The sequence below is a fragment of the Kytococcus schroeteri genome (assembly GCF_042433515.1).
GTDB classification, from domain to species: domain Bacteria; phylum Actinomycetota; class Actinomycetes; order Actinomycetales; family Dermatophilaceae; genus Kytococcus; species Kytococcus schroeteri.
The window spans coordinates 74,204-123,338 of sequence record NZ_JBHLVH010000012.1 but is presented as its reverse complement, the minus strand read 5'-3'; the positions used below and the strand labels follow the sequence as shown (position 1 = coordinate 123,338).

The following is a 49,135-nucleotide window of genomic DNA, read 5'->3' as shown; positions in this document are numbered from 1 at the left end:
GAAGTCCTCAGATCATGCCCGGGACCTCGACCCCTACCCCCAAGCACCCACGCTCAACTCCGAAGAGCCCAATACCCACCCACGGGCCGCTCCGCCAGCGCATTTTCTCGGGTCCCGCTTGGCGGAGATACGGGTAACCCTCGGTCGGCAATTGCTCTAGGCTAGCAAACCATGGGCCGGGTCGCCAAGCGTAGAAAAACCGATCTAGCCATCTAACATCCCTCATCCCAAAACCTTCCCTAACATTCGATGAGTGGCGGGCTCCAACGTCCCGCCACTCATCGAATCCGAAGATTACCCGCAGCATCCACTCCAACTGCTGGAAGCGCTCGCCACGATCGAGTCGTACATCGGGGCCTCGGTCGCCATCATCTGAAGATCCATCAGGGACATTGTGATTACTTTCTGACAGGGCGCAACTCTTGCGCCCTGTCATTCAAGCTACAGTCAAGGAGAATGCGACGCAAGACTCTTCTATAACGTTTTCCCCAAGATGTCTGGCTGCCCTCAGCCCGACAGGCCGTGCACGTGCTGCCTCACCCAGGCGTGCATGGCGACGGCCGCGGCCGCCCCGGCGTTGATCGAGCGCGTCGACCCCAGCTGCTCGATGTGGAGGACCACCTCGCAGCGCTCCTGCACCTCGGGGGTGAGCCCCGGCCCCTCCTGCCCGAAGACCATGACGCACTCGGCCGGCAGCCCGAACCCCTCGATGCCGACGGAGCCGGGCACGTTGTCGATGCCGATCAGCGGCAGCCCGGTCCCCCCGTCGCGCCGGGGAGCGGCCGCCGCCCATTCCGCGAGCGCCGCGGCATCGGGGTGGTGGAGCTCGTGCTGGTAGCGGTCGGTGACCATCGCCCCCCGCCGGTTCCAGCGCCGCCGGCCGACGACGTGGAAGGCCGCCACGTTGAACGCGTTGGCCGTGCGGATGACCGAGCCGATGTTGAAGTCGTGCCCCCAGTTCTCCACCGCCACGTGCAGCCCGGTCCGGCGGGTGTCCAGGTCGGCCACGATCGCCTCGTGCCGCCAGTACCGGTAGGCGTCCACGACGTTGCGGCGGTCCCCCTCACGCAGCAGCTCGGGGTCCAGGTGGGCGGGCAGCTCACCATCGGGGCCCTGCGGCCACGGCCCCACCCAGGGGCCCACCCCCACCTCGCGCTCGACCGGCGCGGTCTCGTCCTCGGGGGAGCTCGGGCGCGTGTCGGTCACGCGGTCATCCTGCCGCAGCGGGCGCCGGACCGGCCGCGCGGGCAGTCTCCTCCTCCTGCCGGCGCAGCCCCCGCGCGATGCCGGGCAGACGCCACCCGGTGACCACCAGTGAGAGCAGCGAGGCGGCGCCCAAGGCGAGGAAGGCCGTGCGTGGGTCCACCAGTCCACCGATCACGGCGCCGATGGACAGGGCGCACACGGTGCCCAGCTTGAGCAACCCGCTGAAGGCCGCCATGACGGCGCCGCGGCGCTCGTCGGGTGTGCTCGTGACCACCACGGTGACGGCACTGGCCACCACGAGCGCCTGCATCACGCCGAGCGCCACCTGCCCGGCCACGTAGAACCCGAAGTGCGGGGCCACGCCGATGCCGAGCAGGGCCACACCACCGATCACCAGGCCCGTCACCAGCGTCCACACGCGCTGGGACGGGGCCAGGATGCGGGCGGTCACCCACGCGCCGGCCACCCCGCCCACGGCGGCGAACGCCTCGCTCAGTCCGTACTGCGCCTCGGAGGCCCCCAGCGGCCCACGCACCAGGAACACCTCGATGACGTTGGACGCCCCCTGGAAGATCATGAAGCAGAACATCACCAGCACCACCGTGCCGGCCGCGGGCACCGACCGCACCGCGGCGATGCTGCGCGAGAGCTGCCCGAAGGGGGTGCGACGCCAGAAGCGTGCCCACGGGCCGGCCTCGTGCGCGGCCCGGCGGGCCTCCTCGCGGGCCTCGGCCAGCAGCGCGTCGTCCGGGCCGCCACGGCGGGTGGCCACGGTGAGCGCCGGCACCATCACCAGGGCCACGAGCGCCGCGGTCACGGCCAGGGCGCCCACCGCCGACCACCAGCCCACGAGCACGCCGCCCACGCCGGCGCCCAGCGGGCCGGCCACGCTGCTGACGCCCTGCTGCCAGGAGGCCACGGCGCCCACGCGGTCGACGCCCACGATGCGGGGCACAAGGGCGTCCCACACGGGCTGGTTGAAGGTGGACCCCACCTGGTAGAGGAAGGCCAGCGCGACCACCACCGGCAGGGCCACCGAGGCGGGGGCCAGCGCGATGGCGAGCGCCACGCCGACGGCGCCCACCACCTGCACGGCCACGCCGCCGACGAGGATGCGGCGCGAGTCGTGCTGGTCGGCTACGTCGCCGGCCGTACCCATGAAGAACAGCGCCGGCAGGGCCACGGCCACCATCACCGCGGCCATGGCGCCCGAGCCCTGGCCGGAGGCCTGGACCCACAGCATGAGCACCACCATGAGCATGCGGGAGGCCGCCACCACCAGGCCACGGCCGGCGATCACGCGGGGGACGTCACGCACCTGCCAGATGCCCTCCCGGGCAGGAGCCGACGGCTCCGCCCCGGCGGGGGCACGGTGCAGGGTGGCAGGCATGCTGCGACCCTAGACGGGCGTGTGACCCGAATCACGTCCGAACGGTAACGATTTCGTTCGGATCCGCCACTGTGCGGGCCTCAGGCCAGGCCGATGTCGGACAGCCCCAGCGCAGCGCGGTACTCCACACCGGCCCCCTGGATGACCTCGGCGGCCCCCGAGGAGCGGTCCACGATGACGGCCACGGCCACCACCTCGGCCCCCGCCTCGCGGACGGCCTCGACGGCGGTGAGCGGCGAGTTGCCGGTGGTGGAGGTGTCCTCCACCACGAGCACGCGGCGGCCCGCGATGGACGGCCCCTCGATGCGCTGCTGCAGCCCGTGGGCCTTGCCCGCCTTGCGCACCACGAAGGCGTCCAGCTGGCGGCCCTGCGCGGCGGCGGCGTGCAGCATCGCGGTGGCCACCGGGTCGGCGCCCATGGTGAGGCCGCCGACGGCGTCGAACTCGAGGTCCTCGGTGAGCTCCAGCATCACCGCGCCCACCAGCGGGGCGGCGCTGCCGGAGAGGGTGACCCGGCGCAGGTCCACGTAGTAGTCGGCCTCCTTGCCGGAGGAGAGCGTCACCTTTCCGTGCACGACGGCGTCGGAGGCGATGGTCTCGGCGAGGGTGCGGGCGGACTGCGAGGTGGTCGTCATGCGTCGGAGGGTACCGAGGCGTCCTCGTCGGCCTCCGAGGTCGTCGCTCCCGCGTCCACCGCTCCCGCTCGCGCCGGCTCCGGCGCCTGGGAGGAGGAGACCACCCGGCGCGCCCGCCCCCGCAGGGCGCGCTCCTGCTCGTCCACCTTGGCCGAGAGCGCCATGACCACCCGGCGCGGCAGGCGGGGCAGCACCAGGGCGGCCACCTTGTACGGCAGGCCCGGCACGCAGGTCACCTCGCGGGAGCCCACCGCCTCGAGGGACTCGCGCACCACCTGGTCGGGGTGCAGCCAGGCCCACTCCGGCGCGCCGGCGAACTCCTCCCCCATCCGCTGGTGGAACTCGGTGTGGGTCAGCCCCGGCGCCAGCGCCTGCACGTGCACGCCCGTTCCGCGCAGCTCCATCGCCAGGCCCTCGGTGAAGGTGCGCACCCACGCCTTGGCGGCGCCGTACGTGCCGTACGGCAGCCACCCGGCCACCGACGAGACGTTGATGACGATGCCGTGGCCGTCGGCCACCATGCGGCGCGCGGCGGCCTGGCTGAGCACCATCACCGCGCGCACCATGACCGCCAGGGCGTCCTCCTCGTCCTCGATCTCCGAGGCGAGGAAGGCCGTGCCCAGCCCGTAGCCGGCGTTGTTGACGAGCACCTCCACGGCGTCCTCGTCCTGCTCCAGGCGGCGCACCACGCGCTCCATGTCCTGACGCTGCGAGAGGTCGGCGGTGAGCACCTCGGTGGGCACGCCGAAGTGGGTGCCCAGGTGCACGGCCAGCGCCTCCAGGCGCTGACGGTCGCGGGCCACGAGCACGATGCCGTAGCCCTTGGCGGCCAGCTGGGTGGCGTACTCCTTGCCGATGCCGGATGAGGCGCCGGTGACCAGCGCCATCGGACGCGGGGTGGGGGCGGGTGCGGTGTCCATGGGGGCAGTCTCCACCACGAGGTCCGGCCACGCACACCTGCTCACCTACAGTGACCCCGTGCGCATCGCTACCTGGAACGTCAACTCCCTCCGTGCCCGGATCGACCGGGTGGCGGACTTCCTCAAGCGTCACGACGTGGACGTCCTGGCCCTCCAGGAGACCAAGGTCAAGGACGACAAGTTCCCGCGCGAGCGCTTCGACGAGCTGGGCTACGAGATCGCCTTCCACGGCCTCAACCAGTGGAACGGCGTGGCCATCGCCTCCCGGGTGGGCCTGCAGGACGTGACCGTCGCCTTCCCCGAGCAGCCCGGCTGGGGTGACGACGAGCCCGTGGTGGAGGCCCGCGCCCTGGGCGCCACGGTCGGCGGTGGCACGCGCGAGGACGGCACCGCCGTGCCCCGCGTCCGCCTGTGGAGCCTCTACGTGCCCAACGGCCGCGAGATCGGCCACCCGCACATGGACTACAAGCTGCGCTGGCTGCACACCCTGGCCGGCCACGCCGGGCAGTGGGCCGCCGAGGAGACCCCGCTGGTGCTCATGGGCGACTTCAACGTGGCCCCGCTGGACACCGACGTGTGGGACATCGCGGCCTTCGAGGGGCTCACCCACGTGACCCCGCCGGAGCGTGAGGCGTTCGGGGCCCTCGAGCAGGCCGGGCTGGTGGACGTGGTGCGCCCGCACACCGAGACCGACACGTACACCTACTGGGACTACCAGCAGCTGCGCTTCCCCAAGCGCCAGGGCATGCGCATCGACTTCGCCCTGGGCTCGCCCTCCTTCGCCGAGCTCGTGACGGGCGCGTTCGTGGACCGTGAGGAGCGCAAGGGCAAGGGCACCAGCGACCATGCCCCCGTGGTGGTGGAGCTGGGCGGCTCCGAGGCCGGGACACGCGCATGACCCCGTACGCGGTCGCCGTCGTGGGTGCGGGCTTCGCCGGCGTGGCCGTGGTGGACGCCCTGGCCCGCGCAGGCGTGCGCGACGTGGTGGTGGTGGACGAGCGCGGGGCGGTGGGTGGCCGGTGGCTCGACCGCCACGACCCCGGCGCCCGCAGCCGCGGCTCGCTCAGCGAGTCCACCCTGCGCCACCGCGACCGCACCCCCGCCGAGCGCTCCCCCTCCGCCCCGGCGATGGTGGGCTACCTGCAGCGGGTGGGGGCGTGGGCCGGCATCGGGCAGAAGCTGGTGCACGACCGGGTGACCCGCGCCGCGCAGCAGTCCGACGGCTCGTGGACCCTCACCCTGGCCTCCGGGAGCCAGCTGCACGCCCGGGCCCTGGTGCTGGCCACGGGGCACGAGGGCGAACCGGTGGTGCCCGAGGTGCGCGGCACCGACGCCTTCGAGGGGCCCCTGCTGCACACGCACGTGTGGCAGTCCGACCTGGACCTCGCCGGGCGTCGTGTGGCCGTCCTGGCCCCCGGCGTGGACGGCCGGTCCCCTGCGGCCGGCCACCTCTCGGCCACCGAGCACGTGCACACCGCCGCTGCGCTGGCCGAGCAGGGCGCGGACGTGCTGGTCTTCTCCCCCGGGCAGCCCTGGGTGCTGCCCGAGCGCCCCGACGCCGACCCGGTGGACCTCTGGACAAGCAACCGCCGCGTGGACGCCGCCGGGCAGCGACTCCGCGACGTGGGCCGCGTGGTCCGCACAGGTCTGCCGCCGGCCGCCCGCGTGCCGTGGGCACTCGCCGAGGGCGCCCTGGACCCCACCCCGCTGCCGTGGCAGCGCGCGATGCAGGCCTCCACCGCCCTGGCCCGACAGCACCTGGACCCCGAGGCGGTGGAGCTGCACCACGCCTCCTCGCCGCTCTCGCGCGGCACCGTGCGGTCCGAGGCGTGGTTCGAGCAGGTGGCCGCAGGGGGCATCACGCTGCACCGCACCGCCGTGCACCGTATCGCCCCCGATGCCGTGGTGGACGTCCAGGGAACCCGTCACCGCGTGGACGCCCTCGTGCTGGCCACCGGCGCGCACCCGGTGGGCCCGGGCGCCGGCATCGAGGGACTCGACGCCGCCGACGGCGGCCTCCTGGCCGACTGGGCTCCGCACCTGGGCACGCTCGGCCGCGTGCCCAACCTGTTCGTCACCCACGGCCCCGCCTCCGACCTCCCGGTGGGCGGTGACGCCGCCCTGCACGGGGCACGCGCCGCGCTGGTCGCCCGGCTCGTGCGCACCCTGGTGTCCAGCGACGCCCGGCGGGTGGTGGCCACCCCCCGGGCGGTCGAGGCCTGGGAGCGTCGTGTGACGGACCTGCAGCGCCGCGCCGGGCTGGTGCCCGACCCGCAGGCGGTCATGTGGCCGGGACTGCGCCGCGACCTCCTCCGGCTGCTGCGCGGACGACCGGAGGACTTCGTCCTGTCCTGACCACTCGTGCTGTCCTGACCGCCCGGTGCGGGGTGGAACGATCCACCCGTGCGCTCCCTGCTCCGGCGGCCACACGGACGCCGACGTGCGCGCCATCCTGCTGCTGGCCGTGGCCCTGCTGGCCACCGACCTGACCAACACGCTCCTGTCCAACGGGGGGCTACTGGGGTGATGTCACGGCGGTACGCATGCGGCGCATCCTCTCCAGCCGGTACTACGCCAAGCTGCTCTCCCTGCCGCAGCGCCACTTCGACCGCGAGCTCACCGGCACGGTGATCAACCGGCTCTCGCGCAACATCTCCGAGACCACGCAGTTCCTCAACGGGTTCGCCAACAACTTCCTGCCCATGCTGCTCACCACCGCCGCGGTGCTGGTGGTCTCGGCCTGGTACTCGTGGTGGCTGGCGCTGGTGCTGCTCATCGTGTTCCCCCTGTACGTGTGGCTGACGACGCTCACCAGCGCCCTGGACACCCGCAGCGAGCGTCAGGTGCAGGCCGGGCTGGACGAGCTCATGGCCGGGCGCACCTCGCTGATCATCGCCCACCGCCTCTCCACGGTGCACACGGTGGACCGCATCGAGACGCTCAAGGACGGCCGCATCGACGAGGTGGGCACGCCCGCGGAGCTGGCCCGCTCCGGTGGGCTCTACGCCGAGCTGCTCGCGCTGCAGGAGTCCGGGTCGGCCGCCGACCGAAGGCGCCTGCGGCAGTACGACCTCTCGGTGTGACACCTCCCACCGGGGGCTCCGGGTGCGAGGCGCCGGGGGTCCGCGGCAGAGTGGAGGCATGAGCGAGAAGACGCCGCAGACCGCCGGGACCGACCCCGTCACCCGGTTCCCCAGGATCACCGCCCCCGAGCAGGACCAGGACTTCCCCGGCCTGGACGCCCAGCTGGAGCCCACCGCCGACCTCGGCGAGGACAGCTACCGCGGCCACGGCCGCCTGGCCGGCATGCGGGCCCTCATCACCGGCGGCGACTCCGGCATCGGGGCCGCCGTCGCCATCGCCTACGCCCGTGAGGGCGCGGACGTGGCCATCAACCACCTGCCGGACGAGCAGGAGGACGCCGACCGCATCGTGGCCCTCGTGGAGGCCGAGGGGCGCCGCGCCGTCTCCATCCCGGCCGACCTGACCACCCGCGAGGAGTGCGACACCCTCGTGGACCGCGCCGTGGAGGAGCTCGGCGGGCTGGACATCCTCGTGAGCAACGCCGGCAAGCAGGCGTCGGTGCCGGACATCACGCAGATCAGCGACGAGCAGTTCGACCTGACGATGCGCACCAACGTGTACGCCATGTTCTGGCTGTGCCGCGCCGCCGTGCCGCACCTGCAGCCGGGGTCGAGCATCATCATCACCACCTCCGTGCAGGCCTACTCCCCCAGCGACCACCTGCTGGACTACGCCACCACCAAGGCGGCGGAGAACGGGTTCGGCAAGGGCCTGGCCAAGCAGCTGGCACCGAAGGGGATCCGCGTGAACCTCGTGGCGCCGGGGCCCATCTGGACGCCGCTGCAGGTGGTGGAGGGGCAGCCCAAGGAGAAGCTGCCGACCTTCGGGCACAAGCAGCCGCTGGGCCGGGCGGGGATGCCGGCCGAGCTCGCCGGGGCGTACGTCTTCCTGGCCAGCGACGACGCGAGCTACGTGGTGGGCGAGACGCTCAACGTGAACGGCGGCGCCGACAGCCCGTGAGCCGGCGGCCGTCGGGGGGCGGGCGGGGGCATTGCGGTCGCCCCCGCCCCCCGCTAGTTTTCCACGTGACAGGACGGGGCAAGGGGCCCACCGGGTCCGCCGTCCACGGGGTGGACGCCCGGGTCCTGCACCACACCGAGGGGATCCCATGAAGACCGTCGTCCGTCGTACCGTCGCCGTCCTGGCCGCTGCTGGCCTGGGGCTCGGCCTCGCCCCGGCCGGGGGCCACGCCGCCGCGCCCACCGCCGACAGCACCAGCACGACCGCCACCGCCACGGCCACCTCGCCCGAGCAGCTGAAGCCGGGCGTCCACCGATGGGGCGGTCGGGACCGCTACGACACGGCCCGGATCGTGGCCGAGCACTACGGCCGGGCGTACACCGCCTACATCGCCTCCGGCCAGAGCTCCGCCGACGCGCTCACCGCCAGCGCGGCCGCTGCCCCGGGCTCCGACCCTGAGGCCCCGGACCGTGGCAAGGACGCGCCCGTGCTGCTGGTGCGCAAGCACGCCATCCCCCAGGCCACCGACCAGGCCCTGTGGGCGATGAACACCATGGGAGTGAAGCTCCTCGGCGGCCCGGACGCCATCGCGCCGGAGACGGCCCACGGCTTCATCGCCTCGGAGTACTTCTTCGAGCAGATCGGGGGCAGCGACCGCTACGCCACCAGCGCCAAGGTCGCGAAGCGCTTCCGCCCGGGCGTCAAGACCCTGTACGTGGTCTCCGGCGCCGACGCCTCGTTCCCCGACGCGCTGGCGGCCGGCGCCCTCGCCGGGTCGCAGGACGTCCCACTGCTGCTCACCCACCCCACCCGTGCCAAGCGGTCCACCCTCGATGCCGTGCGTGCCCTCAAGCCGAAGCGCGTGGTCGTGGTGGGGGGCACCCGGGCGTTCTCCGCCTCGGTCGCTCGCACCCTCGGGGCCACGGAGCGCATCGCCGGTCGGGACCGCTACGAGACCGCCGCCAAGGTGGCCGACCGGTTCGGCGACCACGACACGGTGATGGTGGCCAGCGGCACCACCTACCCGGACGCACTGACCGGTGGCGCGCTCGCGGCCACGTGGGACGTCCCGGTGCTGCTGACCCGTCCTGACCGTCTTCCGGACGCCACCCGCAAGCAGCTCCTGGACGAGCACGTCTTCCGCGCCGTCATCCTCGGCGGCGAGAAGGCCGTCTCCGCCAGGACGGCGATCCAGCTCTGCCACGCCATCTGCGGCAACTGAACGCCCGGGCCTCGGCCCGCCCCTGACCCGGCGGGCCGGGCGTCCTGGTGAGCCCTCGCTGGCATCACCCCGGTCGAACTCGGCACCGGTGCCGTTCTCGGCCTGACACCCAACCCAATCCCGCACCGGTGCGGAACTCGACTGTCGAGTTCCGCACCGGTGCGGTTCTCGCGGCCGTGTCAGCTCGAGTTCAGCACCGGTGCGGATCTCGCGACGCCCCTTCCCGCACAGCTCAGCGGCAACCCCACCGAACGCGCGGCCTGTGGACGACCACCGCCCCGCCATCCCCCGGACGCGGCACTCTTGGGACATGCACGAGGGGGATTCCTGGTTCAGGACAGCGCGGGGGCGACGGGTGGAGACCTCCCACGGACCGACGACCCGCGACGCCTTGCACCGTCAAGGCGCCTGGAGCCCCACGCAGGGTCTGATGGTCCCAGCCGACCTCGCGGGACCAAGCATCGTGCGGGCAGTGCTGTCCACGCTGCCCGAGCACCTCGTCGCCAGCCACATCACCGCCGCACGCTTCCACGGGATCCCCCTCCCCACGCCGTGGCAACGTGACGAACCGGTTCACGTCTCAGCCCGCCCGCCGCACCGGGCACCTCAACGCCGTGGGGTCCGCGGACACCAGGACGCTGCGCTCGAGGCCGTGGAGGTCGATGGTGCTCGCTGCGCCTCCCTGCTCACCACCTGGCGTGGGCTGGCCACGATGTTGGGAGAGCGGGACCTGACGGCCGCGGCCGACTGGCTCATCGGACGGGACTGCCCGCTCACCGGCACGCTCACCGTGGAGGACCTCGCCCGGTCGCTGGCGCCGGGTGGCCGGGGAGCCGGGCGCGCACGTGCAGCCCTAGCCATCGCCGACGGGGACGCGGCCTCCCCAAGGAGTCCCACCTGCGCCACCTGGTGCTCTCCTGGGGAGTCCCCGCTCCCGAGGTGAACGCCGACGTGCACGACGACCACGGCCAGTGGCTCGGGTGCAGCGACCTCGTGTGGCGCTCCCGCAAGGTGGCCGCGGAGTACGAGGGGGACCACCACCGCACCGACCGGCGTCAGTGGCAACTCGACATCGAACGCATCCGGCTGTACGAGGCTGCCGGGTGGACGGTCATCCGTGCGACGAGCCGTGACCTGAGTCGTCCCGCACGTCTGCGCGAGGCCCTCTTGCGGGCGTTGGAGGATTCCGGCACCCGCGCCGCATGACCGCTGCCCGCTCCTCCCCCGGCCCTGGCGCGCCGGCCCTTCCAATCCCGCACCGGTGCCGTTCTCGGCCTGACACCCAACCCGATCCCGCACCGGTGCTGAACTCGACTGTCGAGTTCAGCACCGGTGCGGTTCTCGCGGCCGTGTCAGCTCGAGTTCCGCACCGGTGCGGAACTCGCCGACCGCCCACACGCGCGAGCCCCTCCCCGACGTCGGGGAGGGGCTCGCGCGTCGTCGACCTCGCCGGGCCGGGCGTCAGGCCACGCGCAGCCCGGTCACCCGGCCGGTCCCGGCGTCCGAGGGCTCCTCGGTGTCCACGTCGATGGTGACCACCTGCCCGTCGCGCACCGTGCCGGCCAGCAGCGAGCGGGCAAGGGTGTCGCCCACCGCGGTCTGCACCAGCCGGCGCAGCGGTCGGGCGCCGAACGCCGGGTCGTACCCCTGGTCGGCCAGCCACGCCCGGGCGGCGTCGGTGACCTCCAGCGTGATGCGCCGGTCGGCCAACCGCCGGGCCAGCGCGTCCACCTGCAGGTCCACGATGCTGCCGATCTCCTGCCGGCTCAGCGGCTCGAACACCACCGTGTCGTCCAGGCGGTTGAGGAACTCGGGCTTGAAGTGCGCCCGCACCGCCGCCATCACACCCTCACGCCGCGCCGCCGGGTCCTGGGTGGGGTCCACCAGGAACTGCGAGCCCAGGTTCGAGGTCATGATGAGGATGGTGTTGCGGAAGTCCACCGTCCGGCCCTGCCCGTCGGTGAGGCGCCCGTCGTCGAGCACCTGCAGCAGGATGTCGAAGGTCTCCGGGTGCGCCTTCTCCACCTCGTCGAGCAGCACCACCGAGTAGGGACGGCGCCGCACCGCCTCGGTCAGCTGACCGCCCTCCTCGTGGCCCACGTAGCCGGGGGGCGCACCCACCAGCCGTGCCACCGCGTGCCGCTCGGAGTACTCGGACATGTCGATGCGGACCATCGCCCGCTCGTCGTCGAACAGGAAGTCCGCCAGCGCCTTGGCCAGCTCGGTCTTGCCCACGCCGGTGGGACCCAGGAAGAGGAACGAGCCGGTGGGCCGGTCGGGGTCGGCGATGCCGGCCCGCGAGCGCCGCACGGCGTCGCTCACCGTGCGCACGGCCTCGGTCTGCCCGATGAGGCGCTCACCCAGGAAGTCCTCCATGCGCAGGAGCTTCTCGGTCTCGCCCTCCAACAGGCGCCCGGCCGGGATGCCCGTCCAGCTGGCGATCACCTCGGCGATGTCGTCGGCGGTGACGGCCTCGGACACCATCGGGTCCTCCGGGCCGTCGGCCGCCTCGGAGCGCTCGGCCTCGGCCAGCTCCGCCTCGAGGGCGGGCACGTCGCCGTAGAGCAGCTTGGACGCACCGGCGTAGTCGCCCTCGCGCTGCAGCTTCTCGGCCTGCGTACGGGCCTCGTCGAGGCGGACGCGCAGGTCACCCAGGCGGTTGAGGCCCTGCTTCTCGGCCTCCCAGCGCGCGGTGAGGCTCGAGAGCTCCTCCCGCTTGTCCGCGAGCTCCTCCCGCAGCGTGGCCAGCCGCTCGGCGGACGCCTCGTCGGTCTCGGCGGCCAGGTGCATCTCCTCCATGGCCATCCGGTCCACGGCCCGACGCAGGGTGTCGATCTCCATCGGGCTGGAGTCGATCTCCATGCGCAGGCGACTGGCGGCCTCGTCGATGAGGTCGATCGCCTTGTCCGGCAGCTGCCGGTGGGTGATGTACCGGTCGCTCAGCGTGGCGGCGGCCACCAGGGCGGAGTCCTCCACGGTCACCTTGTGGTGCGCCTCGTAGCGCTCCTTGAGCCCGCGCAGGATGGCGATGGTGTCCACCACCGAGGGCTCACCCACGAACACCTGCTGGAAGCGGCGCTCCAGGGCGGCGTCCTTCTCGATGTTCTCGCGGTACTCGTCGAGCGTCGTGGCACCCACGAGCCGCAGCTCGCCGCGCGCCAGCATCGGCTTGAGCATGTTGCCGGCGTCCATGGAGCCGTCACCGGTGCCGCCGGCGCCCACCACGGTGTGCAGCTCGTCGATGAAGGTGACGATCTGCCCGTTGCTGGCCTTGATCTCCTCCAGCACGGCCTTGAGCCGCTCCTCGAACTCGCCACGGTACTTGGCGCCGGCCACCATCGCCCCCAGGTCGAGGCTGATGAGGCGCTTGCCCCGGAGCGACTCGGGCACGTCGCCGTCGACGATGCGCTGGGCCAGGCCCTCCACGACGGCGGTCTTGCCGACGCCGGGCTCGCCGATGAGCACCGGGTTGTTCTTGGTGCGGCGGCTGAGCACCTGCACCACGCGGCGGATCTCGGCGTCGCGCCCGATCACGGGGTCCAGACGCCCCTCGCGCGCGACGGCCGTGAGGTCGGTGCCGTACTGCTCCAGGGCCTCGGAGCCGTTCTGCGGGTTCTCGCTGGTCACCTTCTGCCCGCCGCGCAGGACGTCCAGCTCGGTGGCCACGGCCTTCGCGTCACCCTGCACGGCGCCGGTCTCCACCAGGGCGAGAGTGAGCACGTCGAGGGCGAGGTGGGTGTCCCCGCGCGCGGTCATGATGGTGTGCGCCTGCTGCAGGACGCGCAGGGCCTGCTGGCCGAGTTGGGGGGTCTGGCCGGTGGCCGACGGCTGGGTGGACAGCGCCTGCCGGGCGGCGGCGCCGGCCGCCTCGGGGGTGGTGCCGGCGGCGGCGAGCAGCGCCTTCACGGCGTCGTCACCGACCGCGGTCAGGGCGGCCACGAGGTGGTCGGGGGTGATCTCGGGGTGCCCGCCCGCCTGTGCGTCGCGCTGGGCGATGGCGAGCACCTCGGCCACGAGGGTGGTCGGGTTGAGGTCCATGGGTCTCCTCGGACTGGTCGGGTGGTGCGTCCGGTGGGCCCGGGCGCCTGTCGTCTGTAGGTGTCAACGACCCCGAAGTTGAGTCCATTCCACTCAACCCACCACGGGTGGAGGCGGCATGCCCCCCCCCGGTCGGACTCGGCGGAACGACGCGGAGGACAGCCCGGTGCACCGCGCCCCGGGGAAATTGCGCCGGGCCTCTTCCCCGGCTACCTTGCAGGGACCGGCCCGGGGTCCTCCTGTGCCACATCTCGGTCGCACCGCCAGTCCCGACGATGCGGCCACGTCACACCACTCATGATTGGGGAAATGTCGTGATGAACTCCACCTCCCGCAAGGCCATGGGCGCCCTGGGCGTCGTCGGCCTCGCGCTGACCGCCGCCCCGGCCGCCGTCGCCGCCGGTGGCAACGCCGCTGCCGAGCAGGGCACGGCGGGCGACTACATCGTGCTGCTGAACCAGTCGGCCAAGGTCGCCAGCGCTGGTGGTCTGGACACCGCGTCCGGCAAGGCCGCCGCTCAGGCGCACACCAACCGCGTCGTCGAGGGCTTCAAGGCCGACGGCATCGAGGTGAAGCGCACCTACTCGACCCTGGGTGGCTTCTCGGCCACGCTGACGGCCGAGCAGGCCGCCGAGCTCCAGAACGACCCGGCCGTCGCCGAGATCGCCAAGGACTTCAAGGTCCGCGCCTACGACACGCAGAAGAGCCCGAAGTCCTGGGGCCTGGACCGCGTCGACCAGCCCAAGCTCCCCCTGGACGACAGCTACTCCTACAACGCCACCGGCAAGGGCGTGACCGCCTACGTCGTGGACACCGGCCTCAACCCGAAGCACCAGGAGTTCACCGGCCGCGTCGGCCAGGGTGCGGACTTCGTGGGCGGCGGCACCGCCGACTGCTCCGGTCACGGCACCCACGTGGCCGGCACCGTGGCGGGCACCGTGTCCGGCGTGGCCAAGGAGGCCACCGTGGTCCCGGTCCGCGTGCTGGACTGCGAGGGCAGCGGCACCGGCGAGACGATCATCGGCGGCGTGGACTGGGTTGCGGCCAACGCCAAGAACCCCGGCGTCGTGAACATGAGCCTCGGCGGCCACGCCGACCAGCCCGTCTTCGACGAGTTCATCGCCCGTCTGACCGACGCCGGCCTGCTCACCGTGACCGCGGCGGGCAACGACGAGATGGACGCCTGCGGTGGCTGGCCCGGCAACTCGCCGGCCGCCCTGAACGTGGGCTCCACCGACCGCACCGACTCGATGTCGTCGTTCTCCAACTTCGGCAAGTGCGTGGACATCATGGCCCCCGGCTCCGGGATCATCTCGGCCGACTTCGAGACCACCTCCGGCTTCACCTCGATGGACGGCACCTCCATGGCCGCCCCGCACGTGGCCGGTGCTGCGGCCCTCTACCTCGAGAAGAACCCGAAGGCCACCCCGGCCCAGGTCACCGAGGCCATCCTCGGGAGCGCCACCAAGGACGCCCTGAAGGGCCTGCAGGGCTCCCCCAACCTGCTGCTCAACACCACGGAGCTGGTCAAGGACGACCCGAAGCCCGAGCCGGAGCGTGAGCTGCTGCGCTGGGGCGGCAAGGACCGCTACGAGACCGCCGCCGAGGTCGCCACCTCCGGCCAGAAGTCCGCCGCCACGGTCTACCTGGCCTCCGGTCAGGGCTTCTCCGACGCGATGACCAGCTCCAACGCGGCCGCCGGCAGCGCGCGCACCGCCGCCCTCCCGGGTGACGGCGACGTCCCGACCCTGCTGACCCGCACCGGCTCCCTGCCGGCCTCCACCAAGGCCGCCCTGCAGAAGCTGGGCACCAAGTCCGTCACCGTCATCGGTGGCGAGAAGGCCGTCTCCCCGGCCGTCGAGGCCGAGCTCAAGGCCATGGGCCTGGGCGTGAAGCGCATCTCCGGCGGCGACCGCTACGAGACCAGCGCCAACGTCGCCAAGCGCTTCGGCTCCGGCGTGGACACCCTCTACGTGGCCTCCGGTGAGGACAAGGCCTACGCCGACGCCCTCGCGGGTGCCGCACTGGCCGGCTCGAAGCAGGCCCCCGTCCTGCTGACCCGTCCGGACCAGGCGGACGCCGTCACGATGGACGCCGTCAAGTCCCTGGCCCCGAAGAAGGTCGTCGTGCTGGGTGGCCCCGCCGCCGTGTCCGACGCCGTGGCCAAGCAGGTGGGCGCCTCCGAGCGTCTCGCCGGCGCCGACCGCTACGAGACCTCCGTGGCGATCGCCAAGAAGTTCGAGGGCGAGAAGTACAACTTCTTCGCCACCGGCCACGACTACGCCGACGCCCTGTCCGGCGGCACCATGGCTGCCAACCAGGACAGCCCGCTGCTGCTGACCCGCCAGCAGGCCCTGCCGGGCTCCGTCGGTGCCTACGTCAAGGCCGACCCCGCCGACCACAACGTGATCGTGGGTGGCCCGGCCGCCGTCTCCACCACCGTGGAGGCCAGCCTGAAGGCGGCCCTGGGCATCAAGTGACCCGCCCGGTGGTGAGCGCCCCGCGCTGACCACCCACGGTCCCGACGAGGGCCCCGACCACACCGTGGTCGGGGCCCTCCGTCATACCCCGGATGGAGCCGTTGCCGGACGGGCGGGAGCGTGTTGAGTGTCACGCCGCCGGGGGCTAGGTTGCGTCCTCGGGACGGGGGATCCTCCCCCGCTGACCGCGGCCGACCGGCCGGCAGCGGCAGGTGCCTGACACACAGAGGGGTAGCTTCGTGATCAACAACGCTTCGCGCCAGGCCGTTGGGGCCCTAGGCATCGTCGGTCTCTCGCTGAGCGCGGTCCCGGCGGCCGTCGCCACCGGCGGCGCCAGCGACCAGCAGGCCGAGAAGGCCGAGTACGTGGTGATGCTCCAGCAGCCGGCCAAGGTGGCCCAGGCCGGCGGCCTGCACACCGCGTCTGGCAAGGCAGCCGCCCAGGCCCACACGGATGCCGCCGTCCGGCGCATCGAGGCCACGGGCATCGAGGCCACGCAGACCTACCGCACGCTGGGCGGCTTCTCCGCCGAGCTCACGGCCGAGCAGGTGGCCCAGCTCGAGGCCGACCCGAGCGTCGCCCTGGTGAGCGAGAACCGCGAGTACCGGGTCACCGGCACCCAGTCCACCCCGCCCTCGTGGGGTCTGGACCGCATCGACCAGAAGGACCTCCCGCTCGACGCCAAGTACACCTACCCGTCGACGGGTGCGGGCGTGAACGTCTTCGTGCTCGACACCGGCCTGCGCTCCACCCACACGGACTTCAAGGGGCGCACCAAGCCCGGCCACAGCGTCATCGACGACGGCATGGGCACCACGGACTGCCACGGCCACGGCACGCACGTGGCCGGCACGGCTCTGGGCACCCAGTACGGCGTGGCCAAGGGAGCCACCGTCACGCCGGTGCGCGTCCTGGACTGTGACGGCTTCGGCGACTCGCGGGGCACGATGGCGGGCATCGACTGGATCGCCTCGAAGGCCAAGGGCCCGTCCGTGATGAACATGAGCCTGGGCAGCACCCAGCCCGGCGAGGACCCCGCTGAGGCAGCGGCGCTCTCCCGCCTCGAGGACGCTGGTGTGTTCATCGCGATGGCAGCCGGCAACGAGAGCGAGGACGCCTGCGACTACGCCCCCGGCAACGGCAAGGCCGGCCTCAACGTCGGCTCCACCGACCGCACCGACTCGATGTCGTCGTTCTCCAACTTCGGCACGTGCGTCGACGTCCTGGCCCCCGGCAGCGACATCGTGTCGGCCGGCCACGGCGCGGACGACGCCCACCAGACCATGTCCGGCACGTCCATGGCCTCGCCGCACGTGGCGGGCGCCGGCGCGCTGTACCTGGAGAAGCACCCCCAGGCCACCCCGGCCCAGGTCAAGAAGGCCATCCTGGACGCCGCCGCGGTCGACAAGATCAGCAACGTCAAGGGTTCCCCGAACCTGCTCCTCAACGTGCAGCGCCTGCTGACCGACCCCGAGCCGGGGCGCGACCTGATCCGTATCGGCGGGGCCGACCGCTACGAGACCGCCGCCAAGCTGGCCCTCAAGGACCGCAAGACGGCCGACACCGTCTTCATGGCCTCCGGCCAGGGCTTCGCCGACGCCATGTCCGCCGGCTCCGCGGCCCACACCCGGGCCCGGTCGATGCCGGACGGCGGCAAGGACGCCCCCGTGCTGCTGACCCGCACCGACCGCGTGCCGGCCTCCACGGCCAAGGCGCTCTCCTCCCTGAAGGCGAAGAAGGTCGTGCTGGTGGGTGGCGAGAAGGCCATCTCCGCCAAGGTGGCCTCCCAGCTGAAGGCCAAGGGCCTGGTGGTCGAGCGCATCGGTGGCGCCAACCGCTACGAGACCAGCGCCAACGTGGTCAAGCGCTTCGGCAAGGGCGTGAACACCCTGTACGTCGCCTCCGGTGACGACTCCGCCTACGCCGACGCCCTCGCGGGCTCGGCCCTGGCCGGCTCCCAGGACGCGCCCGTGCTGCTGACGCGTCCGACCAAGGTCGCCCCCGTGACGCAGCAGGCTGCCGACAACGCGGCGGCGAAGAAGGTCGTGGTGCTCGGTGGTCCCGCCGCCGTGAGCAACACCGTGGCCTCGAAGCTGGGCGCCACCTCGCGCCTCGCCGGTGCGGACCGCTACGCCACCTCGGTGCAGATCGCCAAGAAGTTCGGCAAGCACCAGTGGACCTTCGTCGCCTCCGGCATGGACTACCCGGACGCCCTGACCGGCGGCGCGCTGGCGGCCAGCAAGGACAGCCCGCTGCTGCTCACCCGCGACAACCGCCTGCCGGCCGTGGTGAACAGCTTCGTCAAGGCCGCGCCGACCCAGCACACCGCCATCATCGGTGGCCCGTCCGCCGTCTCCACCACCGTGGAGTCCAGCCTGAAGGCCGCCCTGGGCATCAAGTGAACCGATCGGGGGTGAACGCCCGGCGTTGACCCCGCGATCCCAACGAGGGGCCCTGACCGCACTGCGGTCGGGGCCCCTCTGGCGTCTCCGACGCCCATCGCCCACCCCTGGGTGGAGGAGACGCATCATCCTCTGGCATGAGACAGGTCACGGTTTGATACCGAAGCCCCTGGGGCTCCTCGCGAGGGGTTCCGCCCGTGGGGGGATTCTGAGAGGTTGCTCACACCCATCCCATCCCATCCATACAAGGAGATCCTGTGGCAACTCACCGCACCCTGTCGCGAGCCGTCACCGCCCCGGCGATGGCGATCGCGCTGGCCGGTCTGGTCGTCCCCGCAACGGTGGCAGCCCCGGCCGACCGCACCCCCTCGGAGGCCGAGGTGCTGGCCGTCACCGAGGGCGCGGCCCGCGACGCGGCCGCCCAGCAGGAGTTCACCGACGGCGCGTACGTCGTGACCTTCCGCGACCAGCCCACCATCGCCTACGACGGCCACCTGGCGGGCCTGGCGGCCACCAGCCCGGCCAAGGGTGCGTCCCTGAACCGCGCGAGCGCCGCGGTGAAGCGCTACGAGAGCCATCTGGTGCAGCGCCAGGACGCCGCTCTGGCCTCCGTCGGTTCCCCCAAGCCCGTGGTCCGCTACACCACGGCCCTGTCCGGCGTGGGTGTGCACCTCACCGGCGAGCAAGCCGCCCAGCTGGCCCGTTCCGCCGACGTGCTCGGCGTGACCCCCGCAGAGACCCTGCAGCCCACCACCAGCGAGTCCCCCGAGTTCCTGGGCCTCACCGGCCCGAACGGCGTGTGGGCGCAGCAGGGCGGCCTGCAGGGCGAGGGCGTCGTCGTCGGCGTCATCGACTCCGGCATCTCGTACCACAACCCGAGCTTCTCCCCCGAGGGCATCCAGGCCCCGCCGGCCGGCTGGAAGGGCGCCTGCAAGACCGAGGCCGCCCAGGACTTCCCCGCCGACGCCTGCAACAACAAGCTCATCGGTGCCCGCTTCTACGTGGACGGCTTCGGCCGCTCCCGCATCGCCGACCACGAGTCCCTCTCCCCGCTGGACGTGGGCGGCCACGGCTCGCACACCGCCAGCACCGCCGCCGGCAACTCGGGCGTGAAGGCCATGGTCAACGGCCAGGAGCACGGCGTCATCTCCGGCATGGCGCCCAAGGCGCACGTGGCGGCCTACAAGGTCTGCTGGGACGAGAAGGACGGCGACGGCGGCTGCAACACCATGGACTCCGTCAAGGCCATCGACGACGCGGTGGCCGACGGCGTGGACGTCATCAACTACTCCATCTCCGGGACCTCGAGCAACTACGTGGACCCGGTCGAGATCGCCTTCATGAACGCCGCCGCCCACGGCATCTTCGTGGCGGCCTCCTCGGGCAACTCCGGCCCCAAGGCGTCCACCACCAACCACCCCTCCCCGTGGCTCACCACGGTGGCCGCCTCCACGCACCGCGTGTCCGAGAACACCGTGGTGACCGGTGACGGCAAGCGCTACATCGGTGCCTCCATCACCAAGGCCCTGCCGAGCTCCCCGCTGGTGCTCGCCGAGGACGTGGCCGCCGCCGGGGCCGACCCGGCCAAGGCCGCGCTGTGCTTCCCCGGCACCCTGGACCCGGCCAAGGTGGCCGGCAAGATCGTGGTCTGCGACCGCGGCGAGAACGCCCGCACCGAGAAGTCGGACGTGGTGGCCAAGGCCGGTGGCGTGGGCATGGTGCTGGTGAACACCAGCGACAGCTCGCTGGACACCGACGCGCACGTCATCCCGACCGTGCACCTGGCGCACACGCACCGCGAGGCCATCCGCGCCTACGCCAAGCAGCAGGGCGCCACCGCGGAGATGCTGGAGACCAATGAGGGCTCCACCACCCAGGTGCCCGAGATCGCCGGGTTCTCCTCGCGCGGCCCGTCGCTGGGCGGCGAGGGCGACATCCTCAAGCCCGACGTGTCCGCCCCCGGCGTGGGCGTGCTGGCGGCCTACGCCACCCCCGAGCGCGGCGCCGACGTGTGGAACTACAGCTCCGGCACGTCCATGAGCTCCCCGCACATCGCGGGCCTCGCCGCGCTGGTCAAGCAGGCCAACCCCGAGTGGTCCCCGATGGCGGTCAAGTCGGCCATCATGACCACCGCCCGCGACCACGCGAGCGCCGCCAGCAACGACCCGTTCGCCACCGGCGCCGGGTTCGTGGAGCCGCGGAAGATGCTCTCCCCCGGCCTCGTCTACGACGCCGGCGAGCAGGACTGGTGGGACTTCCTGGCCGGCCAGGGCGTGACCCGCGGCGGCAAGCCCGTCTCGGACAACCCCATCGACGCCTCGGACCTCAACCAGGCCTCGATCGCCGTGGGCCAGCTGCTGGGCCAGAAGACCGTCACGCGCACCGTCACCAACACCACCGGCAAGGCCACCACGTGGACCGCCAAGGTGTCCGGTGTGGACGGCGTGCAGACCACCGTGAGCCCGTCCACCGTCTCGCTGAAGCCGGGCGAGTCGGCGGAGGTGAAGATCACCTTCAAGAACCTCACCCTGGCCAAGGACGCATGGGCCAAGGGCTCGCTCACCTGGTCGGCCGCGGGCCAGAACGACGTGCGCTCCCCCATCGCCGTGCGTGCCGGTGAGCTCAAGGCGCCCAGCCTGGTGAAGGGCAAGAGCACCGACGAGGAACTCACCATCCCGATGACGGCCGGCCGCGACCGCGACGTCAACCTGTCCACGCGTGGCCTCGTGCCCGCCGTGGAGGTGCGCGGCGAGGTGGGCATGCCCTCCAACCGCAACGAGCTGGTGGTGGACGACCCCAACAACCTGCGCTGGGACTTCGCCGGACCGCGCTACGGCTCGCTGTGGACCGAGATCATCCCCGACGACCCGTCGGTGGACCTCGACCTCTTCGTCACCTACAAGGGCACCAGCCTCAAGGTGGGCCAGGCGGCCACCGCCGGCGCGGCCGAGCGCATCCTCATCCCGACCCTGCTGCTGCAGGACGACTACACGGTGCACGTGCAGGCCTACGACCTGAAGGGCGCGACGAAGACCGGCGTGACCCTGCGCAGCTTCGTGCTGCCGGAGAAGGGCGACGCGGGCAACCTGACCTTCGCCAACCCCTTCAGCCTGAAGGCCGGCGTGGAGCAGAAGATCCCGGGCAAGATCTCCGTGGACGACACCTCCAAGGCCTGGTTCGGCAAGGTGACCACCACCGACGTGGGCCGCAGCTACCCGATGCTGGGCGAGACCTACGTGCTGCTCGAGCCCGGCCAGGAGGAGACCCCCGAGCCGAGCCTGCGCCGCCTCGAGGGACGTGACCGCTACGCCACGGCCGCCGAGGTGGCCAAGGAGTTCGGTACCTCCGAGACGGTCTACATGGCCTCCGGCCAGGGCTTCGCCGACGCGATGTCGAGCACGGCCGCAGCCGGCTCCGGCATGGTGCGCACGCAGTCGATGCCCGACGAGGACGGCAAGGAGGTGCCGGTGCTGCTGACCCGTCAGGACCGCATCCCGGCCCAGACCACCGAGGCGCTCAAGGCTCTGGGCGCCAAGCGCGTCATCCTGGTGGGTGGCGAGACCGCCGTCTCGGCGAAGGTGGCCGACGAGCTGGAGGCCAGCGGTCTGTCGGTGGAGCGCATCTCCGGCGCCAACCGCTACGAGACCAGCGCCAACGTGGCCAAGGACTTCGGCACCGGCGTGGACACGCTGTACGTGGCCTCCGGTGACGACAAGGCCTTCGCCGACGCGCTGGCCGGCTCGGCCCTGGCCGGCTCGAAGGACGTGCCGGTGCTGCTGACCCGTGGCGACAAGGTGCTGCCCGTGACCCGCAACGCGGTGCGCTCGCTCGCGCCGAAGAAGGTCGTGGTGCTGGGCGGCGACGACGTGGTCTCGCAGAAGGTGGCCGACGAGCTGGGTGCCACCGAGCGTCTGGCCGGCCCCAACCGCTACGCCACGGCCGTCGAGGTGGCCAAGCAGTTCCCCGCCGGCTACGACTTCACCGCCGTGGCCACCGGTGCGGACTACCCGGACGCCCTGACCGGTGGCGCCCTGGCGGCCAAGGAGGGCGGCCCGCTGCTGCTGACCCGCCCGGACCGCCTGCTGAAGGTGGTGGGTGACCACGTGGCCGCCCACCCGACCCAGACCGTGGTGCTGGGCAGCACGGCCGCGGTCTCGCAGGACGTGGAGGACGCGCTCAAGGACCTGCTGGGCCTGTGACGCACCCCGGTGGTGGCCCACCCCCATCGCGCCGCCACCGGACCACGACGAAGGCCTCGACCGGAACCATCCGGTCGGGGCCTTCCCCTGTGCGCCGGCGAGGGGCACACTGGGTACATGAACCAGCACCCGCGCGCAGCGATCGCCGTCGTCGCCCTGATGGGCCTGCTCCCCCTGGCCGGGTGCGACGGGCAGGGGGCCGACGACCCGTCGAGTTCGACGCCGAGCTCGACGGAGCCGGCACCGGGCCCCTCGGACGGGGGCAGCCCCTCGCCGAGCCCCACCTCGCCCTCGAGCCCGACGCCCACCAGCCCCGCACCCACCAGCCCGTCCGACGGGGGCAGCCCCTCGCCGAGCCCCACCTCGCCCTCGAGCCCGACGCCCACCAGCCCGTCCGACGACGGCCCGGAGGACTCCGTGACCACCTACCTCGTGATGTTCGCCCCGCCCGAGGGCGTCTCCGACCCGGCCGCCCGCAAGGAGGCGGTACGCCGCCAGGTGGACCGGAAGGCCGCCCAGTTCGAGGAGCGCGGCCTCGAGGTGAGTTCGCGCTACAGCACCGTTGGTGGCCTCGCCGTCCGGGCCACGGCCGCCCAAGCGGAGGAGCTGCGGTCCGACCCCGACGTGCTGTCGGTCGAGAAGGACCGCATGGTCAGCATCCCCGAGGTTCCCGGTCCCAGCGCCACCTGAGCGCGAGACCCTCGGTCCGTCACGAGCGATGGAGGTGGATGTGACGTCGCACGAGGGAAGTGGACCGCTCGACGACCACGCAGCGGACCTGTGGGTGGCGCCCGTCGTGGTCAACCTGGCGCTCGCCGCCTGGGCCCAGCACGGGCGATCCCGCACCTGACGGCTCAGCGCAGGGGGCGCCAGAGGGTGAGCTCGCGGCCGGTGGCGGGGCGGGCCGGCCGCTGGCCCTGACGCACCGCCTCGGCCTCGCCCCGGCGGCCGGCGGCGAAGACGCGCTGTCCCGCATCGAGGACGGCGCGGGCCCGGTGCAGCTCGGCCTCCATCTCGGCCATGCGCTCGGCCATCTCCTCGGTGAGGCGCGTGAGCTCCATGATGCGGCGGATGCCCGCCAGGGAGATGCCCTCCTCGGCGGAGAGACGCTGCACCTCCCGCAGTTGCTCCACGTCGGCCTCCGAGTAGCGCCGCCCGCCGCCCCGCGCACGGCTGGGCGAGACCAAGCCCATGCGGTCGTACTGGCGCAGCGTCTGGGCGTGCATGCCGGTCAACTCGGCCGCCACGCTGATGACGTACACCGGGCGCGTGTCCGGGGTGCGGTCGCTCGCGCCCCCAGTCGTGCCCGGCCCGGTGGTCATGCCCGGGCGCGGGCCGCGAGGTCGGCCCGCGGGTTGGTGTCGTCGGCGGCCTGCAGGGCCTCGACGGCCTCGCGCTGGGCGTCGGTGAGGTCAGTGGGCACGGCCACGTGCACCTCGGCCAGCAGGTCACCGGCACCGCCCTTGGTGGGCACGCCGCGGCCGCGCAGGCGCAGCCGCCGCCCCGAGGGGGTGCCCGGCGCCACCTTGACCTTGACGCTCTGGCCGTCCCAGGTGGGCACGGCCACCACGGCACCCAGGGCCGCCTCGGCGAAGGTGACCGGCAGCTCCATCACCAGGTCGTCGCCCTCGCGCCGGTAGAGGCCGTGCGGGCGCACGTGCACGGTGATCATGAGGTCGCCGGTCGGGCCACCGTCGGGGCTGGGGTGGCCCTTGCCGCGCAGGCGGATGCGCTGGCCGTCCTTGACGCCGGCCGGCACCTTGATGGTGGTGGTGCCGCCGTCGGCCTGGCGCACGGTGACCTTGTCGCCCTCCAGGGCCTGACGCAGGTCCACGGTCACCTCGGCCTCGAGGTCCTGCCCGCGCTGCGGCGCCGCGTGGCGCGGTCCGCCCGGCCGGGGGCCGAAGCCGGCCTGGCCGCCGCCGAAGCCGCCCCCGCCGAACATCCGCAGGATGTCCTCGAGGTCCTCGCCGCCCACCTGCTGGCCGCCGGGCCCGCCGAAACGCACCCGCTGCCCACCACCGGAACCGCCGAAGGCCGAGAACAGGTCCTCGAAGCCACCGGCTCCCCCGCCAGGGCCGCCGGCCCCCGCGGTGAACCGGGCGCCACCTGCCGCCATCTGGCGGACGGCGTCGTACTCCTTGCGCTGCTCGGCGTCCGAGAGCACCTGGTAGGCCTCGCCGATCTCCTTGAAGCGCTGCTCGGCGGCCTCGTCACCGGGGTGCTGGTCGGGGTGGTTGGCCCGCGCCAGCTTGCGGTAGGCCTTCTTGATCTCGGCGCCGTCGGCATCGGGCGAGACACCCAGGGTCTTGTAGAAATCCTTCTCGAACCAGTCCTGGCTCGCCATCTTGCCTCCTCGCGGGATCGATCTGTGGGCCGGTGGGGTGCCCCGCACCCGGGTGGGTGCGGGGCACGTGTCGTCAGGCCGGGTCGGCCACGGCCACGCGGGCCGGGCGCACCACGCGGTCCCCGACCGCGAAGCCCGGCTGCAGCACCTGCACCACGGTGGTGTCAGTGGTGCCCTCGGGCAGCTCGGCCTGGGTGTGCATGAGCGCCTCGTGCACGGTGGGGTCGAACGCCTCGCCGGCCTCACCGAGACGGCGCACCCCGAAGCGCTCCAGGGTCCCCTCGAGCTTGGTGGCGATGGCGGCGAACGGGCCGTCGGTCAGCTCGCCGTGCTCGCGGGCCATGTGCACGTCGTCGAGCACCGGCAGCAGGGCCTCCACGACGGTGCCGATGGTGGCGTCCTTGTCCTTGGCGCGCTCACGCTCCATGCGGTTGCGGTAGTTGACCATGTCGGCCTGGGCGCGGCGGAGGTCCTCCAGCCGCTCGGCGGCCAGCAGGGTGTCCGGGTGCACCTCGGGCTCGGCGTCCTGGCCGGCCCCGGTGTCCTGCGCGTCGGCCGGGGTGGCCTCGTCGGCGCCGTCGGTGAGTGCCTGCTCGGCGGCCGCGGCGTCCTCGGGGGCCGGGGCCTCCTCGACGGAGCCCGGCTGGGTTGCGCCCTCGTGCTCGGGGGCGTCGGGGGTCTGGGGGGTCTGCTCCTGGTCGGCCATCGGCCACCTCCTGTTCGTGGGGGCCCGGGGGCGGGACGCGATCCCGCCCCCGGGTCCAACGGCATCAACCACGGGTCACCGCGGCGGGTGGGTGGGCGACGGGCGCCCACCCACCATCGGTCACTTGGACGTGTTGTCGTCGTCCTCGACGACCTCGGCGTCCACCACGTCGTCGTCGGCGGAACCGGCCTGGTCGCCAGCGGCCTGACCACCCTCGGCACCCGCGCCGGCCTCGGACTGGGCGGCGTACATGGCCGCACCCATCTTCTGGCTGGCCTCGGAGACCTTGGTGGTGGCGGCCTTCAGGTCCTCGGCGCCGGCGTCCTCCTTGGCCAGCAGCTCCTTGAGCTCGGCCAGGGCGGACTCGGTCTCGGACTTCTCCACCTCAGGCAGCTTGTCGCCGTTGTCGGCGATGAACTTCTCGGTGGAGTAGGACACCTGCTCGGCCTGGTTGCGGGCCTCGGCGGCCTCACGTCGCTGGGCGTCCTCGGCCGCGTGGGCCTCGGCGTCCTTGACCATGCGCTCGATGTCCTCCTTGCTGAGGGCCGAGCCGCCGGAGATCGTCATGGACTGCTCCTGGCCGGTGCCGCGGTCCTTGGCGGACACGTGCACGATGCCGTTGGCGTCGATGTCGAAGGTGACCTCGATCTGCGGCACGCCACGGGGGGCCGGGGCGATGCCGGTGAGCTCGAAGTTGCCCAGCGGCTTGTTGTCGCGGGCCAGCTCGCGCTCGCCCTGGAACACCTGGATGCCCACGGCCGGCTGGTTGTCCTCGGCGGTGGTGAACACCTCGGAGCGCTTGGTGGGGATGGCCGTGTTGCGCTCGATGAGCTTGGTCATCAGGCCGCCCTTGGTCTCGATGCCGAGGGACAGCGGCGTGACGTCGATGAGCAGCACGTCCTTGCGGTCGCCCTTGAGCACACCGGCCTGCACGGCCGCACCGGCGGCCACGACCTCGTCCGGGTTGACGCCCTTGTTGGGCTCCTTGCCGGTGAGCTTCTTGACCAGCTCGGCGACGGCCGGCATGCGGGTGGAACCACCCACGAGCACGACGTGGTCGATCTCGTCGACCTTCACGCCGGCGTCCTTCATGACGGCCTCGAAGGGCTGCTTGGTGCGCTCCAGCAGCTTCTCGGTCATCTGCTCGAACTGGGTGCGGCTCAGCGACTCGTCCAGGTGGATCGGGCCGTTCTCCCCCATCGAGAGGTACTGCAGGTTGATGGAGGTGGAGGTGGAGCTCGACAGCTCCTTCTTGGCCTGCTCGGCGGCGTCGCGCAGACGCTGCATGGCGATCTTGTCGCCTGCCAGGTCCACACCGGTGCTGTTCTTCACACTCGTGAGCAGGTGCTGCACGATCGCGTCGTCCCAGTCGTCACCGCCCAGCTTGTTGTCACCGGAGGTGGCGCGCACCTGGATGGTGGAGAAGCCGTCCTCGGGGTCCTTGCTCACCTCGAGCAGCGAGACGTCGAAGGTGCCGCCACCGAGGTCGAAGACGAGGATGAGCTCGTCCTCCTTGCCCTTGTCCAGACCGTAGGCCAGGGCCGCGGCGGTGGGCTCGTTGATGATGCGCTGCACGTTCAGGCCGGCGATCTCACCGGCCTCCTTGGTGGACTGGCGCTCGGCGTCGTCGAAGTAGGCCGGCACGGTGATGACGGCGTCCGTGACCTCCTCGCCCAGGTAGGCCTCGGCGTCGCGCTTGAGCTTCATGAGCGTGCGGGCGCTGATCTCCTGCGGCGTGTACGTCTTGCCGTCGATCTCGGTGCTCCAGTCGGTGCCCATGTGGCGCTTGACGGAGCGGATGGTGCGATCGACGTTGGTGACGGCCTGGCGCTTGGCCACCTCGCCGACGAGGATCTCGCCGTTCTTGGAGAAGGAGACGACGGACGGGGTGGTGCGACCGCCCTCGGCGTTCGCGATGATCTCCGGCTCGCCACCGTCGAGGATGGCCATGGCGGAGTTGGTGGTACCCAGGTCGATACCGATTGCGCGTCCCATGAGGGAACCTCCTGCGTGTCGCGGATGGGTTGATGCGGGAGCAACTCTGCGGAGCGCCAGACCGGGTGGTCAAGGTGGCACTCACCAAAGTTGCGTCTGCATCACTCAACCCATGGCGCGGGAGGTTCATTCCCCGGGGCCTGCGGTGACCTGGGCCACACCCCGGGCGCGGGTGTCGGGTCTCACTCACGATGTCGCAGCGAGGATGCTGGTCATGTGACAGAGGACACCAGCATCCATGTCGAAGCCTCTTACGTGACCTCGACCGGCACCCACGTCACCGAGCAGATGGGCTCGGTGGACGACCATGTGGTGGCGCTGGCGAAGCCCGTACGGCGGATCCGCTCCCACCGCGGTCAGAAGCATCGGCCCGGCCTCTTCTGGTCTGCGACGGCCTGGGGTCACGCCCCTTACGAGAGCGCCTAGACTGGGTGAAGAACGCTGCAAGTATCTAGGAATCCCAGGAGGAGCAGGGCGCGGTATGCCTCGAACTCTGACGGTGTCCGATGTGAGCGACGGGCGTCCAGTCCTTTGCCGAGATGACATGGTCGAACCGGTCCTCTACGGCATGGTGCGGGTCCTGCGAGGGCACCCGGGCCGCATCACACTGGGCGCCGGCCCCGATCACGTGATGGTCGAGTGGCTCCACGCAGACCCTCAGTGGGGCTTGGATTGCGTGGGCTATGGCAGGCTCGGCCCCGAGTTGGACAGATACGCCCTGGATGTCCCTGAATCAAATTGTGAGTGGGAAAGGGCGGTCGAGGGAAGCCGCTCCACGTTGATCTACACGCCTCCAAGGACGACTGGATCAACGTGACCCCCACGGTCGTGACGCGCGCAGCCACTTCACCCACCACGGAGCCAGTCCTCACCTCGACAGACCCTTGAGTCTGACCGCCCCCGCTGCGGCATCGAGGAGGTCGTAGCCGGTGGGCGCGCCTAGGACGAGCACCACCGCGACATCGCAACAGTGAGTCACGCCGTGAGAGGCGTCTCGAACGCCCGGCGGTACCCACGGGGTCACCAGCCGCGTCGGGTCACGAGCCTGCGCTGGAAGCACTTGAAGATTCAGACACGAACGTGAGACGCCCGCTTCCTCCCGAAGATGTCAAAGCCCTGATCAGGGGCTCATCGCAGTGACACGAACCGCGGGAACCTACACGGGTGGTGTCGGGTCTCATTAAAGAGGCTCATCCGATCTGAGGGTGTAGTCGTGGCCTGAAGCCGCCGGCTTCGAGGAGGGATCGGGCGATGTAGTGGGTCAGGTTCGGAAGCCCAGGGCGGAGCCGCTTAGGTGCTCGAGGCGGCCGTTGATGGCCTCGGTGGGGCCGCTGCTGGTGCCGGGCAGGTCGAAGAACGCCAACACGGCCGTGGCGCGCTTGGTGAGGGTCTTTCCAAGCGTGAGCAGTTCGCCCAGCGCGGCCGGGAGGCCGCGTGTCAGGGAGTCGATCACCGCGGTCATGAGAGTCCGGCCCTGGGAGCGGTCGGGGTGGCGGTAGGCGGTGATCATGCGCTGGTAGATGCCCCAGGTCACTTCGACCTCGATGTGTTCAGCGGCGGCGAACAGCGCGTCCGGCCGGGTCTTCTGCTTGTCGGTGAGCAGGTCGGCACCGGTGTGCAGGGTCCGCCGGGCGCGGTAGAGCGGATCCTTGGCGCGGCCGCGGTGGCCGTGCAGATCGAGTTGGGCCCTGCGCCTGCAGCGGTCCAGGGCGTCACCGGCCAACCTCACCACGTGGAAGGGGTCCATCACTGCGGTCGCCCCGGGCAACTCCTCGGCAGCAGCGGTCTTGAAGCCGGTGGGGGCACCGCCCGCTGAGATACTCCGCGTCAGCGGTGCAGCGGGGGAAACCCGTCCATCGCGACCACCTCGACGCCGTCGCGGTGCCCTGGCTTCGCCGCGAGGGTGCGCTTGCGCCCCCAGCAGATCTGACCCCGTCCGTAGGGCATCCTCATCAACGGGTCTCCTCGCGCATCCGGCACGTCATGGTCTGCGGAGGTGGCTACAGCATTCGAGAGAGGAGGAGTTTGGACGTGAGGTCAGTGCGCTACGTCGGTGGGTGTCTCACAGGAGGGCTGGCCCTGCTCTTCGTGCTCAGCGGCATCGGTCTGCTGTTGGACGGCGAGGTGGGTGCTGCCAGCCTCAGTCTGGTCCTCGCGGCCGGGTTGGGCTTCTTGGGTCGGCGCACGTGGCCACGGTCCGAACATGAACGCGTGAAGGGAGGGGAGGCCGCGGAGCGCGGCGCTACTCCTCCGCCTCCTTCTGCGCCCGATGGGGGAGCAGAGCCCGAGCAGCACCGTCAGCCCAACGCCCAGCGGCCCGCACCTCCTCCGTCCGCACAGTCCTCTGCGCCGGCATCGCTGCAATCTGAGGCGCCCGGGGCCGGTCAAGCTAGTCGATCCACTGCGCCGACGGGCCCTGTGGAGGAGCCGCGGGGGCCTGCGTCGGACGTCTCCGTGCCATCCACGCCGACAGTTCCACCGGCGCCGTCCGGGGGACACTCCGCATCCCCACCACGCAAGAAGGCTCCTCGGGGCGTGGTGCAGGCTCGGCTCACCCGCAAGCAGAGCAGCCACGACCCCTCCGACACTGTCTTCGCGGTGTTGGACGTGGAGACCACGGGCACGGACCCCGCCACGCACCGCATCGTTGAGGTGGCCGTCGTGCTGGTGACCGGCCGTGGCGCCGTGGTGGACGAGTTCGCGACCCTGGTGGCGGCCCCCGGTGGAGTGAAGGATTCCACCCGCTTCCACGGGATCACTGACGCCGATCTGCAAGATGCCCCGACCTGGCGGCAGGTGTGGCCGGAGTTGTCCGCGTTGCTGGAGGGGGCCGTGATGGTGGCCCACAACCTTCCGTTCGACCTTGGGTTCCTGACGGCCGAGACTCGACGCATCAAGGGTCGGATGCCGAACATGCTCGCCGTCTGCACGCTGGAGTCGGCCCAGGAGCAGCTGAACGGGCAGGCTTTCAGCCTGACGTCTCTGCACAAGACCGTCAGCGGTGGGTGGCGCAACGACGGCCACAGCGCATTGGGGGATGCGCGAGCCACGCGGGACCTTCTGATGTGGCTGCTCCACGAAGGTCCTGTGCCGCTGCGTCTGACCAAGCCGGTCCCCGTGTGGCAGGGAGCCGACGCGACGCCGGCGACCCCGGTGAAGATCCGGCCAGTCGAGAGGTGGGTGCGTGACCTGCGCGTGGTGGTCAACTCCGTGCCGGATTCGCCGCGGTCCCGCATGACGGATGTGGGTGCGGATGCACGGACCGAGTTCACCGACGAGCTGAGGGAGGCGCTGTCGGACGGCCGGCTGTTCTCCGACGAGCTCGAGATGCTGGCTGCCCGCGCGCTGGGGCTCCGTGCCTCGAAGCAGGAGCTACTGGGTCTCATCGAGCCGGTGTGGTCCGAGACGATGGCCTCACGGGCCGGTCGCAGCCAGACGGAGGACAAGCGGGTCCGACGGACGGCGACGCAGTTGGGCCTGGACGGTGTCGTGCAGGTGCCGGAGGTGGCAGAGGCGGAGGATGCCGGCCCATACGCCCGCATCCTCACCGACTGGCGAGTGGCTTTCGTCGGCGATTCGACCGAGCTCGAAGAGCTGCGCGGCCTGGCGCTGGCTCACGGCGTGCGCGAGGCCAAGCGCGTCACGGAGACGGTCCGTGTGACCGTTCTCGATCCCGGTGCGCAGGAGAACCGCAAGGTGGAGCGCAGCCGGGAGCTCGGCATCGATGTGGTGGACCCTGCCGCCTTCCGTCCGATGCTCGAGAAGGCGATCAGGTTCGGCCGGACTCGGGAGGACAAGCGTCTGGCGGAGCAGGAAGCCTCCGACGCCTACTGGGAGGCGCAGCGTGAGGAGGCCGATGCCTACTGGCGGCACACCTGGAAGCGATGACCTCAGGACAAGACTTTTCCTGTCCCGACCGCCGTGAAGGGAGCAGGAAAACTCCGATCCTGCGCCCACAACCCAACCCCGAGGAAAGGCCGCAGTACGGAGTTCGCCTACATCGCCGAGTGGACCTTCAGGGCTCTTCCGATCTGAGGGTGTAGCAGCGGTGGCGCAGCCATCGCTCGTCACCCTCCGGAGCTGACGGCGGGAACCACATCGCTGGGGTGACCTACGGCCCTTGCACCCTGAAGCCGGAGAACGTCCATCTACGCACTTCCACCGGTCGCAGTAACGTGGGCTTCAAGGCGCGCACGTCGTGCAGCGTCCGCGTGACCTCGATCCACCACACATCCGACCTTCGCCACAAGCGCCTCCTCTGGTGGGTCAAGGATCCCTCGAAGTCTGGCGGCAACACCGGACAGAAGACCTACCACCAGAAGAACCTCTCGCACTCGTGCTCTGGGGGCAAGCGCACCCGATGGGGAGGAACCACCCTGGGAACGATCATCCGGAAGGGGAAGAAGTACTATGCCCGCGTCTACCCGACCACAAATGCTCTCAACTGTGGCGCGTAATTGGATCAACCTGATCCGCGGGCGCCGGAGGGGTCGAGAAATAATTCTGCTCTATAAGGACGAGACCTTTGGGGACAGGGAATACATCTGGGCGGCAACACCCTCGCAACGCATCGCCCTGGAGATGACCGCCCGGGAGCACCAACTCCCCGGAACGGAGAAGTGGTTCACCACCGTCCCATGGGTCACCGATGGAGAAGATCGTCCCGAATCTCTCTTCGTCGTCGCAGCCGGGGATCTCGATACTCATTTCGGTCGAATCGCGTACTCTACCCGGCGAGCGGCTGAAGAACATGTGATGCAGTCACGGGAAGACGACCTACTGGTCCTCGAGGTGCCTGTGACAGGCTGACGTCGCCGCCGGTACGGCGGGCCGGGTTCCTTCTTGTTGCCCGCGTGAGTTCACGACCCCGGGAACGACCCCGGCCACGAGGGCACGGAGATCGTCGGTGGCCGCAGATATGTTGCTCGCGCCAGAAGCCCCCTACGAGGACGACGACGTGGAACACCTGCAGGATCCGTTCGAGGCCGTGGCGCGCGAGTACCTCGACCCCGAGACTGCCCGGCGCTGGCTGGCGCTGGGCCGCCCGACGGTGGAGCTGGTGGGCGGCGAGGGCCCCGTGGTGGCGCGGCTCGGCGGCGTTCCGCACCTGCCCGCCGGCACCCCGTGGCCGCACTGGGAGGGCCACGGCCCGTTGGCGTTCGTGGGCGAGGTGGACCTCGCCGCCCTCGCGGCCGCTGGGCTGCGCACCGGCATCGAGCTGCCCACGACGGGGCGCCTGCTGGCCTTCCACTGGGACGGCGAGGTGGACGACTTCGAGACCCTCGTGGGCTGCTGGGACCCTGCCACGGCCGCCGGCGCGGTGCTGCTGCACGTGGCCGCGGGGCGCGACACCTGCCCGCCGACCCAGGTGCCCGAGCCGCTGGAGTCGTGGACCGAGGTGGAGCTGACCGGCCGGCAGGCCATGAGCTACCCGGCCTCGGACCACCCCGCGGTGTCGCTGGAGTTCGGCGTGGGCCCGGTGGACGACCACCCGGTGACCAACGAGGACTTCGAGGACGAGGTGATGACCCTGCAGATCGCCCAGGCCAGCCACCGCCTGGGCGGGTACACCCTGCCCGACCAGGGTCCGACGGAGTTCGAGGTCATGGCGTTCAAGGGGCTCTCCGCCGAGGGGGAGGATGGCGACCGGGAGGCCGTCCGGTGGCACAACCTGCTGCAGGTGGGCAGCGACGACGCCACCGGCATGTGCTGGGGGGACGAGGGCAAGCTCTACTGGATGACCCGCCCGGACGCGGAGGAGCCCGTGGCGGACGCCGGGTTCACCTGGCAGTGCGCATGAGCACCCGGCCCGTGCTCAGCGCGAGGTGGCCAACCGGGCGCCGAACAGAACCAGCACCGTGCCGGTGACGGCATCGATGGCGCGCTGGGCCACCGGGCGTTGCAGGAGCCCCCGCACCGAGTGCGCCCCGGCGATGATGAGCGCGAAGAAGACCAGCGACTCGACCACGTGCACCAGCGCCAGGAGCAGGCCCATCACAGCGGTGGGCACCCCGTCGGCCATGAAGTGGGGCAGCACCGCCACGTAGAAGGCGCCCACCTTGGGGTTGAGCACGTTGGTGAGCAGGCCGCGACGGAGGTGCTCCCACGCGCCACCGCGGGTGCGCGGGGCGGCGTCGAGGTCCACGTGACCTGTGCCCCGCACCACGCCCCACAGCATCCGCAGGCCGAGGAAGAGCATGTAGGCAGCACCCACCAGCTTGAGGACGGTGAACGCGGTGGCCGAGGCGGTGAGCAGGGCGCTCACCCCCACCGCGGCGGCCACGGCCCAGACCAGGGAACCGGCGCAGATGCCCACGCCTGTGGCCACGGCGGAGCCGCGCCCGTCGCGGAGGGCGGAGCGCAGCACGAGGGCCATGTCGAGCCCCGGCGTGATGGTGAGCACGGCCGCGACGACGGCGAAGGAGAGCAGGGCCTGGGCGAGCGTCATCGGCACATCATGGGGGATGGCCCGACGCCGCCGTGATGAGGAGGGGACACCGGCACCCTCTCCGGGCAGACTGACCCCATGAGCACCTGGATCGGCTTCCTGCGCGCGGTGAACCTGGGGGCGAGGCGGAAGTTCCCGGCCGCGGAGGTGCGCACCTGCGTGGAGGCCCTGGGGTTCACCGACGTGGCCACCCACATCAACACCGGCAACGTGCGCTTCAGCACCACGATGCACTCGCGGGAGCGCATCACCGAGCGGCTCGAGGCCGCCTTCGCGGCCGACCGCGGGTTCGACGTGCCGGTGGTGCTGCTGACGCCCGCCGAGCTGCAGGAGGTGGTGGACTCCCTCGACGAGGTGGCCGCCGGGCACGACGGTGCGCACTACGTGTCGCTGCTGCGCGCCAAGCCCGGCGCCGACGCGGTCGCCGCGCTGGAGGGGCTGGAGTTCCCCGGCGAGCGGGTGATGGTGCGGGGCCGCGCCGCCCACACGCTGATGGGGCCGGACGTGCATCGCTCGAAACTCTCCAACGGGCTGGTGGAACGCCACGCCGGCACGGCCACCTCCCGCAACCGCACGGTGCTGGCCGCCATCGCCGGGAAGTGGTGCTGAGGCACGCCCGACCGACGGCGCCCAGCCCTACCGTGGGCCCCGGGACGGTCGGCCCACCGACCACACCACCAACCCCAGCACCACCAGGGCCGCCACCACGACGAACCAGGTGTCCGAGACCCCCGAGGCCCACTCGGCCAGGGCGGTCTCGGCGTCGCGCTGGGCGCTGACGGTGACCAGCCCACTCAGCCCCGCCGTGCCGTCGGTGACCAGGAGCAGCACACCGATGGCCACGCAGAGCAGCCCGGAGACCACCATCGCCCAGGTGTTGCGCCACGGCCCCAAGGAGACCTCGCGGGGCGCCACCAGAGCGCGGCCTCGGGAACCCAGCCGGTCCCACACCGCAGCCAGGACCAGCAGCGGCACCGTCATGCCCAGCGCGTAGAGGGCCAGCACGGTGCCGCCGTACACGGCGCTGCCGCTCACGGTGGCCACCATGAGGACCGAACCCAGGATGGGCCCCGCGCAGACGCCGGCCACCGCGTACACGGCCCCGAGGGTGAACACCGACACCACCGAGGTGGTGTCGCGGCCTCCGCCGGCGGTGCGGCCCAGACCGGGCACGGGCAGGCCCGAGAGCTGCCACAGGCCCAGCACGATGACGACTGCGGCGGCACCGGCCACCAACGCCGACCGGTGCGCGGTGAGCAGCGAGCCCACGGCGCCGGAGAAGACGCCCAGCGGCACCAGCGTGGCGCACAGGCCCGCGTAGAACACCATCGTCCGCCCCACGAGCGCCACCGGGGAGGTGAAGGCGTAGGCGAAGAAGGCCGGCAGCAGCATCACCGAGCAGGGGCTCAGCAGCGCGAGGACGCCCCCGAGGAAGGCGCCGGTGTACCCGATGTCCACTCAGCCCTCCCGGCGCGCGGCGAGCTGCTGGTCGATCACCCGGCGGAAGGTCTCCGCGGACTGGGCGCCCACCATCCGCTGGTCGTCGATGACGAAGGTCGGCGTCCCCGTGGCACCCACCTGGGAGCGGGCCTCCTCGGCATCGGCGCGCACCTGCTCCAGCAGCTCGGGGGACTCCAGGTCGCGGGCGAACCGCTCCATGTCCGGCACCCCCACCTCCTCGGCCCAGGCGGTGAGCTTCTCGTCGGTGACCTCCAGGTGCCCCCGCTCGGGCGCGGCCTCGTACACCGCGCGGTGGTACTCCCAGAACCGCCCCTGCTCACCGGCGGCGCGCGCGGCCACCGCGGCCTTCTCCGACTCCTCGCCGAACAGGGGGAGGTCGCGCCACTCCACCCGGAGCCGGCCGGACTCCACGTACTCGCTCACCAGCTCCGGCATGGTGTCGCGGCTGAACACCGCGCAGAAGGGACAGCGGTAGTCGGCGTACTCGATGAGCACCACGGGGGCGTCCACGTCACCGAGAGCGGTCACGTCATCGGCGTCGCGGCGGGTGAGGCCGATGCGCTCCTCGGCGGCCGAGGGGCCACGGCCTCCCTCCCCGGCGGCGGAGGACTCCCCGGGGGACGCCGGTGAGGACGCGCCGGCATCGCCCCCGGAGGCCTTCTGGGGCGACGGGCCGGAGCGGCCGGCCAGCAGGGCACCCACCGCCAGCAGCAGGACGACGGCGGCGCCGGCCGCGATGGTGAGGAGGCGTCGGGAGGAGGCGGTCATGCCCGGACCGTACCCAGCCGCCCGGCGCACCCGGAGGGAGGGTGGGCCGGATGCACCTGGCCCGGAACGCGGCCCGAGGACGACCCCGCCGGAGCGTGGCCCACACTGGGCCCATGCCCCTCCTGCGCCGCCGCCCCCGCACGCCCGGACCCGCACGCCCCTCCCCCGCGGAGGCCACCTGGCGCCTCGTGCACGCCGAGCGGTGGGCGCTCGTCGCGGACCTCGCCGACCTGGACCGCGCGGCGTGGGACACGCCCTCGCTGGCCCCCGGGTGGACGGTGATGGACGTGGCCGCCCACCTGGTGGACAACGCCCGCACCACCCCGTGGCGCCTCACCCGCGCGATGGTGGCCGCGGGCGGCAGCCTCGACCGGCAGAACCAGGCCGGCGTGGACGCCGAGCGACGCCCCACCCCGGCGGCGATGCTGGACGCCCTGCGCTCCGTGGCCGGGCGCACGAGCGGCCCGCCCACCTGGCTGGCGCCCGTGGCCAGCCGGCTGGTGGAGGAGATCGCCCACGGCGAGGACGTCCGCCGCCCGCTGGGCATCCGCCACTTCTACCCGATCCCCGCCGTGCAGCAGGCCCTGGCCCACCAGCTGGGCACCCGGGAGGCCCTCGGCGGGGCGCCGGCGGCCCTGCGCCGGGTGACCCTGGTGGGCACCGACGGCAACGTGGCCCTGGGCAGCGGGCCCGAGGTGCGGGGCCGGCTGCTGGAGCTGCTCATGGCCGCCACCGGGCGCCCGTGGGAGCCCGGTGCGCTCACCGGGCCGGGCGTGGCGCTGCTCGAGGACGCCTCCGCGCGCTGAGGCACCGCCTCAGGTGCGGGGTGCCTGCTCCTGCCCGGTCACCGCGTCGTCCTGCTCCTCCAGCTCGGCCAGTCGCTCCTCCCAGCGGCGGGCCACCTCCCCCTCGGAGTCGCCCTGCCCGATACGCAGCGCCGCCCGCCCCACCATCTGCGCCGCCACCGGCACGGTGATGAGGTGGCACACCGCCAGCAGCACGAGCATGCCCACGTCGCTGGGCTGACGCACGCGCAGCCCCACCCCGAGGGCCACCAGCAGCACCCCCAGCACCTGCGGCTTGCTGCTGGCGTGCATGCGGGTGAAGAGGTCGCCGAAGCGCCACAGCCCCAGCGAGGCCGAGAGGCACAGCACCGCCCCGCCCAGCAGGCAGAGCATCCCCAGCAGGTCCAGCAGCCCCGTCATCGCGGCACCTCCTCGGTGCGCGGCGCGTCGGCCGGGCGCATGAACCGCGCCACGCTCACCGACCCCAGGAAGCCGATGAGCGACAACGAGATGAGCACCGGCAGCGAGGTGGTGTGCCGGTTGACGGCGGCCTCAGTGCCCAGCGCGCAGATGAGCACACCGGTGACCACCTCCAGGCCGATGACCCGGTCCATCATCGTGGGACCGGTCACCACCCGGAGCACGGTGAGCAGGGCCGAGGCGGCGAGCAGCAGCCCCACCGCCCAGGCCAGCACGGTCTCGACCATCAGCCTCCTCCTCCGTCGCTGGTGCGCACGCCGCCGGTGAGCGCCGAGCGGCCCTGCAGGGGCCCGCCCGGGTCGCGGGCCATGACCTCGTCGACGTCCGGGGCGAGCGCCCGCAGCAGCAGCTCCTCCTGCCGCCACACCTTTTTGCGGAACTCCTGCTGCTGCTCGGGGGTGTGCACGCGGAACCCGTGCACCAACAGGGTGCCCACCTCACGGTCCAGGTCCAGCACCACGCTGCCGGGAACGAGCGTGGTCATGCCCGCCGTGGTGGCCACGAACAGCTCGTCGGTGGAGCGCAGCGGCACCTCGAACACCGTGCCGCCGGGCGAGCGACGGCTGGTGAACACCGCCCAGGCCACGGACGCCGAGGCCGCCACGAGGTCCACGAGGAAGGTCACCACCAGCCGCACGAACGCCACCGGCCGCAGCACCAGGCGCAGCTCCAGGCGTGGCAGGGGGAAGAGCAGGCACACCAGCACGGAGACCAGCACGCCCCCCAGCAGGTCCAGCCACTTCAGGTGCCCCCAGAGCAGCATCCACGTGGCGGTGAGCAGCACCACCGCCCGCAGGTCGATGCGGTCGCGCAGCGTCTGGCGCAGGTCGGCGGGCATCATCGCGGCACCCCGTCGGGGAAGACCGCGTGCGTGTAGACCGTGGTGCCCAGCAGGTCGTGGGCGGCGCGGTCGGTGTATGCGTACACCGGCCCGGCGGCCACGCTCAGCGCCAGCCCCACCCCCACGAGCAGCACCGTGGGACCGACCACGCCGGACACCAGCGCCTCCGAGACGTCACGGTCCGGGTCCGGCAGGTCGCGCAGCGGGTGGCCGTCCTCGCTGAACGGGCGGCGCCAGAAGGCCCGCGCCCAGGTGCGGGTCAGCGCGTACAGCGTGAGCAACGAGGTGAGCAGCGAGGCCCCCACCAGCGTGTACGCCAGCCACCCGCCGTGGTACAGGCCCGCCTCGATGAGGCCCACCTTGGCCAGGAAGCCCGAGAACGGAGGGATGCCGCCCAGGTTCATGGCCGGCACGAAGAAGAGCACCGCCACCAGCGGCGAGGCCGTGGCCAGCCGGTCCAGCCGCATCGAGGAGGAGGTGCCGCCGCGGCGCTCCACCAGGCCCGTCACGAGGAACAGCGCCGACTGGATGAGGATGTGGTGCACCACGTAGAAGATGGCCGCCGAGAGCCCCAGCTCCCCACCGAGCGCGATGCCGAAGATCATGAACCCGATGTGGCTCACCAGGGTGAAGGAGAGCATGCGCTTGATGTCGTCCTGCACGATGGCGCCGAGGATGCCCACCACCATCGTCAGTGCAGCCGCGCCCAGCAGCAGGGGGCTCACCCGGTCGTCCGGGAAGAGCAGCACCTCGGTGCGGATGATGGCGTACACACCCACCTTGGTGAGCAGGCCGGCGAACACGGCCGTCACCGACGCCGGCGCCGTGGGGTAGGAGTCCGGCAGCCAGCCCTGCATCGGGAAGACGGCGGCCTTGATGCCGAAGCCCAGCAGCAGCACGAGTTCCAGGGCCAGGCGGGTGTCGGCGTCGACCTCCGCGAGCCGGTGCGCCAGGTGGGCCAGGTTGACCGTTCCCGTGGCGGCGTAGACCAGCGCGATGGCGGTGAGGAAGACCGCCGAGGACACCAGGCTGACGGCCACGTAGTTGGTGCCCGCGCGCACCCGCGCCCGGGTGCCGCCGAGCGTCAGCAGCACGAACGAGGCCACCAGCAGCATCTCGAAGCCCACGTACAGGTGAAACAGGTCGCCCGAGAGGAAGGTGGTGGACACGCCCGCCGAGAGCACCAGCAGGGTGGGGTGGAAGATCGGCAGCGGGGACTGGCCGTCGCTCTCCTCGTCGAAGGACGACCGGCCCTCCCCGATGGAGTAGAGCACCACCGCCAGCGTCACCAGCACGCTCACCAGCACCATGAGCGAGGCGAGGCGGTCGGCCACCAGCGCGATGCCCTCCGTGGGCGCCCAGCCACCCACCTGCACCACCTGCGGCCCGCGGGTGTCGCTGAGGTGCACCAGCAGGGCAGCCACCACGAGGCTCGTGGTGAGGGCCGCCACGGTGACGGCGCGCTGCACGCCCGTGCGGCGGTTGGCCACCAGGGTCAGGCCGGCGGCCACCAGTGGCACCACCACGGGCAGGGGCACGAGGACGTCGGGCGTGGGCGTCATCGGGCCTCCTCGGGGTGCGTGGTCTCGTCGGCGGGCGGGGCGTCGGGTGGGTCGTCGCCTTCCGCGGCGGGGTCGTCGGCGGAGTCGCTGGACCCCTCTCCGAACACCTCGGGTGTGTAGCTGTTGGCCTCGGCGCGGCGCGAGATGCGGCGGCTCTCGGCATCGGTCTGCACCACGTCGGTGTGCGCCACCTGCCACGAGCGGTGGGCCAGCGCCATGACGAAGCCGGTCATGGCCAGTGAGATGACGATGGCGGTGAGCACCATGGCCTGCGGCAGCGGGTCGCTCAGGGGCCCGGTGCCGGCGGCGTCGGAGATGGGGGCGCGTCCGGGGTCCCCGGACGCCACGAGGAAGAGCAGGTTCACGCCGTTGCCCAGCAGCAGCATGCCGAAGAGCATCCGCACCAGGCTGCGTGAGAGGAACAGGTAGACCCCGCAGGCGGACAGCACACCCACCAGCAGGCACAGGGTGAGGCTCGGCGTCACCGGGAACCCTCCTCCTCGTGGCCGGCGAGCACCGCCGAGGCCCGGCCGGTGTGGTCGCCCCGCTCCTGGGCGTCACGGTCCAGGGCGGAGCCCAGCGAGGAGAGCAGGTCCAGCAGCAGCCCCACCACCACCAGGTAGACGCCCACGTCGAAGGCCACCGAGCTCACCAGGTGCAGCTCGCCCACCGGCCCCAGGTGCAGGTCGTATGTCCAGGTCTGCAGCACCTCGCCGCCGGCCAGCAGCGAGACCAGACCGGTGCCGGCCGAGAGGAACAGGCCCGTACCCAGCAGCCAGCCGGGCACCACGGGCAGGGCGGCTCCCAGCTCTGCGCGGCCACCGGCCAGGTAGCGCAGCAGCAGTCCCAGCCCGGCCACCAGACCGGCCGCGAACCCGCCGCCGGGGTGGTTGTGCCCGGCCAGCAGCAGGTAGACCGACCACACGATGATGACGTGGAAGACCAGCCGGGTGGCCACCTCGAGCATGAGGCTGCGGCCGCCCGGCGGCAGCGCGCCGGCGTCGGGGATCCACCGGGCCCCGCCCTCGCTCACCGCGGCGTGGCTGCGGCGGCGGCCCAGGGCGTCGCGGACGCGGTCGTAGCTGGTGGTGACGCGCTCGCTGTGCAGGAAGACCAGGCTGGCCACGCCGGTGGCGGCCACGAGCACCACGGAGAGCTCCCCCATCGTGTCCCAGGCGCGGATGTCCACGAGGATGACGTTGACGATGTTGGTGCCGCCCCCGAAGGTCTTGGCGCGCTCGGCGAGCGCCTCCGGGTCGTGGGGGGCCGTGCGCACCGCCGAGGCGGTGACCGCCAGCAGGCACATGACCGTGCCCACGGCCGCGCCCAGCAGCCAGCGCAGGCGGCGGTCCAGCGGGGTGGAGAAGTCGCGGAAGCGCACCGGCAGGTGGCGCAGCACCAGCACGAACACGGCGATGGAGACGGTCTCCACCAGCACCTGTGTGAGCGCGAGGTCCGGGGCGCCGTGCAGCAGGAAGAGCATGGCCACGCCGTACCCGGTGACGCCCACGAGGAAGACACCGCGCAGGCGGCGGCGGGAGCGGGCGGCGGCCACCGCGGCCAGGGCCACCACCACGGCGGTGCCCACCTGGGCCGGGCCGTCAGCCAGGCGGACCCGCTCGGGCCAGGCGACGCCGGTGGCCAGCGCCCACCCGGGCAGCAGCACGAAGGTGCCGAAGACCAGCGCGAGGTTGAGCTCCAGGGAGCCGCGCTGCAGGTGACCGGTGAGCTCGTTGGCGCCCCGCTCCACGGTGCGCATGGTCCAGCGGTAGCCGCGCTGCGCCGAGAGCAGCTGCGGCAGCGAACCCGCCCAGCGCGCCACCGGCCGGCCGGCCAGCACCAGCGCGCCACCGACCAGCAGCACCACACCGGTGAGGGCCAACGGCACGCCCACGTGGGGCACGAGCGCCAGGTGCACCGGGTCCGGTGTGGCGGGCCAGGGGCCGGCGGCCGGGGCCAGCCAGTGCTCCACCCTTCCCGCGAAGGGGGCCAGCAGCAGGCCGGCCTCGGCGAGCACCACCGGCACGGCCACGGCCCAGGGCGAGACGTGGCCCACCGGAGTGGGGCCGGAGGGGGCGGGCCGCTCGTCGGTGCCCGGGGCGTGGTCGCCCAGGCCCAGCACGAGGAAGCGGCCGCTGTAGGCCACGGTGAGCGCCGACCCGAGCACCACGGCCACCAGGGCGAGGGTGGAGAACCCGTCCCCGGGCGTGGGACCGCCGTGCTCCAGGGCTCCGAGCGCCGCCTCCTTGGCCACGAAGCCGTACAGCGGCGGGATGCCCGCCATGGAGGCCAGGGCCAGCACGCAGGTCCAGAAGGTCCACGGCATCGAGCGGCGTAGGCCGCGCAGCAGACGCAGGTCGCGGGTGCCGGTGGCGTGGTCGACGACGCCGACGGCCAGGAAGAGCGAGGACTTGAACAGCGCGTGCGCCACGAGCAGCGCCACCCCCGCCAGCGCGGCGTCGCCGTTGCCCACGCCCAGCACCAGGCAGAGGAAGCCGAGCTGGCTCACCGTGCCGTGGGCCAGCAACAGCTTGAGGTCCACCTGCCGCATCGCCCGCCACGCGCCGAGCAGCATCGTCAGGGCACCCCCGAGCACGAGCAGCCAGCGCCACACCGGCACGTCCGCGAGCGCCGGGGCGAGACGGGCCACGAGGTAGACGCCCGCCTTGACCATGGCCGCGGCGTGCAGGAAGGCGCTCACCGGGGTGGGCGCGGCCATCGCCGCCGGGAGCCAGAAGTGGAAGGGCACCTGGGCCGACTTGCTGGCCACCCCCAGCAGCACCAGCACGACGGCCACCGAGGTGGTGAGCGTGGCGGCCGGCGGGTGGGCCACGAGCTCCGAGAGGCGGTGCGTGCCGGCGTCACGGGCCAGCAGCAGCAGGCCGGCCAGCATCGCCAGACCGCCGAAGGTGGTGACCACCAGGGCCTGCCCGGCGGCCACGCGGCTGGCGCGCCGCTGCGAGGAGTGGCCGATGAGCAGGTAGGAGAGCACCGTGGTGACCTCCCAGAAGAGGTACAGCACGAGCACGTCGTCGGCGGTGACCAGTCCCACCATCGCGCCGGCGAAGCCCACCAGGCAGGCGGCGAAGCGGCCCAGGCCCTTCTCGTCGTCCTCGAAGTAGCCGGTGCAGTAGGTGAGCACCATGGCGCCCACCGCGCCGACCACCAGCACCATGAGCCAGGCCAGGGGGTCGAGGCGGAAGGCCAGCTCGAGGTCCAGGCTCGGCACCCACGGCACGGTCTCGACCGGCGGTGCGTCCCCGCGGGCGGCCACCGACCGGGTGAGGGCCCACACCGCCGTGCCCGCCGGCACGAGGGCCAGCAGGGGGAAGACGCGGCGTCCCAGCCGGGCGGCGCCCAGCGGGGCCAGGAGCGCGGCGAGCAGGTGGAGTGCGATGGCGATGAACACGGCGCACTCCTCGGGGGTCGTCGGTCACAGCGGCCAGGCTCCCCGGAGGGGACGGGCGGGGCCGGGGCGTCGGGCTGCTCCGCGGCGCCCGACGCATGCCAGACGGGGCCGGCACCACCGTGGGGGTGGTGCCGGATTCTACCGAACGGTCCGCCCGGAGGCGGATCGACCGGCAGGACCGGGGGCGGACCGCCGGGCGCACTGGCCCCGCGCCTCCTCCTCGAGTAGACAGAAGCCCATGACCGAGAACCCGACGCACGAACTCGTGGGCGACTTCTCCGGCCAGTTGGTGGGCACCTCCATCCACGCCGGCCACGGCCTGCGCGAGGAGACCGCGGCGGCGATGGTGCTCGACGAGGACACCCGCTTCCGCGAGGAGGACCCCTTCACCGACCGCATCGCCGCCGGCGCCCCGGCGCGCGTGCTGGTGCACCACTCGCGCTTCGAGGTGGACCTCAACCGCCCCCGCGAGGAGGCCGTGTACCGCTCCCCCGAGGACGCCTGGGGCCTGGACGTCTGGGCCGACGGGACGCTGGACGAGGACGTGGCCGCCCGCAGCCTGGAGCAGTACGACCGCTTCTACGCCGACCTGGCCGAGCGCCTCGACGAGCTGGCCGCCCGCGGGCCGTTCGTGGTGTACGACGTGCACTCCTACAACCACCGCCGCAACGGCGCCGACGCCGAGCCCGAGCCGGTGGAGGAGAACCCCCAGGTGAACCTCGGCACCGGCACCGTGGACGCCCACTGGCGCCCGGTGGTGGACGCCTTCACCCGGTCCCTGGGGTCCCAGGAGGTGGACGGCGAGCGCATCGACGTGCGGGAGAACGTGAAGTTCGAGGGCCGCGCCCTGGCGTGGTTCGTGCACGAGCGCTACCCCTCGACCGGCCTGTGCCTGGCGCTGGAGTTCAAGAAGCTCTACATGGACGAGTGGACCGGCCGGCCGGACGACGCCCACGTGGAGCAGCTGCAGCGTGCACTCACGGCCACCCACGAGCCGGTGCTGGCCGCCCTGCGCGAGGTGGGCACCCGATGAGCGGGGCCCCGCAGGACCCGTCCAGCACCGACTCCACCGCCCTCGAGGGGTCCTCCGAGGAGGCCACCTGGGACCCGGCCGACCTGGCCGTGGACCACACGCTGGCCATGCTCTCGGACTCCCTGCGCTTCCTGCTGGACGTCACCCCGGAGAACGCCGAGGAGCAGAAGAAGCGCTTCCTCGACGGTGAGGTCGCCGAGCCGGAGTTCACCTACCGCGAGCTGGACGCCGACCCGGACGTGGTCTCCGCGCAGATCGCCCAGGTGCCGGTGGACGAGGTCACCGACCCCACGCTGGCCGAGCTGCTGCGCCACAAGCGGCGCGAGATGCAGCTGCAGCTGGACATGCTGCGCTGCCGCGGCTCACAGACCTTCCGCGAGATGTCCGTGGAGCTCTACGGCGCGGTCTCCACCGAGCTGCGCGACGCCGCTCGCCGCATCGTGGCCGGGCTGGACGTGCCCGGCTCTCCCCGCTCGATGGTGGACGCCGAGGACTTCCTCGAGGCAGCGCAGGACGAGATCGCCCGCTACCGCGAGGTGGACCCGGACGTGAGCATCCACGCCGAGGTGCGCAGCGACACCTCGGGCGTGCTGGTGGAGGGCGACACCCTCCTCATCAGCGAGGCCGCGAGCGTGCCCACCAACCGCGTGGACGCCCTCATCCACCACGAGGTGGGCACCCACCTGGTGACCCAGGTGAACGGCTCCGGGCAGCCCATGAAGACCCTCGGGTCCGGCCTGGCCGGGTACGACGAGACGCAGGAGGGGCTGGCCGTGCTCGGCGAGATCGCCGTCGGCGGGCTGACCCCCTTCCGGCTGCGCCAGCTGGCCGTGCGCGTGCTCACCGTGGACCGGATGCTCGAGGGCGCCGGCTTCGCCGAGGCCTTCGGCGCCCTGGTGGACGAGGGCGTGCCGAGGCGCTCGGCGTACACCACCACCATGCGCGTCTACCGCTCCGGTGGGCTCACCAAGGACGCCGTGTACCTGCGCGGCCTGCTCGACCTGCTCGAGCACCTGCGCACCGGCGGCCGCCTGGACACCCTGTTCCTGGGCAAGTTCGCCCTGTCGGACCTGCCGCTGGTGCAGGACCTCGATGCGCGCGGCCTGCTGCGGCCGGCCCGCATCACCTCCAACTGGCTGCTCGACGCCGGCGCGACCGAGCGTCTGCAGGCGGCCGTGAAGACCACCGACCTGTCCACCCTGACCCAGGAGATGACATGAAGATCGCGTTCGTCGTCAACGACGTCATGACCGAGAAGCACGTCTACACCACCACCCGCCTGGCCATGGCCGCCACCAACCGCGACCACGAGGTGGTGCTGCTGGGCATGGGCGACTTCGGGTACGAGCCCGACGGCACCCTGATGGCCCGCGGCCGCAGCGCCAAGGACAAGAACTACCGCTCCCTGGAGCGCTACCTCGAGGACGTGCAGAAGCCCGAGAGCGAGGAGCAGTTCGCCGTCTCCGAGTTCGACGTGGTGATGCTGCGCGCCGACCCCGCCGACGAGGGCGAGGGCAGCGCCTGGGCCAACAACGCCGGCATCGCCTTCGGCGAGCTCATGGCCGCCCAGGGCGTGCTGGTGGTGAACGACCCCAGCGCCCTGAGCAAGGCCCTGAGCAAGGCCTACTTCCAGCAGTTCCCCGAGCGGGTGCGCCCCCGCACGCTCATCTCCCGCGACGAGAAGCGCATCGAGGAGTTCGTCCAGGAGCTGGGCGGCAAGGCCGTGCTCAAGCCGCTGCAGGGCTCCGGCGGGTCCGGCGTGTTCCTGGTGAACGAGGACGAGGCCCCCAATCTCAACCAGATCATCGAGGCGATCGCCCGCGACGGCTACGTGGTGGCCCAGGAGTTCCTGCCGGAGGCCAAGGACGGCGACGTGCGGATGTTCCTCATGAACGGCCAGCCGCTCACGGTGGACGGCAAGGTGGCCGCCTTCCGCCGCCGCAGCGGAAGCGACGACATCCGCTCCAACATGTCCGCCGGCGGCTCCGCCGAGAAGGTGGAGGTCACCAACGGCATGCTCGAACTGGTGGAGGCCGTGCGGCCCAAGCTGGTGGCCGACGGCATGTTCCTGGTGGGCCTGGACATCGTGGGCGACAAGCTCATGGAGGTCAACGTGTTCAGCCCCGGCGGCCTCGGCTCCTGCCAGGCGCTGTACGAGGTGGACTTCGCCCCGGCCGTCATCGAGAACCTGGAGCACAAGGTGACGATGCACGAGCACTACGGCCGGCAGCTGCGCAACGCGGCGCTCGCCACGCTCTGACACCCACCGACCGGTGCGGGCGCGGAGGACTCCGCGCCCGCACCGGTCGTCCCAGCCCACCCGCGAGAGGACACCGTGAACAGCTCGCCGACACCGCCCACCCCGCCCGCCGCCCCGGGTTCCGCCACATGGGAGACCCGCGACCTCGCCATCGAGCACAACGTCTCGCTGCTGGCCGACTCCGTGAACTTCCTGCGCGAGGTGACGCCCGACGACGCCGAGGTGCACCGCGAGGAGTTCCTGACCGGCACCCACGACGAGCCACCGTTCACCTACCGGCGGCCGCAGGCGGACCTGGAGGTGCTCTCGGCGCAGATCGACCTGCTGCCGGTGGACGAGGTGGGCGACCCCACCCTGGCCTCCCTGCTGCGCCGCAAGGTGCGCGAGATGCGCGTGCAGGTGGAGATGCTGCGCACCCGTGGCACCTCGATCTTCCGCGACCTCTCGGTGGAGCTGTACGGCGACGTCTCCGACCGTCTGCGGACCTTCGCCCAGCACGTGGTGGACGACCTCAAGGTGCCCGAGCCGCCGCAGGAGACGGTGGGCGCCGAGGAGGTGCGCGAGTCCGCCGAGGCGCTGTTCGAGCGCTACCGCCGCATCGACCCGCGGGTGCGCGTGCACACCGAGGTGCGCCGCGACTTCACCGGCGTGGCGCTGCTGGGCGAGCGCCTCCTCATCAGCAGAGCGGTCCGCGTGCCCCCGCACCGCCTGGAGGTGCTGGTGCAGCACGAGCTGGGCACCCACCTGGCCACCCAGGTGAACGCCGTCGGCCAGCCCCTGCGCACGCTGCGCACCGGCCTGACCAGCTACGACGAGACCCACGAGGGGCTGGCCGTGCTGGGCGAGCTGGCCGCCGGCGACCTGAGCCCCTTCCGCCTGCGGGAGCTGGCCGTACGGGTGCTCACCGTGCACCGGATGCTGGAGGGCGACACCTTCCGGGAGGCGTTCACCGCCATGACCGAGGTGGGCGTGCACCCCGCCGCGGCGTACAACACGTGCGTGCACGTCTTCCGCTCCGGTGGGCTCACCAAGGACGCCGGGTACCTGCGCGGCGCGCTGAACCTGCTCGACCACGTGCGGGCCGGGCGCCCCATCGACCTGCTGCTGCTGGGCCGCTTCCACCTGGAGGACCTGCCTGCCGTCACCGACCTGCACCACCGGGGACTCCTGGCACCGGTGCGGGCCCGTCCCGACTGGATGGAGATCTCCGGTTGGCAGGAGCGCGTGCGCGCGGCCGCCCAGGCCGACGACCTCTCCACCGTGGTGAGCTCCCCACCGCACGAGGCAGACTGACCCGGACCCACCGCCACCCACCCAGGAGGAAGCCATGAACGACTCGACCGGTTGCGCCACCTGCCCCGGCGCCCCCGCCCCCGCCACCGGCCCCACCCGCCGCCAGGTGGTCACCGGCGCCGGTGCCGCCGTGGCCTTCGGGGCACCGACCCTGGCTGGGTGCGCGGGCGGCAAGGGGTCCACCAGCGACGGTGCTGACGCCCCGGGCGTGGAGTTCCCCGCCTCCGACGTGCCCGTGGGCGGCGGCGCCATCAAGCAGGGCTGGGTGGTCACGCAGCCCACCGAGGGCACCTACAAGGCGTTCAGCAGCAAGTGCACCCACCAGGGGTGCGGGGTCTCGCAGATCAAGGACGGCGCCATCATCTGCACCTGCCACGGCAGCGAGTTCTCCGTGGAGGACGGGTCGGTGCTCGCCGGGCCGGCGCAGGACGCGCTGCCCGAGGGCAAGGCCGAGGTCTCCGGCGACACCGTGAAGGCCGGCCCCGCCTGAGCAGGCGTCACTCGAGCAGCAGCCCGACACCCAGGACGACGAACGCGACGGCCGCCACGGTGTCGATGGTGCGCCCGGCCCGCTGGTAGAGGCGCACCAACGGCGGGCGGCTGGCGGCCCACGTCACGGCCAGGAACCACGCGGTGGCGATGAGCAGCATCATGAGCAGCACCCCGCCGCGGGCCGCCCAGGACATCTCCGGGGGCAGCAGCGTGCTGAACAGCGCGCCGAAGAACACCAGTGCCTTGGGGTTGGCCACGTTGGTGGCCAGGCCCAGGCGGAAGGCTGCGCCCGTCGGCGGGGTGGCCTCGGCGGCGCCCTCGTCCGCCTGCCCGCGGCTGCGCCACAGGCCCCACAGGATGGACAGGCCGAAGCCGACGAGGAAGACCGCGCCGGCCAGCTTCATCGCGACGGCGATCCACGGCTGGGCACGCACCAGGGCGGTGAAGCCCACGAGGGCCAGCACGATCCACAGGCCGATGCCGGTGACCACGCCCATCGCGGTGGCCGAGGCGGCCCGGGCGCCGCGGCGCATGGCGGTGCGCAGGACGGCGACGAAGTCCGGCCCCGGGCTCATGACGCCGAGGGTCCAGACGAGGGCCAGCGGCAGGTAGGTCTCCACGGCGGGCGAGTCTAGGAACCGGTCAGTACGCGGGTCCCCACGGACGCGGACGAGAACCGCACCGGTGCCGATCTCGGCCTGCCGCCACCGTGACCTCCG

At 72.2% G+C, this 49,135-nt stretch carries 41 protein-coding genes and 1 pseudogene; 22 read left to right on the top strand and 20 right to left on the bottom strand.

Annotated elements, in window-relative coordinates; genetic code table 11:
- Positions 1-253: 253 nt before the first annotated feature.
- A complete protein-coding gene (locus tag ACFFHC_RS05775; RefSeq protein WP_269149656.1) occupies positions 254-376 on the top strand; it encodes a hypothetical protein in 123 nt (40 codons plus the stop codon).
- Positions 377-507: 131 nt separating this feature from the next.
- Here ACFFHC_RS05775 and ACFFHC_RS05770 read toward each other — a convergent pair whose 3' ends face one another.
- The 4 genes from ACFFHC_RS05770 to ACFFHC_RS05755 form a co-directional block, all read right to left on the bottom strand.
- Positions 508-1,206 (bottom strand): TrmH family RNA methyltransferase, encoded by a 699-nt coding sequence (locus ACFFHC_RS05770; protein ID WP_070705434.1) that lies wholly within the window; start codon positions 1,204-1,206, stop codon positions 508-510.
- A 4-nt stretch (positions 1,207-1,210) separates the two neighbouring features.
- On the bottom strand, positions 1,211-2,596 hold the full coding sequence (locus tag ACFFHC_RS05765; RefSeq protein ID WP_141494503.1) for an MFS transporter: 1,386 nt from the start codon (positions 2,594-2,596) through the stop codon (positions 1,211-1,213).
- An 80-nt stretch (positions 2,597-2,676) separates the two neighbouring features.
- On the bottom strand, positions 2,677-3,231 hold the full coding sequence (gene pyrE, locus ACFFHC_RS05760) for an orotate phosphoribosyltransferase (RefSeq protein WP_070705018.1): 555 nt from the start codon (positions 3,229-3,231) through the stop codon (positions 2,677-2,679).
- Positions 3,228-4,151: an SDR family NAD(P)-dependent oxidoreductase gene (locus ACFFHC_RS05755; protein ID WP_070705015.1), complete on the bottom strand. Its 924-nt coding sequence runs from the start codon at positions 4,149-4,151 to the stop codon at positions 3,228-3,230. Before ACFFHC_RS05755 ends, pyrE begins: the two co-directional genes overlap by 4 nt.
- Positions 4,152-4,209: 58 nt before the next feature.
- Between ACFFHC_RS05755 and ACFFHC_RS05750 the strand changes: the two genes are divergently transcribed.
- The 7 genes from ACFFHC_RS05750 to ACFFHC_RS05720 all read left to right on the top strand — a co-directional run bounded on the left by ACFFHC_RS05750 (position 4,210) and on the right by ACFFHC_RS05720 (position 10,623).
- Positions 4,210-5,049: an exodeoxyribonuclease III gene (locus ACFFHC_RS05750; RefSeq protein WP_141494502.1), complete on the top strand. Its 840-nt coding sequence runs from the start codon at positions 4,210-4,212 to the stop codon at positions 5,047-5,049.
- The gene (locus ACFFHC_RS05745) at positions 5,046-6,506 is read left to right on the top strand and encodes a flavin-containing monooxygenase (protein ID WP_101850060.1); all 1,461 of its coding nucleotides are present in this window, start codon (positions 5,046-5,048) and stop codon (positions 6,504-6,506) included. Before ACFFHC_RS05750 ends, ACFFHC_RS05745 begins: the two co-directional genes overlap by 4 nt.
- A 25-nt stretch (positions 6,507-6,531) precedes the next feature.
- The gene (locus ACFFHC_RS05740) at positions 6,532-6,678 is read left to right on the top strand and encodes a hypothetical protein (protein WP_237769696.1); all 147 of its coding nucleotides are present in this window, start codon (positions 6,532-6,534) and stop codon (positions 6,676-6,678) included.
- A gap of 16 nt (positions 6,679-6,694) precedes the next feature.
- Positions 6,695-7,234 carry an ABC transporter transmembrane domain-containing protein gene (locus ACFFHC_RS05735; protein WP_070703478.1) on the top strand — a complete coding sequence of 180 codons (540 nt, stop codon included), beginning with the start codon at positions 6,695-6,697 and terminating at the stop codon, positions 7,232-7,234.
- A 58-nt stretch (positions 7,235-7,292) separates the two neighbouring features.
- The gene (locus ACFFHC_RS05730; protein ID WP_141494501.1) at positions 7,293-8,195 is read left to right on the top strand and encodes an SDR family oxidoreductase; all 903 of its coding nucleotides are present in this window, start codon (positions 7,293-7,295) and stop codon (positions 8,193-8,195) included.
- A 148-nt stretch (positions 8,196-8,343) separates the two neighbouring features.
- Positions 8,344-9,417: a cell wall-binding repeat-containing protein gene (locus tag ACFFHC_RS05725; RefSeq protein ID WP_379803712.1), complete on the top strand. Its 1,074-nt coding sequence runs from the start codon at positions 8,344-8,346 to the stop codon at positions 9,415-9,417.
- A 939-nt stretch (positions 9,418-10,356) separates the two neighbouring features.
- On the top strand, positions 10,357-10,623 hold the full coding sequence (locus tag ACFFHC_RS05720) for a putative endonuclease domain-containing protein (protein WP_379803709.1): 267 nt from the start codon (positions 10,357-10,359) through the stop codon (positions 10,621-10,623).
- A 255-nt stretch (positions 10,624-10,878) separates the two neighbouring features.
- On the opposite strand, the gene ACFFHC_RS05715 is transcribed toward ACFFHC_RS05720, so the two are convergent.
- Positions 10,879-13,455, bottom strand: a complete 2,577-nt coding sequence (locus ACFFHC_RS05715; protein ID WP_379803706.1) for an ATP-dependent Clp protease ATP-binding subunit — start codon at positions 13,453-13,455, stop codon at positions 10,879-10,881.
- A 317-nt stretch (positions 13,456-13,772) separates the two neighbouring features.
- On the opposite strand from ACFFHC_RS05715, the gene ACFFHC_RS05710 reads away from it, so the two are divergent.
- From ACFFHC_RS05710 to ACFFHC_RS05695, 4 genes are all read left to right on the top strand, one after another.
- Entirely contained in the window at positions 13,773-15,935 is a 2,163-nt protein-coding gene (locus ACFFHC_RS05710) for a cell wall-binding repeat-containing protein (RefSeq protein WP_181443119.1), read from the top strand.
- 239 nt (positions 15,936-16,174) lie between these two features.
- Entirely contained in the window at positions 16,175-18,337 is a 2,163-nt protein-coding gene (locus ACFFHC_RS05705) for a cell wall-binding repeat-containing protein (RefSeq protein WP_379803702.1), read from the top strand.
- Between the two features lie 257 nt (positions 18,338-18,594).
- Entirely contained in the window at positions 18,595-22,536 is a 3,942-nt protein-coding gene (locus tag ACFFHC_RS05700) for a cell wall-binding repeat-containing protein (RefSeq protein WP_379803699.1), read from the top strand.
- Positions 22,537-22,653: 117 nt separating this feature from the next.
- Complete coding sequence (locus tag ACFFHC_RS05695) at positions 22,654-23,226, top strand: protease inhibitor I9 family protein (RefSeq protein WP_379803696.1); 573 nt, start codon at positions 22,654-22,656, stop codon at positions 23,224-23,226.
- A 164-nt stretch (positions 23,227-23,390) separates the two neighbouring features.
- On the opposite strand, the gene ACFFHC_RS05690 is transcribed toward ACFFHC_RS05695, so the two are convergent.
- From ACFFHC_RS05690 to ACFFHC_RS05670, 5 genes and pseudogenes are all read right to left on the bottom strand, one after another.
- Positions 23,391-23,858, bottom strand: coding sequence for a heat shock protein transcriptional repressor HspR (locus ACFFHC_RS05690; RefSeq protein WP_141494494.1), 468 nt, complete (start codon positions 23,856-23,858; stop codon positions 23,391-23,393).
- Entirely contained in the window at positions 23,855-24,883 is a 1,029-nt protein-coding gene (locus ACFFHC_RS05685) for a DnaJ C-terminal domain-containing protein (RefSeq protein WP_141494493.1), read from the bottom strand. Before ACFFHC_RS05685 ends, ACFFHC_RS05690 begins: the two co-directional genes overlap by 4 nt.
- Positions 24,884-24,956: 73 nt before the next feature.
- Positions 24,957-25,589, bottom strand: a complete 633-nt coding sequence (locus ACFFHC_RS05680; RefSeq protein WP_379803691.1) for a nucleotide exchange factor GrpE — start codon at positions 25,587-25,589, stop codon at positions 24,957-24,959.
- A 120-nt stretch (positions 25,590-25,709) separates the two neighbouring features.
- Entirely contained in the window at positions 25,710-27,584 is a 1,875-nt protein-coding gene (gene dnaK, locus ACFFHC_RS05675; protein WP_141494825.1) for a molecular chaperone DnaK, read from the bottom strand.
- A 1,190-nt stretch (positions 27,585-28,774) separates the two neighbouring features.
- Positions 28,775-29,471 (bottom strand): annotated as a pseudogene (locus tag ACFFHC_RS05670) (ISL3 family transposase); the annotation flags it as partial.
- Between the two features lie 648 nt (positions 29,472-30,119).
- Between ACFFHC_RS05670 and ACFFHC_RS05665 the strand changes: the two are divergent.
- From ACFFHC_RS05665 to ACFFHC_RS05655, 3 genes are all read left to right on the top strand, one after another.
- A complete protein-coding gene (locus ACFFHC_RS05665) occupies positions 30,120-31,472 on the top strand; it encodes a 3'-5' exonuclease (protein ID WP_181443167.1) in 1,353 nt (450 codons plus the stop codon).
- 546 nt (positions 31,473-32,018) lie between these two features.
- Entirely contained in the window at positions 32,019-32,393 is a 375-nt protein-coding gene (locus ACFFHC_RS05660; protein ID WP_141494827.1) for a hypothetical protein, read from the top strand.
- A 148-nt stretch (positions 32,394-32,541) separates the two neighbouring features.
- Positions 32,542-33,384, top strand: a complete 843-nt coding sequence (locus tag ACFFHC_RS05655; protein WP_180802242.1) for a DUF1963 domain-containing protein — start codon at positions 32,542-32,544, stop codon at positions 33,382-33,384.
- Positions 33,385-33,399: 15 nt separating this feature from the next.
- Here ACFFHC_RS05655 and ACFFHC_RS05650 read toward each other — a convergent pair whose 3' ends face one another.
- Positions 33,400-34,032 (bottom strand): LysE family translocator, encoded by a 633-nt coding sequence (locus ACFFHC_RS05650; protein ID WP_070706135.1) that lies wholly within the window; start codon positions 34,030-34,032, stop codon positions 33,400-33,402.
- 78 nt (positions 34,033-34,110) lie between these two features.
- On the opposite strand from ACFFHC_RS05650, the gene ACFFHC_RS05645 reads away from it, so the two are divergent.
- Positions 34,111-34,641 (top strand): DUF1697 domain-containing protein, encoded by a 531-nt coding sequence (locus ACFFHC_RS05645; protein ID WP_070706137.1) that lies wholly within the window; start codon positions 34,111-34,113, stop codon positions 34,639-34,641.
- Between the two features lie 27 nt (positions 34,642-34,668).
- Here the strand turns inward: ACFFHC_RS05645 and ACFFHC_RS05640 are convergent, their stop codons facing one another.
- Both ACFFHC_RS05640 and ACFFHC_RS05635 read right to left on the bottom strand, forming a co-directional pair.
- Entirely contained in the window at positions 34,669-35,490 is an 822-nt protein-coding gene (locus tag ACFFHC_RS05640; RefSeq protein ID WP_141494829.1) for a cytochrome c biogenesis CcdA family protein, read from the bottom strand.
- A complete protein-coding gene (locus tag ACFFHC_RS05635) occupies positions 35,491-36,261 on the bottom strand; it encodes a DsbA family protein (RefSeq protein ID WP_070706141.1) in 771 nt (256 codons plus the stop codon).
- Between the two features lie 113 nt (positions 36,262-36,374).
- On the opposite strand from ACFFHC_RS05635, the gene ACFFHC_RS05630 reads away from it, so the two are divergent.
- Complete coding sequence (locus ACFFHC_RS05630; RefSeq protein WP_101849658.1) at positions 36,375-37,067, top strand: maleylpyruvate isomerase family mycothiol-dependent enzyme; 693 nt, start codon at positions 36,375-36,377, stop codon at positions 37,065-37,067.
- Between the two features lie 9 nt (positions 37,068-37,076).
- On the opposite strand, the gene mnhG is transcribed toward ACFFHC_RS05630, so the two are convergent.
- From mnhG to ACFFHC_RS05600, 6 genes are read right to left on the bottom strand one after another with little or no spacing between them, the layout of a single operon-like run.
- On the bottom strand, positions 37,077-37,466 hold the full coding sequence (gene mnhG / locus ACFFHC_RS05625) for a monovalent cation/H(+) antiporter subunit G (protein WP_070706143.1): 390 nt from the start codon (positions 37,464-37,466) through the stop codon (positions 37,077-37,079).
- On the bottom strand, positions 37,463-37,753 hold the full coding sequence (locus ACFFHC_RS05620; RefSeq protein ID WP_070706145.1) for a monovalent cation/H+ antiporter complex subunit F: 291 nt from the start codon (positions 37,751-37,753) through the stop codon (positions 37,463-37,465). The genes mnhG and ACFFHC_RS05620 overlap by 4 nt, the downstream gene beginning before the upstream one ends.
- A complete protein-coding gene (locus ACFFHC_RS05615; RefSeq protein ID WP_070706147.1) occupies positions 37,753-38,367 on the bottom strand; it encodes a Na+/H+ antiporter subunit E in 615 nt (204 codons plus the stop codon). Before ACFFHC_RS05615 ends, ACFFHC_RS05620 begins: the two co-directional genes overlap by 1 nt.
- Positions 38,364-39,929, bottom strand: a complete 1,566-nt coding sequence (locus ACFFHC_RS05610) for a Na+/H+ antiporter subunit D (RefSeq protein WP_070706149.1) — start codon at positions 39,927-39,929, stop codon at positions 38,364-38,366. Before ACFFHC_RS05610 ends, ACFFHC_RS05615 begins: the two co-directional genes overlap by 4 nt.
- A complete protein-coding gene (locus tag ACFFHC_RS05605) occupies positions 39,926-40,414 on the bottom strand; it encodes a Na(+)/H(+) antiporter subunit C (RefSeq protein WP_070706151.1) in 489 nt (162 codons plus the stop codon). The genes ACFFHC_RS05610 and ACFFHC_RS05605 overlap by 4 nt, the downstream gene beginning before the upstream one ends.
- Positions 40,411-43,338: a Na+/H+ antiporter subunit A gene (locus ACFFHC_RS05600; RefSeq protein WP_101849656.1), complete on the bottom strand. Its 2,928-nt coding sequence runs from the start codon at positions 43,336-43,338 to the stop codon at positions 40,411-40,413. The genes ACFFHC_RS05605 and ACFFHC_RS05600 overlap by 4 nt, the downstream gene beginning before the upstream one ends.
- 238 nt (positions 43,339-43,576) lie before the next feature.
- On the opposite strand from ACFFHC_RS05600, the gene ACFFHC_RS05595 reads away from it, so the two are divergent.
- The 5 genes from ACFFHC_RS05595 (at position 43,577) to ACFFHC_RS05575 (ending at position 48,414) form a co-directional block, all read left to right on the top strand.
- On the top strand, positions 43,577-44,371 hold the full coding sequence (locus ACFFHC_RS05595) for an N-formylglutamate amidohydrolase (RefSeq protein ID WP_101849655.1): 795 nt from the start codon (positions 43,577-43,579) through the stop codon (positions 44,369-44,371).
- Positions 44,368-45,591: a peptidase MATCAP family protein gene (locus ACFFHC_RS05590; RefSeq protein ID WP_083323443.1), complete on the top strand. Its 1,224-nt coding sequence runs from the start codon at positions 44,368-44,370 to the stop codon at positions 45,589-45,591. Before ACFFHC_RS05595 ends, ACFFHC_RS05590 begins: the two co-directional genes overlap by 4 nt.
- A complete protein-coding gene (locus ACFFHC_RS05585) occupies positions 45,588-46,631 on the top strand; it encodes a glutathione synthase (protein WP_070703824.1) in 1,044 nt (347 codons plus the stop codon). The genes ACFFHC_RS05590 and ACFFHC_RS05585 overlap by 4 nt, the downstream gene beginning before the upstream one ends.
- Before the next feature lie 75 nt (positions 46,632-46,706).
- Positions 46,707-47,924, top strand: a complete 1,218-nt coding sequence (locus ACFFHC_RS05580) for a tyrosine/phenylalanine carboxypeptidase domain-containing protein (protein ID WP_141494806.1) — start codon at positions 46,707-46,709, stop codon at positions 47,922-47,924.
- Positions 47,925-47,958: 34 nt separating this feature from the next.
- Positions 47,959-48,414 (top strand): Rieske (2Fe-2S) protein, encoded by a 456-nt coding sequence (locus ACFFHC_RS05575; RefSeq protein ID WP_070704794.1) that lies wholly within the window; start codon positions 47,959-47,961, stop codon positions 48,412-48,414.
- A gap of 7 nt (positions 48,415-48,421) precedes the next feature.
- Here the strand turns inward: ACFFHC_RS05575 and ACFFHC_RS05570 are convergent.
- A partial coding sequence (locus ACFFHC_RS05570; protein WP_379803672.1) for a LysE family translocator occupies positions 48,422-49,135 on the bottom strand: 714 nt, incomplete at its 5' end.

Bases quoted from the DNA above. Each gene is read 5' to 3' on its own strand.
- ACFFHC_RS05610 (WP_070706149.1), bottom strand. From the start codon at position 39,929: ATGACGCCCACGCCCGACGTCCTCGTGCCCCTGCCCGTGGTGGTGCCA.
- ACFFHC_RS05590 (WP_083323443.1), top strand. From the start codon at position 44,368: ATGAGCGGGGCCCCGCAGGACCCGTCCAGCACCGACTCCACCGCCCTC.
- ACFFHC_RS05695 (WP_379803696.1), top strand. From the start codon at position 22,654: ATGAACCAGCACCCGCGCGCAGCGATCGCCGTCGTCGCCCTGATGGGC.
- ACFFHC_RS05765 (WP_141494503.1), bottom strand. From the start codon at position 2,596: ATGCCTGCCACCCTGCACCGTGCCCCCGCCGGGGCGGAGCCGTCGGCT.
- ACFFHC_RS05615 (WP_070706147.1), bottom strand. From the start codon at position 38,367: ATGATGCCCGCCGACCTGCGCCAGACGCTGCGCGACCGCATCGACCTG.
- ACFFHC_RS05715 (WP_379803706.1), bottom strand. From the start codon at position 13,455: ATGGACCTCAACCCGACCACCCTCGTGGCCGAGGTGCTCGCCATCGCC.
- ACFFHC_RS05685 (WP_141494493.1), bottom strand. From the start codon at position 24,883: ATGGCGAGCCAGGACTGGTTCGAGAAGGATTTCTACAAGACCCTGGGT.
- ACFFHC_RS05585 (WP_070703824.1), top strand. From the start codon at position 45,588: ATGAAGATCGCGTTCGTCGTCAACGACGTCATGACCGAGAAGCACGTC.
- ACFFHC_RS05635 (WP_070706141.1), bottom strand. From the start codon at position 36,261: ATGACCGCCTCCTCCCGACGCCTCCTCACCATCGCGGCCGGCGCCGCC.
- ACFFHC_RS05710 (WP_181443119.1), top strand. From the start codon at position 13,773: ATGAACTCCACCTCCCGCAAGGCCATGGGCGCCCTGGGCGTCGTCGGC.
- dnaK (WP_141494825.1), bottom strand. From the start codon at position 27,584: ATGGGACGCGCAATCGGTATCGACCTGGGTACCACCAACTCCGCCATG.
- ACFFHC_RS05595 (WP_101849655.1), top strand. From the start codon at position 43,577: ATGACCGAGAACCCGACGCACGAACTCGTGGGCGACTTCTCCGGCCAG.
- ACFFHC_RS05645 (WP_070706137.1), top strand. From the start codon at position 34,111: ATGAGCACCTGGATCGGCTTCCTGCGCGCGGTGAACCTGGGGGCGAGG.
- ACFFHC_RS05660 (WP_141494827.1), top strand. From the start codon at position 32,019: ATGCTCTCAACTGTGGCGCGTAATTGGATCAACCTGATCCGCGGGCGC.
- ACFFHC_RS05755 (WP_070705015.1), bottom strand. From the start codon at position 4,151: ATGGACACCGCACCCGCCCCCACCCCGCGTCCGATGGCGCTGGTCACC.
- ACFFHC_RS05680 (WP_379803691.1), bottom strand. From the start codon at position 25,589: ATGGCCGACCAGGAGCAGACCCCCCAGACCCCCGACGCCCCCGAGCAC.
- ACFFHC_RS05575 (WP_070704794.1), top strand. From the start codon at position 47,959: ATGAACGACTCGACCGGTTGCGCCACCTGCCCCGGCGCCCCCGCCCCC.
- ACFFHC_RS05690 (WP_141494494.1), bottom strand. From the start codon at position 23,858: ATGACCACCGGGCCGGGCACGACTGGGGGCGCGAGCGACCGCACCCCG.
- ACFFHC_RS05725 (WP_379803712.1), top strand. From the start codon at position 8,344: ATGAAGACCGTCGTCCGTCGTACCGTCGCCGTCCTGGCCGCTGCTGGC.
- ACFFHC_RS05630 (WP_101849658.1), top strand. From the start codon at position 36,375: ATGCCCCTCCTGCGCCGCCGCCCCCGCACGCCCGGACCCGCACGCCCC.
- ACFFHC_RS05620 (WP_070706145.1), bottom strand. From the start codon at position 37,753: ATGGTCGAGACCGTGCTGGCCTGGGCGGTGGGGCTGCTGCTCGCCGCC.
- ACFFHC_RS05745 (WP_101850060.1), top strand. From the start codon at position 5,046: ATGACCCCGTACGCGGTCGCCGTCGTGGGTGCGGGCTTCGCCGGCGTG.
- mnhG (WP_070706143.1), bottom strand. From the start codon at position 37,466: ATGACGGGGCTGCTGGACCTGCTGGGGATGCTCTGCCTGCTGGGCGGG.
- ACFFHC_RS05650 (WP_070706135.1), bottom strand. From the start codon at position 34,032: ATGACGCTCGCCCAGGCCCTGCTCTCCTTCGCCGTCGTCGCGGCCGTG.
- ACFFHC_RS05735 (WP_070703478.1), top strand. From the start codon at position 6,695: ATGCGGCGCATCCTCTCCAGCCGGTACTACGCCAAGCTGCTCTCCCTG.
- pyrE (WP_070705018.1), bottom strand. From the start codon at position 3,231: ATGACGACCACCTCGCAGTCCGCCCGCACCCTCGCCGAGACCATCGCC.
- ACFFHC_RS05730 (WP_141494501.1), top strand. From the start codon at position 7,293: ATGAGCGAGAAGACGCCGCAGACCGCCGGGACCGACCCCGTCACCCGG.